The 57,671-nt window shown below is 36.3% G+C and carries 46 protein-coding genes and 19 pseudogenes (1 of these 65 cut by a window edge); 32 read left to right on the top strand and 33 right to left on the bottom strand.

Annotated elements, in window-relative coordinates:
- Positions 1-664: 664 nt before the first annotated feature.
- The 6 genes and pseudogenes from fbaB to ARADI_RS20635 form a co-directional block, all read right to left on the bottom strand.
- Positions 665-1,714 (bottom strand): annotated as a pseudogene (fbaB, locus tag ARADI_RS03925) (class I fructose-bisphosphate aldolase).
- 452 nt (positions 1,715-2,166) lie between these two features.
- On the bottom strand, positions 2,167-3,549 hold the full coding sequence (trhP, locus tag ARADI_RS03920; protein WP_119711182.1) for a prephenate-dependent tRNA uridine(34) hydroxylase TrhP: 1,383 nt from the start codon (positions 3,547-3,549) through the stop codon (positions 2,167-2,169).
- A 147-nt stretch (positions 3,550-3,696) separates the two neighbouring features.
- A pseudogene (locus ARADI_RS19435) lies at positions 3,697-4,980 on the bottom strand (efflux RND transporter permease subunit).
- 28 nt (positions 4,981-5,008) lie between these two features.
- Positions 5,009-6,026: pseudogene (locus ARADI_RS19430) on the bottom strand (efflux RND transporter permease subunit).
- Entirely contained in the window at positions 6,008-6,520 is a 513-nt protein-coding gene (locus ARADI_RS19425; protein ID WP_255420601.1) for an efflux RND transporter permease subunit, read from the bottom strand. The pseudogene ARADI_RS19430 and the gene ARADI_RS19425 overlap by 19 nt, the downstream one beginning before the upstream one ends.
- Positions 6,520-7,585, bottom strand: a pseudogene (locus tag ARADI_RS20635) (MdtA/MuxA family multidrug efflux RND transporter periplasmic adaptor subunit); the annotation flags it as partial. The gene ARADI_RS19425 and the pseudogene ARADI_RS20635, both read right to left, overlap by 1 nt.
- A 784-nt stretch (positions 7,586-8,369) precedes the next feature.
- On the opposite strand from ARADI_RS20635, the pseudogene ARADI_RS20630 reads away from it, so the two are divergent.
- The 13 genes and pseudogenes from ARADI_RS20630 to ARADI_RS03850 form a co-directional block, all read left to right on the top strand.
- Positions 8,370-8,423: pseudogene (locus ARADI_RS20630) on the top strand (hypothetical protein); the annotation flags it as partial.
- Complete coding sequence (locus ARADI_RS03895) at positions 8,409-8,621, top strand: pentapeptide repeat-containing protein (RefSeq protein WP_119711181.1); 213 nt, start codon at positions 8,409-8,411, stop codon at positions 8,619-8,621. The pseudogene ARADI_RS20630 and the gene ARADI_RS03895, both read left to right, overlap by 15 nt.
- A gap of 4 nt (positions 8,622-8,625) precedes the next feature.
- Entirely contained in the window at positions 8,626-9,012 is a 387-nt protein-coding gene (locus ARADI_RS03890) for a hypothetical protein (protein WP_119711180.1), read from the top strand.
- Positions 9,000-9,104, top strand: coding sequence for a hypothetical protein (locus ARADI_RS22100; RefSeq protein ID WP_500782102.1), 105 nt, complete (start codon positions 9,000-9,002; stop codon positions 9,102-9,104). Before ARADI_RS03890 ends, ARADI_RS22100 begins: the two co-directional genes overlap by 13 nt.
- A 189-nt stretch (positions 9,105-9,293) precedes the next feature.
- Positions 9,294-10,043: pseudogene (locus tag ARADI_RS03885) on the top strand (hypothetical protein).
- A 260-nt stretch (positions 10,044-10,303) separates the two neighbouring features.
- The gene (locus ARADI_RS03875; protein ID WP_119711177.1) at positions 10,304-10,861 is read left to right on the top strand and encodes a pentapeptide repeat-containing protein; all 558 of its coding nucleotides are present in this window, start codon (positions 10,304-10,306) and stop codon (positions 10,859-10,861) included.
- A 15-nt stretch (positions 10,862-10,876) separates the two neighbouring features.
- Complete coding sequence (locus ARADI_RS20625) at positions 10,877-10,969, top strand: pentapeptide repeat-containing protein (RefSeq protein ID WP_369406928.1); 93 nt, start codon at positions 10,877-10,879, stop codon at positions 10,967-10,969.
- A gap of 39 nt (positions 10,970-11,008) precedes the next feature.
- A pseudogene (locus tag ARADI_RS20620) lies at positions 11,009-11,062 on the top strand (pentapeptide repeat-containing protein); the annotation flags it as partial.
- Between the two features lie 70 nt (positions 11,063-11,132).
- Positions 11,133-11,486, top strand: coding sequence for a hypothetical protein (locus tag ARADI_RS03865; protein WP_182853062.1), 354 nt, complete (start codon positions 11,133-11,135; stop codon positions 11,484-11,486).
- Positions 11,467-11,853: a hypothetical protein gene (locus ARADI_RS03860; RefSeq protein ID WP_119711175.1), complete on the top strand. Its 387-nt coding sequence runs from the start codon at positions 11,467-11,469 to the stop codon at positions 11,851-11,853. The genes ARADI_RS03865 and ARADI_RS03860 overlap by 20 nt, the downstream gene beginning before the upstream one ends.
- Positions 11,854-12,012 (top strand): hypothetical protein, encoded by a 159-nt coding sequence (locus tag ARADI_RS17210; RefSeq protein ID WP_238149099.1) that lies wholly within the window; start codon positions 11,854-11,856, stop codon positions 12,010-12,012. It begins immediately after the preceding gene.
- Between the two features lie 18 nt (positions 12,013-12,030).
- Positions 12,031-12,249 (top strand): hypothetical protein, encoded by a 219-nt coding sequence (locus tag ARADI_RS20615; protein ID WP_119711174.1) that lies wholly within the window; start codon positions 12,031-12,033, stop codon positions 12,247-12,249.
- Between the two features lie 77 nt (positions 12,250-12,326).
- Positions 12,327-12,467 (top strand): hypothetical protein, encoded by a 141-nt coding sequence (locus tag ARADI_RS03850; protein WP_182853061.1) that lies wholly within the window; start codon positions 12,327-12,329, stop codon positions 12,465-12,467.
- Between the two features lie 137 nt (positions 12,468-12,604).
- On the opposite strand, the gene ARADI_RS21545 is transcribed toward ARADI_RS03850, so the two are convergent.
- The 8 genes and pseudogenes from ARADI_RS21545 to purM all read right to left on the bottom strand — a co-directional run bounded on the left by ARADI_RS21545 (position 12,605) and on the right by purM (position 22,217).
- Positions 12,605-13,120, bottom strand: a complete 516-nt coding sequence (locus tag ARADI_RS21545) for an MFS transporter (protein ID WP_238149098.1) — start codon at positions 13,118-13,120, stop codon at positions 12,605-12,607.
- Between the two features lie 10 nt (positions 13,121-13,130).
- Positions 13,131-13,532 (bottom strand): MFS transporter, encoded by a 402-nt coding sequence (locus ARADI_RS21540; RefSeq protein WP_238149097.1) that lies wholly within the window; start codon positions 13,530-13,532, stop codon positions 13,131-13,133.
- 826 nt (positions 13,533-14,358) lie between these two features.
- Positions 14,359-15,633: pseudogene (mgtE, locus tag ARADI_RS03840) on the bottom strand (magnesium transporter); the annotation flags it as partial.
- Between the two features lie 379 nt (positions 15,634-16,012).
- Positions 16,013-17,542: an exopolyphosphatase gene (gene ppx / locus ARADI_RS03835; protein WP_119711173.1), complete on the bottom strand. Its 1,530-nt coding sequence runs from the start codon at positions 17,540-17,542 to the stop codon at positions 16,013-16,015.
- 4 nt (positions 17,543-17,546) lie between these two features.
- On the bottom strand, positions 17,547-19,616 hold the full coding sequence (gene ppk1 / locus ARADI_RS03830; protein WP_119711172.1) for a polyphosphate kinase 1: 2,070 nt from the start codon (positions 19,614-19,616) through the stop codon (positions 17,547-17,549).
- Positions 19,617-19,673: 57 nt separating this feature from the next.
- Entirely contained in the window at positions 19,674-20,258 is a 585-nt protein-coding gene (speG, locus tag ARADI_RS03825) for a spermidine N1-acetyltransferase (RefSeq protein ID WP_119711171.1), read from the bottom strand.
- Positions 20,259-20,535: 277 nt separating this feature from the next.
- Positions 20,536-21,177, bottom strand: coding sequence for a phosphoribosylglycinamide formyltransferase (gene purN, locus ARADI_RS03820; protein WP_119711170.1), 642 nt, complete (start codon positions 21,175-21,177; stop codon positions 20,536-20,538).
- A complete protein-coding gene (gene purM, locus ARADI_RS03815) occupies positions 21,177-22,217 on the bottom strand; it encodes a phosphoribosylformylglycinamidine cyclo-ligase (RefSeq protein ID WP_119711169.1) in 1,041 nt (346 codons plus the stop codon). Before purM ends, purN begins: the two co-directional genes overlap by 1 nt.
- A gap of 234 nt (positions 22,218-22,451) precedes the next feature.
- On the opposite strand from purM, the pseudogene upp reads away from it, so the two are divergent.
- Positions 22,452-23,073: pseudogene (gene upp, locus ARADI_RS03810) on the top strand (uracil phosphoribosyltransferase).
- Positions 23,074-23,181: 108 nt separating this feature from the next.
- On the opposite strand, the gene ARADI_RS03805 reads toward upp, so the two are convergent.
- The 5 genes from ARADI_RS03805 to ARADI_RS03785 form a co-directional block, all read right to left on the bottom strand.
- A complete protein-coding gene (locus ARADI_RS03805; protein ID WP_119711168.1) occupies positions 23,182-23,436 on the bottom strand; it encodes a hypothetical protein in 255 nt (84 codons plus the stop codon).
- A 231-nt stretch (positions 23,437-23,667) separates the two neighbouring features.
- Positions 23,668-23,913 (bottom strand): hypothetical protein, encoded by a 246-nt coding sequence (locus tag ARADI_RS03800; protein ID WP_119711167.1) that lies wholly within the window; start codon positions 23,911-23,913, stop codon positions 23,668-23,670.
- Positions 23,914-24,358: 445 nt separating this feature from the next.
- Complete coding sequence (locus tag ARADI_RS03795; RefSeq protein ID WP_119711166.1) at positions 24,359-24,637, bottom strand: hypothetical protein; 279 nt, start codon at positions 24,635-24,637, stop codon at positions 24,359-24,361.
- A gap of 121 nt (positions 24,638-24,758) precedes the next feature.
- A complete protein-coding gene (locus ARADI_RS03790; RefSeq protein WP_119711165.1) occupies positions 24,759-24,977 on the bottom strand; it encodes a hypothetical protein in 219 nt (72 codons plus the stop codon).
- A 308-nt stretch (positions 24,978-25,285) separates the two neighbouring features.
- Positions 25,286-25,939: a hypothetical protein gene (locus tag ARADI_RS03785; protein ID WP_147392346.1), complete on the bottom strand. Its 654-nt coding sequence runs from the start codon at positions 25,937-25,939 to the stop codon at positions 25,286-25,288.
- Positions 25,940-26,713: 774 nt separating this feature from the next.
- Between ARADI_RS03785 and uraA the strand changes: the two genes are divergently transcribed.
- Together uraA and hda are read left to right on the top strand one after the other, a co-directional pair.
- Positions 26,714-28,009 (top strand): uracil permease, encoded by a 1,296-nt coding sequence (uraA, locus tag ARADI_RS03780; protein ID WP_119711163.1) that lies wholly within the window; start codon positions 26,714-26,716, stop codon positions 28,007-28,009.
- Positions 28,010-28,115: 106 nt separating this feature from the next.
- Positions 28,116-28,838, top strand: coding sequence for a DnaA inactivator Hda (hda, locus tag ARADI_RS03775; RefSeq protein ID WP_119711162.1), 723 nt, complete (start codon positions 28,116-28,118; stop codon positions 28,836-28,838).
- Positions 28,839-28,878: 40 nt separating this feature from the next.
- Here the strand turns inward: hda and arsC are convergent.
- Positions 28,879-29,240: pseudogene (gene arsC / locus ARADI_RS03770) on the bottom strand (arsenate reductase (glutaredoxin)).
- A 12-nt stretch (positions 29,241-29,252) separates the two neighbouring features.
- The gene (gene bepA, locus ARADI_RS03765; protein WP_119711161.1) at positions 29,253-30,719 is read right to left on the bottom strand and encodes a beta-barrel assembly-enhancing protease; all 1,467 of its coding nucleotides are present in this window, start codon (positions 30,717-30,719) and stop codon (positions 29,253-29,255) included.
- Between the two features lie 136 nt (positions 30,720-30,855).
- Here bepA and ARADI_RS03760 point away from each other — a divergent pair, with 136 nt between their 5' ends.
- Entirely contained in the window at positions 30,856-31,920 is a 1,065-nt protein-coding gene (locus ARADI_RS03760; RefSeq protein ID WP_119711160.1) for an AI-2E family transporter, read from the top strand.
- Between the two features lie 57 nt (positions 31,921-31,977).
- Here ARADI_RS03760 and bcp read toward each other — a convergent pair whose 3' ends face one another.
- Together bcp and ARADI_RS03750 are read right to left on the bottom strand one after the other, a co-directional pair.
- The gene (gene bcp, locus ARADI_RS03755; RefSeq protein ID WP_119711159.1) at positions 31,978-32,448 is read right to left on the bottom strand and encodes a thioredoxin-dependent thiol peroxidase; all 471 of its coding nucleotides are present in this window, start codon (positions 32,446-32,448) and stop codon (positions 31,978-31,980) included.
- Positions 32,449-32,611: 163 nt separating this feature from the next.
- Positions 32,612-33,025: an ACT domain-containing protein gene (locus tag ARADI_RS03750; RefSeq protein WP_182853060.1), complete on the bottom strand. Its 414-nt coding sequence runs from the start codon at positions 33,023-33,025 to the stop codon at positions 32,612-32,614.
- A 365-nt stretch (positions 33,026-33,390) separates the two neighbouring features.
- On the opposite strand from ARADI_RS03750, the pseudogene dapA reads away from it, so the two are divergent.
- From dapA to ARADI_RS03710, 8 genes and pseudogenes are all read left to right on the top strand, one after another.
- Positions 33,391-34,312 (top strand): annotated as a pseudogene (dapA, locus tag ARADI_RS03745) (4-hydroxy-tetrahydrodipicolinate synthase).
- Positions 34,313-34,321: 9 nt separating this feature from the next.
- Positions 34,322-35,371 (top strand): annotated as a pseudogene (gene bamC, locus ARADI_RS03740) (outer membrane protein assembly factor BamC).
- A gap of 276 nt (positions 35,372-35,647) precedes the next feature.
- Complete coding sequence (purC, locus tag ARADI_RS03735; RefSeq protein WP_119711157.1) at positions 35,648-36,361, top strand: phosphoribosylaminoimidazolesuccinocarboxamide synthase; 714 nt, start codon at positions 35,648-35,650, stop codon at positions 36,359-36,361.
- A 687-nt stretch (positions 36,362-37,048) separates the two neighbouring features.
- Entirely contained in the window at positions 37,049-37,933 is an 885-nt protein-coding gene (ypfJ, locus tag ARADI_RS03730) for a KPN_02809 family neutral zinc metallopeptidase (RefSeq protein WP_119711156.1), read from the top strand.
- Between the two features lie 124 nt (positions 37,934-38,057).
- Positions 38,058-38,514 (top strand): annotated as a pseudogene (locus ARADI_RS03725) (DUF441 domain-containing protein).
- Between the two features lie 93 nt (positions 38,515-38,607).
- On the top strand, positions 38,608-39,087 hold the full coding sequence (locus ARADI_RS03720; RefSeq protein WP_147392345.1) for a tRNA(Met) cytidine acetyltransferase TmcA domain-containing protein: 480 nt from the start codon (positions 38,608-38,610) through the stop codon (positions 39,085-39,087).
- An 8-nt stretch (positions 39,088-39,095) separates the two neighbouring features.
- Complete coding sequence (locus tag ARADI_RS03715) at positions 39,096-39,872, top strand: AAA family ATPase (protein WP_238149095.1); 777 nt, start codon at positions 39,096-39,098, stop codon at positions 39,870-39,872.
- A gap of 96 nt (positions 39,873-39,968) precedes the next feature.
- Positions 39,969-40,442, top strand: a complete 474-nt coding sequence (locus tag ARADI_RS03710; RefSeq protein ID WP_119711153.1) for a tRNA-binding protein — start codon at positions 39,969-39,971, stop codon at positions 40,440-40,442.
- Between the two features lie 102 nt (positions 40,443-40,544).
- Here ARADI_RS03710 and ARADI_RS03705 read toward each other — a convergent pair.
- Positions 40,545-40,726: pseudogene (locus tag ARADI_RS03705) on the bottom strand (YpfN family protein).
- An 84-nt stretch (positions 40,727-40,810) separates the two neighbouring features.
- On the opposite strand from ARADI_RS03705, the pseudogene ARADI_RS03700 reads away from it, so the two are divergent.
- Positions 40,811-41,238, top strand: a pseudogene (locus tag ARADI_RS03700) (DUF454 family protein).
- Here ARADI_RS03700 and dapE read toward each other — a convergent pair.
- The 3 genes and pseudogenes from dapE to ARADI_RS20605 all read right to left on the bottom strand — a co-directional run bounded on the left by dapE (position 41,222) and on the right by ARADI_RS20605 (position 43,263).
- Positions 41,222-42,346, bottom strand: a pseudogene (gene dapE, locus ARADI_RS03695) (succinyl-diaminopimelate desuccinylase). The pseudogenes ARADI_RS03700 and dapE sit on opposite strands and share 17 nt — an antisense overlap.
- A gap of 2 nt (positions 42,347-42,348) precedes the next feature.
- Positions 42,349-42,651: an ArsC family reductase gene (locus tag ARADI_RS03690; protein WP_238149240.1), complete on the bottom strand. Its 303-nt coding sequence runs from the start codon at positions 42,649-42,651 to the stop codon at positions 42,349-42,351.
- A 324-nt stretch (positions 42,652-42,975) separates the two neighbouring features.
- Positions 42,976-43,263, bottom strand: a complete 288-nt coding sequence (locus ARADI_RS20605; protein WP_369406927.1) for a LuxR C-terminal-related transcriptional regulator — start codon at positions 43,261-43,263, stop codon at positions 42,976-42,978.
- Positions 43,264-43,459: 196 nt separating this feature from the next.
- Between ARADI_RS20605 and ARADI_RS20600 the strand changes: the two genes are divergently transcribed.
- The 3 genes and pseudogenes from ARADI_RS20600 to ARADI_RS03675 all read left to right on the top strand — a co-directional run bounded on the left by ARADI_RS20600 (position 43,460) and on the right by ARADI_RS03675 (position 48,636).
- Positions 43,460-43,591 carry a hypothetical protein gene (locus tag ARADI_RS20600; protein WP_369406926.1) on the top strand — a complete coding sequence of 44 codons (132 nt, stop codon included), beginning with the start codon at positions 43,460-43,462 and terminating at the stop codon, positions 43,589-43,591.
- Positions 43,592-43,996: 405 nt separating this feature from the next.
- The gene (locus ARADI_RS03680; RefSeq protein WP_119711151.1) at positions 43,997-46,276 is read left to right on the top strand and encodes an NADP-dependent malic enzyme; all 2,280 of its coding nucleotides are present in this window, start codon (positions 43,997-43,999) and stop codon (positions 46,274-46,276) included.
- A 280-nt stretch (positions 46,277-46,556) separates the two neighbouring features.
- Positions 46,557-48,636 (top strand): annotated as a pseudogene (locus ARADI_RS03675) (S9 family peptidase).
- Positions 48,637-48,723: 87 nt separating this feature from the next.
- Here ARADI_RS03675 and xseA read toward each other — a convergent pair.
- Together xseA and ARADI_RS03665 are read right to left on the bottom strand one after the other, a co-directional pair.
- Positions 48,724-50,073 carry an exodeoxyribonuclease VII large subunit gene (gene xseA, locus ARADI_RS03670; protein ID WP_119711150.1) on the bottom strand — a complete coding sequence of 450 codons (1,350 nt, stop codon included), beginning with the start codon at positions 50,071-50,073 and terminating at the stop codon, positions 48,724-48,726.
- A 200-nt stretch (positions 50,074-50,273) separates the two neighbouring features.
- Positions 50,274-50,978 (bottom strand): hypothetical protein, encoded by a 705-nt coding sequence (locus tag ARADI_RS03665; RefSeq protein ID WP_119711149.1) that lies wholly within the window; start codon positions 50,976-50,978, stop codon positions 50,274-50,276.
- Positions 50,979-51,298: 320 nt separating this feature from the next.
- Between ARADI_RS03665 and guaB the strand changes: the two genes are divergently transcribed.
- The 3 genes and pseudogenes from guaB (at position 51,299) to ARADI_RS03650 (ending at position 55,473) form a co-directional block, all read left to right on the top strand.
- Positions 51,299-52,762, top strand: coding sequence for an IMP dehydrogenase (guaB, locus tag ARADI_RS03660; RefSeq protein WP_119711148.1), 1,464 nt, complete (start codon positions 51,299-51,301; stop codon positions 52,760-52,762).
- A 64-nt stretch (positions 52,763-52,826) separates the two neighbouring features.
- Positions 52,827-54,404, top strand: a complete 1,578-nt coding sequence (gene guaA / locus ARADI_RS03655) for a glutamine-hydrolyzing GMP synthase (protein ID WP_119711147.1) — start codon at positions 52,827-52,829, stop codon at positions 54,402-54,404.
- Between the two features lie 479 nt (positions 54,405-54,883).
- Positions 54,884-55,473, top strand: a pseudogene (locus ARADI_RS03650) (lytic polysaccharide monooxygenase).
- Between the two features lie 223 nt (positions 55,474-55,696).
- Here ARADI_RS03650 and ARADI_RS21535 read toward each other — a convergent pair.
- The 4 genes and pseudogenes from ARADI_RS21535 to ARADI_RS03640 form a co-directional block, all read right to left on the bottom strand.
- Positions 55,697-56,215, bottom strand: coding sequence for a helicase HerA-like domain-containing protein (locus ARADI_RS21535; RefSeq protein WP_439647087.1), 519 nt, complete (start codon positions 56,213-56,215; stop codon positions 55,697-55,699).
- A gap of 1 nt (position 56,216) precedes the next feature.
- Positions 56,217-56,777 (bottom strand): annotated as a pseudogene (locus ARADI_RS21530) (helicase HerA-like domain-containing protein).
- Positions 56,764-57,150: a helicase HerA-like domain-containing protein gene (locus ARADI_RS21525; RefSeq protein WP_439647072.1), complete on the bottom strand. Its 387-nt coding sequence runs from the start codon at positions 57,148-57,150 to the stop codon at positions 56,764-56,766. Before ARADI_RS21525 ends, ARADI_RS21530 begins: the two are co-directional and overlap by 14 nt.
- Before the next feature lie 297 nt (positions 57,151-57,447).
- Positions 57,448-57,671, bottom strand: the final stretch of a protein-coding gene (locus ARADI_RS03640; RefSeq protein WP_119711146.1) for a 3-deoxy-7-phosphoheptulonate synthase. 823 nt of this gene lie beyond the right edge of the window; the window shows 224 of its 1,047 coding nt (coding positions 824-1,047); the start codon falls outside the window, past its right edge; its stop codon occupies positions 57,448-57,450.

Below are 57,671 nucleotides of genomic sequence, written 5' to 3'. Positions count from 1 at the left end.
TAGCATTACTATTAGGTAGTATCAATTTAATTGATATAACGCACTGTATGTTTATGTAATTAATAAAAAATTAAAATATGAAAATAAATTTTATTATTTTAGCTAGTTGATTTACTTTATTATTACATTAGAGAACATAACAATAATTCTTCCCATGATTATTATTACTAACATCACGATATTGAATTCCGCTATTAATTAATAAGCCATTATCTATGTGTGATCTCAAATTTCCTTCATTAACTATGTATTAACTTGTTTTTTGTAGCAATTTTTTGATTGTCATTTCAATAGCATGTTTGATTGCAGGATTACCTCGTATTAGTATGGTACCGTTCTTATATAAATAGATGCTTACTCCCAGCGGTAGTAGATAACAAAAGCAATATCCTTTTGAAATTAATTCTATTTCACCTAAACCACATTTAGTTAAAAAATTGGTAAAAGTATCAAAACTATATGGATATTTTAATATTATTGTTATTAATTTTATAATGATCTACTCTATTTAGCTTTTTTTGTTGTATATCGATATTAACTGATAGCGATAATTTCAATATATAGTATAGATGATTTTATATTATTTAATAAGATAAAAATAGATGTTTATCACCGTCAACGTTATATTATTAATTACGTTATTATATTTTGGTGAGCAATAAAATTAAGCAATGGTTATTTTTTTATTTAAATAAACATTTTGTACGGCATTAATAAGAGCTATACCTTCTTTCATCGATTTTTAAAACGCTTTTCTACCGAGAATTAATCCCATACCCCCAGCACGTTTATTGATCACCGCGGTACGAACTGACTCTTTTAAGTCATTTGAACCAGCAGCACCGCCTGAATTAATTAATCCAGCACGACCCATATAGCAATTTGCTAATTGATATCTAACTAAATCAATCGGATGATCGGTTGTTAAATGGCTATATACCCGCTCATCGGTATAGCCAAAACCAATAGCCTTGTAGCCACCATTATTTTCAGCCATTTTTTGTTTAATAATGTCAGCACCAATCGTTGCCGCCAAATGGTTTGCTTGGCCAGTAAGATCGGCACTAGTATGATAATCAGTTTTTCCTTTCTGAAAAGCTGAATTGCGTAAATATGCCCATAGTACTATCACCATACCCAGTTCGTGGGCACGTTCAAAGGCAGCGGCAATTTCTTCAATCTGACGTCGGGACTCCAATGAACCATAATAAATGGTAGCTCCAACTGCTACCGCTCCCATTTCAAAAGCTTGCTCAACACTGGCATAAAGCGTTTGATCATATTGAGTTGGATAGCTAAGTGTTTCATTGTGATTCAGCTTTACTAAAAAGGGTATTTTGTGTGCATAACGACGTGAAACTGCGGCTAAAACGCCGTAGCTGGAGGCGACACAGTTACAGCCGGCTTCAATAGCCAGTTCGACAATATTTTTAAGATCGAAATAAAGTGGATGAGCCGCGAATGAGGCGGCAGCCGAATGTTCTACACCTTGATCTACTGGAAGAATGGAAAGGTAGCCACTACCTGCGAGTCTGCCGTGATCAAATAGGGTTTGCATCGAGCGTAAAACTGGATTTAGACAGTTATTATCTATCATAACACGATCAATAAAATCGGTGCCGGGTAGGTATAATTTTTCTTGGGCGATGGCTTGGTAGCGATGCTGTAATAAATTGTCAGCTTTTGTGTCTAGCAATGTCTCGATATCGGTCATAATTTACTCCCGTTTATTGACTTTGTGATCGATTGTTATCCATTATAGTGTGCAAAACAAGCTCGATTGCTTTAGTTAAGTGAGGTGGATCGCTTCAGTTTAATGTTAGTTTTAGCGTTGCTTATTAAAATGATGGGTACTATTTTATTAACTATTTATTGTTATTTATTAACAATAGTTGCTGAGCAGAAGAGTGAAATTTTATCCGCCAAAAAAAGAAAAAGCTAGCTCAAGGGAGATTGAGTTAGCAAAGAAGGTGGTTTCTAGTCTTATAATTTTTAATTCTACATTTTTCACTGGCTATCTTATGATAATGAATATTATATTGCTGTGATCTAATACATAAAAATGGAATTTTTCCTTAAATTAAGTATTGTTATTTATCCCTACTTAAGGTTACTAAAATTGCTCATAACTAAAGCAAACATATTACTGTTTATTTAGTTTTGAACTTACTTTATCGTTTGAATCTGTTGTTTGTTATGAGGGTTTCTGGTCGTTATGCCAGCCAAATTGCGAATTAATAGCGCAAACTGCAGATCAACATCCTCAGGGATCGGGAGATAAACTTTATAGCCATTACCTGGTGCAACTTGAATAGGTAGTTTTTTTTTATCAAATAAGTCAGTTAAGGTAAATTGAATATTACCTGCTGGTGTCATTAACTCTAAGTTATTACCCAGACTGAATTTATTTTTCACGTCCACTTCTGCCAGCCCATTTTTGCGTTGGCCGGTGAATTCACCAACAAATTGTTGGCTATCCGAAACAGAATAACCGTATTCATAGGTTTGGTACGTATCATGGTTATGTCGACGTAAAAAACCTTCGGTATAACCACGGTGAGCTAAGCCTTCTAATCCGGTTAACAATGAGGGATCGAAAGGTTTACCGGCAACGGCATCGTCAATCGCCCGACGATAAACCTGAGCAGTTCGAGCACAATAGTAGAAGGATTTGGTGCGACCTTCAATTTTTAAAGAATGAACGCCAATTTGAGTTAAGCGTTCAACATGTTCGATTGCACGTAGATCTTTCGAATTCATAATATAGGTGCCATGCTCATCTTCAAAAGCAGTCATATATTCACCAAGACGTTTGCTTTCTTCAATTAAAAAAACTTTGTCGGTAGGCTGTCCACTACCTAATGTCGGCTGAATATTTTTTATTTTAATCGGTTGATGATGATGAACAATATTACCGATTGCATCTTCTTTTCCTTCTTGTACTTTATATTCCCAACGGCAAGCGTTGGTACAGGTGCCTTGATTGGGATCGCGTTTATTAATATAACCAGATAGTAAGCAACGACCAGAATAGGCCATACAAAGTGCACCATGAACAAAAATTTCTAATTCAATATCAGATACCTGTTGACGAATTTCGGCAATTTCTTCAATAGAGAGCTCACGAGACAAAATAATTCGGCTTAATCCCATTTGTTGCCAAAATTTTACTGTAGCCCAGTTAACAGCGTTTGCCTGGACAGAAAGATGGATCTCCATTGCTGGAAATATTTCTCTCACTAGCATAATTAGGCCAGGATCGGACATAATTAAGGCATCTGGTTGCATTTCGATGACCGGAGTAAGATCACGAATAAAGGTTTTTAATTTAGCATTATGTGGTGCAATATTAACCACTACATAGAAATGTTTTCCCATTTCATGTGCTTCTTTAATGCCTTTAGCTAAATTTTCATGATTGAATTCGTTGTTACGAACACGTAGGCTGTAGCGCGGTTGTCCTGCATAAACAGCGTCCGCTCCATAGGCAAAAGCATAACGCATGTTCTTCAGGGAACCTGCGGGAGAAAGTAATTCTGGCGTAAACATATAATTTCTCAATCTGATAACAAGTCAGTACTTATTCTTAATCGGATAAGTTTTAAGTAGCTAATTCTAACGCCTTATGTGATGAAATCCAAATCAACCGGCGAGCGGATTAACAAAATTTAATTAAACTAATTCCCCAACGATAACCTAAACCGTATACTGAATGGATAAATTGCCGCTCTTTATGGTGTTTTTCTTGACGATGCCAATCAGTAATATGATGCCGATGACGCCAATAATATCCAGTTCATAACCGGCGATCATTAAAGCTAATAGCGTGCCAACGCCTACAGTGAGCAGAGTAGAAAGGATGGTAATTGGGTGGATAAAACTTTCATATAAGATACCGAGAACGATATACATGGCAATAATTGCCGCTAAAATCAGCTACAAAGTATTAGCCAGTGCTTTTTCAAAGGCTAATGTTGTTCCTTGAAATTGGGTAATAATGTCATGGGGTAATTCAAGCTGATTTTCTATCTATTTGATTGTATTGACTGCGCCTTCCAACGAGCTACCTTTAGCAACATTGAAGGAAAATGCCGCCGAAGGAAATGGGGCTAAGTGATTAATTGATAAAGGGCCATAACTCTGTTCAACTTTAGCTAATATAGTTAGCGGCACCATAGTGTTTTGGTTGCTTCGTAAACGAATATATTTAGCGCCTCCAGACCAACACCTCCTTCAACGCCATGCTCAGGAATAACTCGGTACTGATTGGCTTGGGTATAAGATTGTCGAGATCATTCGTTGGCCAAACGCATTATATAATGCGTTATCAATGGCCGACATGCTAATACCTAAACGGCTGGCTGTGTCGCGATCAACAGTTACTTTGGCGATTAGACCTTTATCTTGCCAATCACTACTTACGTCAGTAAGTTGCTGATTGGCTTTTAATGCGTTGAGAAGCTTGGGTAGCTAAAATGAGAGTTATTCTATAGAAGTCGCTTGTAAAGTAAATTGATATTGGGTACGGGAAATCTGGCTATTAATAGTCAGATCTTGCATCAGTTGTAAAAATAACTTGATACCTGGAATCTTATTAACTGCTTGTTGTAACAGAGGGATAATAACATCTATCCGCTCATGACGTTGATTTAATGGTTTAAGGGTAATTTGTAATCGCGCATTATTGAGGGCTGAATTGCTGCCATCAACACCGACGAAAGCGATGACATTTTCTACCGCTTGATCGGCTAATATTCGTTCAGCAATTTGTTGCTGTTTTTCTGTGATTGCGGCAAAAGAACTCGATTGTGGAGCTTCGATTACACCTTGCAATAATCAATTGTCTTGTAAGGGAAAAAAACCTTTTGGGATCATAATATAGAGCAATGCTGTTAGTATCAATGTGTTGATGGCGACAGAGAGTACTAGCCATTCATGATTGAGAATGCGTTTAAACCAGACACCATAAATAGCAATCATTTTATCAAAAAACACTTCACAGCCTTTTTCAAAACGATTGTATTTTGGTTTTTGCTTCAGATTTGAGTAAACGGGCACACATCATTGGTGTCAGAGTTAGGGAGACAACAGCAGAAATCAAGATAGCCACGGCTAGCGTAATGGCAAATTCCCGAAATAAGCGGCCCACTATATCACTCATGAAGAACAGTGGAATCAGCACCGCAATTAATGAAAATGTTAATGAAATAATGATAAAACCAATTTCTCCTTCGCCTTTTAGCACTGTTATTAACGGTTTATCCCCTTTTTCCAGATAGCGGGAAATGTTTTCAATCACCACAATCGCATCATCGACGACAAATCCTGTTGCTACTGTTAAAGCAATCAGAGTGAGGTTATTAATTGAAAAATCGCAAAAATACATGACGGCAAAAGTACCTACCAGTGATAAGGGAACAGCGATGCTCGGAATTAAGGTTGCGATACCATTGCGCAAAAACAGATAAATCACCATAACAACTAATGCGATCGCCAGTACTAATTCAAATTGGACATCTTTAACTGAAGCACGAATTGTGGTCGTTCGATCGGTCAGAATATTAACATTGACTGCTTTCGGTAAATTTTTAACTAATTCAGGTAAGATTTTGCTAATATTATCAGTCAGGTTGACGTTGGAGATTAATCACAATTGCCGGTTTTTTACTGGTCCAAGCGCCTAATTGGGTATTTTCCGCTGTTTGTGAAATGGCAGCAATATCACCTAGCCGAATTATGCCACCTTGCTTATAAGCAATAATTAGTGAGCGATAATCTGCCAATGATTTCATTTGATCATTAGCCGAAAGCGTAATTGCTCGAGCAGATCCATCAAGGCTGCCTTTAGCTGAATTGACATTGGCATTATTAATAGCTAACCGAATAGTTTCATTATCCAGTTGCGAAGAGGCGACGGCTTGTGGATTTAGTTTAATACGAACTGCCGGACGTTGCCCGCCGGCCAGGGTGACTAAGCCTACGCCATTAACCTGAGAAATTCTTTTCGCTACCCGTGTTTCAACCATATCTTGAATTCAGTGATTGGCAGGGCATTGGTGGTCACGGCTAGAGTTAGAATGGTCGGATCAGCTGGATTGACTTTATTATAAATGGGCGGATAGGGTAGATCTTTCGGTAATAGATTACTGGCCGCATTAATGGCTGCTTGCACTTCTTGTTCAGCGATATCCAGTGCTAGCGATAATCGAAAAGTTAGCGTAATTACTGAAGAGCCGCTAGCGCTTTGGGAAAACATCTGCTTTAAACCAGACATTTGACCTAGTTGGCGTTCTAATGGTGCGGTAATAGCTGATATCATCACATCAGGGTTGGCACCAGGGTAAAGGGTAACGACTTGAATAGTCGGATAATCAACTTGTGGTAAGGCAGAGACTGGTAAAAAACGGTAACCGATAATACCAGCTAATAAAATGGCAATAATAAATAGCTTAGTTGCAACCGGGCGTAGAATAAATAACCGTGATGGGCCACCACTTTTTAACGGAGTCTCAAACTGCATTAAGATTTCTCTGTCGTATTAGCATAAGATATTAATTGATCTTTTGGGGTAACCAACAGAACTTTTACCCCATCAACTAGCCGGTCAACACCATCGGTAATAACCAAAACACCAGCATCTAACCCAGCGCTAATAATGATTTTTTAACCATCCTGCAAACCCACCGTGACTTTATATTTTTTGACTAAATTATTTTTATCTAATGTCCAGACAAAGTAACCAATACTACCCATTTGTAAGGCAGCGGTTGGGATCACTACGACATTTTTTAGCGTATTAACTTGAATTTGGATATTGATAAATTGGTTAGGAAAAAGCCTATTATCCTGATTAGCGAAACGTGCTTTCATTTTTAATGTGCCAGTTGTACTATCTATCTGATTATCTGTACTTAATAGGTAACCGGCGGCAATTTTGGCGCTATTATTACGATCTCAGGCGATCACTGGAATTTTGTTTTTTTGCTGTTGAGCAATTTTGATCAACGGAATATCTACCTCAGGCAGGGCCAATACGGCGTCAATAGGGGTTGTTTGGGTGATGATAACGATAGGTGAAGTTGAACCGCTGGTATATAATTACCAATATCAATCTGTTTTAGACCAACCCGACCGGTAATAGGAGCTGTGATCCTACTATAGGTTAGTTGCAGTTTAGCGTTACTAATTGCAGCCTGATCGATTTTAACACTGCCTTCTGTTTGCTAAACTAAGGTTCGCTGCTTATCTAACTCTTGTTGAGAAATGACCTTACTGGTAGCTAATTTTTGATAACGGTCTAAATTTTGTCGGGCATTATGCAATTGCGCCTGATCTCTGAGCAATTGTCCTTCCGTCTGCGCCAGCGAGATCTGAAATGGCCGTGGATCGATTTCGGCTAATAAATCGTCTGCTTTAACTGCTTGTCCTTCAGTAAAATGTAGCGCCATTAATTGCCCCAGCACACCCGACTGGTTACCATTACGGTATTGGTGGCTTGCACACTGTACCTAAGGCAGTCAGAATGTGGGGAATAACTTTGTCGCACGGATAATGCTGCTTGCACCGGCGGTAGGGGCATTTTACGCGATTTTGTTGAGCTTTACTTTGATACTTGCTGGCCTGATAAGGCAGCTGCCGTGGAGGTTTGCGAATGAAAATAACGCTAGGCAAACATCCCGCTAAGGGATAAAAAATAATGGTAATAGCAGATATAACAATTTTTCGGTGGTGATTATTATTGTTCATCATGTCCTTAGCATTTTTTTGTACAGGTATCAGCAGATATTTTTAATTTCATAAATAAATTATTTATACACTATAGTTTAGCGACTATTTAATATAAAAAAACGGAGGAAATGTGGAAATTGTAATAATCAGTGTGAGATAAGCATAAATCAACTAAATGTTATATATATTTAAGATAGTTATCATTAGTAAACCTGCATATTAACGTTGCTTTAACAAATGTTTAATAACCTAAAAGAATCGTTAATCGCAATTAAATAGCGGTTTTTTGCAATAACTTTTTTCAATCACTTATATATTACTTCTTTTTAATTATAAATTAATCAAGGAATAATGATGACAGTGCTTTCTATCAACACTACCAATTCCGTTTTTCGCTCAATTGGTGCGCCATCAGAGCCTCTTTCTGACTTAGATATTTTAAGGTAAGCTATTCCGGATAATTGTAGCCTTGATGACAAAAAGGATTTACAGCAGCAGAAACGTGAAATTTCAGATAAATTAATTAGCGAGCGTTATGTTGATGCTTCCTTAGATTTAATTAAAGTTAGCCTGAGTGGGATTGATATGACGGTCGTTGCTCTAGATAAAGAAAACCTGAAGTATGCTAATTAAGAGGATGCAATTTAACCGCTGCCAAGCTGGATAAAACTAAATTAAATATGGCGACTTTAAGCCAGGCTAAATTACCGCTAGCTTCCTTAATTGATGCTGATTTAAGTCATGCCAATTTGGCTGAGGCCTGTTTGAGTAATGCTTATTTTTTCAATGCTAAGTTAAGTAATGCTAATTTGGAGAAGGCTAATTTATGTGCTGCTAACTTAATGTTTGCCAATTTAGGGGGTGCTAAATTGAATGGCGCTGATTTAAAGTGAGGCTGTGTTAGTTGGTGCTAATATAAGGGCTGCTGATTTAAGTGGCGCTGTACTGGATAGGACAAATTTGAGTGGTATCTATTTACCGATTTGGGATGATAATAACCTAGATTATTATCTCAATCATATCAACAATAATAATAGTTTGCTTAAAACTATCGATAGTATTGAGCCTATCTATAATAATATTAAAATAGCATTAGTTCATCAGCTGATTGATTCATTAGACAAACGTCCTACAAACGTTTCACTATCATCGGTAGTAAACCCCTTATTAGAGACTTTCGCTAAAGCGCCCTATAGTCAGGATCAGAAAATTATTAACTGGCTAATAATAACATATTGCCGTCTTATCTGGCGAAATATGCTGTCAGTACGATGCCAGTACTAACTACAGATATTTTAACAACCTTGCTAAACTGTTTTACTCACCAACCGCAAATGATGTTTAGTTATAATGGTGTCTTTATTCAGTTGATTTAACAAGCGATAGCGGGTGAAAGTAACTATAAAGAACAGGCTGAAATCCTGTATAACAGTTATCTGCAAGATAACCGTGTGGAGTCTTATACTAAAGGTAATTTCGGTGATTATGCAGGCAAACCTGATTGGTCTAATAAAGATGCGGATAATTTTATTCTGCTCTCTGCTCAACATGATAGTCACTATACTATGACGATGTCACAAAACCAGTTACAGCGGATGTTAGGTATTCAGTCAACGCAACCAGAGAATATCAATTGGCATGATTTCTATCTTTATCAAGGACAAAAGAATATTGGCCCGGCAGATTATCAGTTAGATGATCTTTTTGAACATCATTTTAAATTATTTGCGTCTAACTATCTATTTCAACAGCAGCAAGCCAAATTTGGCAAATTATTAGCTACTTTTTTAGCGTTATGTGAATTGCAAACCAACTTTCAAACCGCAACAACGCAAAGCTCATCTGCAATTAAATTGATCGATTTTGACAGTCAAGCTAAATTGGCCGCGATATTTGACAATAAGTTTAAGCAATACATAGAAAATGGCGTAATAGGTTATCGCTTAACTGAACAATATAAGCAGCAATTATTGGCGGCATATCAGCTCACGGCTGCTGACACAAAGACACAAGCTGACACTTTATTAAGTCTAGCCGCCGTTTTTAGCAAATATTCTTTCAGTGCAATATTTGGTACGGAAACTGAGTCACCGAATACATTAAGATATTTTGCTTTTGCGCTAATGGAGCAGGCTCATCAATTATCACCGTAAACCTTCGAAAATGAGACTCAGTATAAAGATTGGATCGATAGATTGCTTGGCCAAAATAATACATTTAGCTGCACGGCGGTGTTATCAACTATCATGGCTGAGCATATAAAAGCCCATTTCCCTGTCATCTTAGCCGGTATTATACCGCCAGCCTGGAGTTAGTTGTACTGATTTTATTGCATTAAATTTTGCATAGGGTGTATCTCTGATTAGTTTATAGTTAGGATGGTTGATTTATTCATTTTCATTATAATCTAGTCTAACAGATGAAGAAAATTAGCTAAAAATAATTTCTGTAGCAGATAAAATAAATAATAAATACTTATAAATTAGTAAGATAATAATTAAATGATTGTTTTGTGCAATTCTATTTAATTGTTAATTGGCATACTTAGTAGATATCGTAGCAACATAATTAAGGAATGATTATACAGGTATCTTCTGCAAATAGTGCTTATGCTGTCTCTGGTTTATCTGTTGCGTCCGAAAAAACACTCTATAATTTAGCTATTTTAAGGCAGGTAATGCCAGATGATTGCAGTGTTGATAATAGAATCGATTTACAACAACAAAAACGTGACATTATAGAAAACTTCATTAAAGAACGTCTTGCTGATGCTGATGCTAAATTGGATTTGAGAGAAACTGAATTAAACGAACTTGATTTAACGGAAGCTAATTTACGCTCCGCTAATTTAGAGCGGGCTAAATTCAAACAAGCTAATTTAGCCAGAGCCTGCTTAAGTTGCGCCAATATACAAATAGCTAACTTGCAAGATGCTACCTTAAAATATGCCAGGCTGGCTAGTGCTAATCTTGATTATGCCAATTTCACCAATGTCAAGTTAAGTATGGCAACATTAAGCTATGCTAAGTTATATAGAACTAAGCTAATTAATGCTGATCTTAGTTATGCTAATTTGAATCAAACCGAGATGTCTAGTGCTGAGTTAAATAACGCTAATTTTGAACCATGCTAAGTTAATGAATGCTAATTGATAGGAGTCAATTTTGTCGGTGCTACAATGCATCAGGCTAATTTATGTGACTCTAATTTGCAATCTAGTATTTTTATCGATCGATACTGATCTGACAGATATTAATTTAACTAAAACTAATTATGTTTTGCTAATTTTACTAACGCTAAGTTGAATGGCGCTAACTTAAGTCAAGCTAGGTAATATCGCTTTACCGTTTTGGGATGAAACTCGATTAGATATTTATCTTAACCATATCAATAATGATTCTAGTTTGCTAACAACCATCGACAGTATTGATAGTAAATATAATAATAAGAAAATAGAGCTAGTACATCAATTAATCGACTCGTTAGATAAACGCTCCTCAAATACTTCACTATCATCAGTGGTAGAGCCTTTGTTAAATACCTTAGCTAAAGCGCCCTATAACCAAGATCAGAAAATTATTCACTGGCTTAGTAATAATATATTGCCGCTCTATTTAGCAGGATATGATGTCGCACCAATGTCTACCCTAGCCGATCACGTGTTGCTAATGTTACTGACTGGCTTTAGCAACAAAACTGAGCTGATGTTTAGTTATAATGGCGCGTTTTCAGTGTATTTTGCAAGCAATAGTCAGTGATAATAGTCATCAACAGCTAGTCAACAATATTTATCATCATTATCTACAAGATAAACGGGTAGTTGCCTATGTTAATGAATTTTTTGGCGATGGAGCTGCTAATCCTGACTGGTCAGATAAAAATGCTAATAATTTTATTCTTCTTTCAGCGCGACAAGGTAGCCATTGGGCTATGTTGGTTTCGCAAAACCAGTTACAGCAGATGTTAGATATTCGGTTAGCGCAACAAGTGAATATGAACTGGCATGATTTCTATCTTTATCAAGGGCAAGAGAATATTGGTCCGGCAAATTATCATCAGTTAGATGAGCTTTTTCAGCATCATTTTATATTATTTGCCTCCAGCTATCAGTTTTGTCAGCAGTAAATGTGTTTTATTAAATTACTGGATTCTTTAGAATTGGGTGATTTGCGCGCCACTTTTGAAACAGCAACCAAGCAATCTTCTTCTGCCTTTAAATTAATCGGTTTTGATAACAACGCTAAACTAAAAACAATATTTGCCAATATATTGAAAAAGATATAACCTATTATCGTTTAACAGATGAATATGCGACACAATTATTGGCTACTTATCAGCTTACGGACGCTACTCTACAAAGACAAACTGAAGTTCTATTATGTTTGGTCAGTTTTGTTTTGTAAGTATTCTTCTAGTGCTTTATTTGGCACTGAATATGATTCACCGCTGCCATTGAGATATTTTGCCATTTGCTTTAATGGAGCAAGCATATCGATTAGCGCCAGTAAAATTGGGTTCTGAAGAACAGTATCAAGATTGGACTAATAGATTATTAGGTTATTGAGAGAGTGTTCACTTGTTCGGCAGTGTTATCAAATATGATGGTTACTTATACATTTTCCAACCATCATTGCCGGTATCATGCCGCCAGCCTGGCGCTGATGGATGTTGGTGAAATTAAGATTTTTTATGGTTGTATTTTTTTATGGTTGTATAAAGTGCATCATTTATTAGACTGATGCACTTTTTTTTTTATTATTATTAAGCCAGAGGTTATTAACTACTTAACGGCGAGTAAAAGCGGATATTACTGCCCGTTAGTTTTATTTTGCCCTTTGATGTTGCCACCCTTGATATGCCAGCGGTAAAAAACCAACTAAGATACTAGCACTGCAACGGCACTGAGATAATAAACTGGCGCCAGATGAGATTGTTGTAGCCAGAAGCCCGTGATGATCGGCGTTAAACCGCCAAAAATCGCATCGGCGATATTGTAGGCAAACGACAGACCAGAAAAACGGAGTGCAGGTGGAAATGCCCGAGTGCCAATAATCGGGGTTAAAACGACGGCGCCGACGAACAATCCCATGATGCCGTAATAACTACTTAATGTTAAAAATGAAATAGCCGGTGATAGTATGGAATAGAAATAGCTAGCGCTGATGATCAGGCCGCTATAGGCTACTAACATGGTGAGACGGGAGCCAATTTTATCGTTTAAGTAACCCCAAAAAATACAGCCAACGATTAACATCAACACTGCAAAGCAATTGGCTTGTAAGGCGTTATTCCGATCGATATGGTAGATGCCACGTAAAATAACGTCAGGCGTCATTAAAATGATCACGATAATTGAGGTCGATAGAGACCAGTTTAATACCGCGGTGATCAAACAAGCCTGCTTATGTGACGTTAAACGGTCTTAACTGGCAACTCATTACATAGTATTCTTTGTGCCGCAATTCTTTGAATATTGGAGTTTCCTGTAAAAAGCGTCGCAAATAGACAGCAATAAAGCCAAATAAACCCCCCATAATAAACGGAATGCGCCAGGCGAAATCGACAATTTGTTGTTCGGTAAAGTAATATTCAATGGTAATGGCAATAATCGAGCCGAGCAAAATACCACCGGTAATGCCTAAAGTCAGCGTTCCAATAGCTAAACCATAACGCTGTTTTGGCGTGTGTTCAGCGATAAATACCCAGGCACCTAACATTTCTCCGCCGATTGCCGCTCCCTGCATAATACGCATCAAAAGTAATGACAGTGGCGCAGCAATACCAATCGTGGCATAAGTGGGCAATGCTCCTATAACTAAAATGGGCAGGGCCCATCATAAAGATACTCAAACTGAATATGCGCTTACGGTCTATTTTATCGCCGTAGTGTGCCATAATCATGCCCCCTAATGGGCGAGCCAGATAGCCGGCAGCAAATAACCCAAAGGTTGCTATCAGAGCGAGAAATAGATTACCAGACGGAAAAAAGTAGCAAGATGGTTTTGGCATAAAAGACAAAAATAACAAAATCATAAAACTCAAGTGTGCCACCTAACGAAGATAGACCCAGCGTTTTATAATCTTGCCGATTTAGTGGCCTGGCAACAGGCTAACTTTACGTATTGGTTAGCGATGACATGTTTTTTAAATCCTTTTTATTAATAGGCAAAATAGTGTATTAATTCGCTGAATAAATCATTCAAACAATAGGTGCAATTTGTTAATTGATTTTATTTTTAATAACAAATAATAATGATATTTTGATTTAGAGATAATAATTATCTGTTTATCATCCGGCAGTTATAACCAATCATCTATTTTTTTTTAGTTATTGTCTATATGAACATAAAAAGCGGATATTATTTTATCCTACTCTGGATAACCTTTAAACTGGAGAAATATTGGGTTATTTGTTTTTAATTAAATCAATGGCTAACAAAATCAAGAATGGAATTTAAATAGTAATGCATTCTATTTTAACCGTATAAATATATTAATCTGCTATTTTAAATTGATAGATAGAGAAAAATTTGGCAATTAATTTAAATAGGTTGAGATAACAATGAGGTATAATAAGTTTTGTTTTAAGGCGCTCTTCTAAGGTTGCAGTGATAGATTAGCGCTGGCGATTTAAATTAGAAAAAGAGTGGCTAAACCTAAGAAAATAAAGAAGCCGCCGGTATCAGTAATTGCGGTTATCATCACACTTGAGCCAATGGCCGGATCTCGACCCAATTTTACCATAATTAATGGGATAGTAACGCCCATTAATGCGGCCATCATTAAGTTCAATATCATAGCTAAAGTCATCACTGCACCCATCTCAAGGTTACCATAGAGTAAATAGGTGACAATTCCCATGATCCCGCCCCAAACAATACCATTGATAAGCGCGACGCCTAATTCTCTCAGTAACAGAAATGAGAAATTACCAGTTTGGATCTGATGCAAGGCAATTGCTCTAACAATCATGGTAATAGTTTGGTTGCCTGTATTGCCACCAATGCCGGCGACAATAGGTATTAGTGTTGCCAGTGCGACTAGTTGTGAAATGGTATTTTCGAACACGCCAATCACCCGTGAGGCAATGAAAGCGGTACAGAGGTTAACGGCAAGCCAGGTCCAGCGAGTTTTTATTGCTTGCCCAACGGGGGCAAAAATATCTTCTTCAGTGCTTAATCCTCCCATGCGCCGGATGTTGCTATCACTCTCTTCATTAAGATTATCAACTATATCTTCAACGGTTAAGCGTCCCATTAATAAACCATTGTTATCAACCACAGCAGCTGAAATCAAATCGTATCGTTCAAAAGCACTCGCAGCGTCTTCTGTTTTCTCGTCAGGCAAGAAACTCATCGTAGCAGTTTTCATCACATCAGCCACTGTTTTTGTTGGTGATGAGGTTAAAATCGTCGTTAATGGCAATTCCCCTTGCAAGCGATTTTGTATATTGACAATAAAAATTTTATCGGTTGCTTCAGGGATATTACCGCGCTGGCGTAGATAGCGTTGAACAGTTTTCAGGCTAACGTTAGGCCTAACGGTAATAAATTCAAAATCCATCATTTGGCCAACGCTATCTTTAGGATATTGCAGTACTTCACGGATCTGATTACGTAAACTGAGATCAAGGTAAGTTAGTAAACGACACATTGTGTCGCGCGGTAAGTGTTCGGCAATATAGGCTTGTTCATCAACATGTAGATTAGCAACAGCACGTAGCAACTCTCTATCGGACATGTTCTTGAGTAAACTTTCCCAGACCGAGGTCGAGGCTTCGACTAAAACCTGACCGCGTTTATTATTATTAATTAAATACCATAGTGATGAGCGTTCATCATAAGGCAATATTTCTAATAGATCAGCAATATCGGCTGCATGTAAGGCATGTAATAGAGATTTAATTTAGATGATATTTTTATCGTGCTTTACGATCGATAAGGCTTGTTGCTTGTCATGTTGGGTGGCTAATATTTTAATCGTCTCTTCATTTTCCATGAAAAGTATCAAAATATCTTGCCTAAAATTTGTGCCAGCTTTTGTGAATGTGGATTAATAAGTGAGGTAATATTCGATGAAAAGGCTGGTTGAGACATGATTATCCTTAAATACTAATAGTCGTAACCTATTATCAGGTATTATCATTTTTAAGGACTTTCGATTAAATGCACACATTATTTAAATAACTACTATCAGCTGCCGGATAGATAAGTTATTGAATAGAAAACAAGCAATTAAGTTAGATTTATGGTTGCTAGATTTTATTTTTAATCATACCAAAATATCAAGTAGATTCCTCTTTAATTTTTAGTTTCCAGCTAGGAACATCTTGCCAATATTTTTGTTCTTTTTCTAAATCTATCATCATTAACGCATTTTGCTGTAAATAGTGAGGAGGAAAATAGAGTGTCCAATGATTTTGAACGGTTTTTAAACGTAGTGAATTTGGCGTGGTTGTCGATTGACGTTGATTATTAAGCAGTGTAGCTAACCGTAATAGTTGGATCATGGGTAAATATTGTTTTTTCTTAAATAGATTTAACTTAGGAAACTCATCAGCTTTGATACTTTTTTTATGATACTTGACCAATGTTGCCAGTAATAACTGTTGCTCTTGGTTAAATCCTGGCAGATTGGTGTTGTATAAAATATAGGCAGAATGACGATGTAAGCCATTATGATTGATATTTAATCCCACTTCATGCAGCATAGCGGCCCAGATAAGTAGCACTTTCAGTTGAGGGTTAACCAACTTGGGATTTTGTTTTGCCCATTGTTGATAAATGATCTCGATGGTTTTTGATACTCGCTGCGTTTGTTCTCGGTCAATATTATAGTGTTCAGCTAAACTTAATGCGGTGCGTTGGCGAATGTCTTGATGACGAAAACGTCCTTCCATTTCATAAAGAACTCCTTCACGTAAAGCACCGTCAGAGAGCGTTAACTGCTTGATTTGCAAAGAATCAAATATACCACATAAAATGGCTAATCCCGGAACAAAAACGTGAACACGCTCTGCCGATAAGCCGGGTAGATCGAGTGACTTAAAATTTTTATACTTTAGTACTAATTTTTTTAGTTTGACTAAGCGCTCATGGGTGATGATGCCATCTGAATCACCCAACTGGTAAAGTACTTCATGGATTGCTTTTATGGTTCCTGAAGCACCTAAGGTATAGTCCCAACCTTGCATTTGATATTGGCAAGCAAGATTTTCCAGTTTTTGCCGGCTAGCAAAATAGGCGCGTGCAAAATTAGTTTCATTAATTAGATTATTAGCAAAAAATTGGCGAGCATAGCTGATGCAGCCCATTTTACGGCTTTCCATTAATAGAGGCTTAAAATCTTCACCAATAATAAGTTCTGTTGAGCCACCTCCAACATCAATCACCAATTTCCGGCCTTTTTCTGACTGGGTATGTTCAACCCCCATAAAAATCAGTCGCGCCTCTTCCTGGCCTGAAATAATTTCAATTGGGTAGGGTATAATGGCTTTAGCTCGTTGCAGAAACTCTTTGACGTTAACTGCTTCTCGTAAGGTATGAGTCCCAACTATGCAAACATTATCAGCGGTAAATCCTTGTAAACGTTCAGCAAAAAGCGCTAAGCAGGTCAAGGCACGATGAATTGATTTTTCGCTTAATTTGTTATGCTCATCTAGGCCGTCAGCCAGATGAACACGTTTTTTAATGCGGGTTAAAATCTGTAAGGCGCCACTAACAATTCGCGCAACAATCATATGAAAGCTATTAGAGCCAAGATCTATAGCAGCAATTTCCATCGGCCTCGATGCTGAAGGTTTTATTAATGGCATAGTGTTAAGCTCTTGTTTCTGGATGTTCTATTGATTTTAGATAATCGTAGACAGCAAGCTGTGCCTGGATCTTGCGTTTATTACCGCGTGGTACATAACGATTGGTTAACTCTTTATCGATATAACGCGCTTTAACGGTATCATTAAATTGTAATTCAAGAATGTCGAGCACGCGTTGTTTCAATTGTTGATCAACCAATTTAACAGCCACTTCAATACGAAAATCGATATTGCGGGTCATCCAGTCAGCTGATGAGATGAAGACTTCTTCGTTGCCATTATTACTAAATACATAAACTCTATCATGCTCAAGAAAACGGTCGACAATGCTAGTAACTTGAATATTTTCACTAAAATTAGCTTGGCCGGGAACCAGCGAACACATGCCACGGATTAGCAGACGAATTTTTACGCCAGCATTGGAGGCATCATAAAGACGATTAATTAACTCTTTGTCGTCTAAGTTATTAATCTTTAGCAAGATAGCGGCCGCTTTGCACGCTTGAACGTTGCTAATTTCCCGATCGATTAGCTGCGTCAGCCGAGTGCGTGAATTTTGCGGCGAAACCATCAGATTTTCAAAATTGACAGGTCGGTAAGGGTTTTCAATAAAGTTAAATACCCGTCTTACTTCATTGGTAATTTGTTGATTTGCTGTCAATAAGGAATAATCGGTATAAAGGCGAGCGGTTTTTTCGTTAAAATTTCCGGTGCCAATATGAGCATAACGAATAATTTCACCTTGTTCGAGGCGAGAAATAATAAAAAGTTTAGCGTGGATCTTAAGGCCAGGTGCAGAGAAAATGACATGTACACCGGCTTCGGTAAGATGCTTAGCCCAATGAATATTGGCTTCTTCATCAAATCTCGCTTGTAATTCAACCACCACGGTGACTTTTTTACCGTTGTGCGCGGCATGGATCATCGATTCAATAATGCGCGAATCCTTGGCTACACGATAAATATTGATTTTGATTGTCAATACGTTGGGATCAAAAGAGGCTTGGCGTAATAATTCTATCGTATGCTCAAAAGTGTAATAGGGATAATAGAGGAGAACATCTTTTTCTCTGATCGCATCAAAGCCATTACGGAAGTTATCAAAACGACGATGACGTAAACGCGGCATTGGTTTATTCAGTAAATTTTTATTACCTTCATTCGGAAATTTAATGAAATCTTTAAAGTTATGATAACGGCCACCGGCAATGACTGAATCATCACTTGATAGTCCGAGTTTTTTTCTCAGCAGTTCTACCATTTCATCAGGCATATTACGTTGATAAACAAAACGAACCGGTTCGGCATTAAGACGCTGTTTTAAACTGGATGACATCAATTCTAGCATGCTGGATTCCATCTCAGTAGTTAAATCATATTCCGCATCGCGCGTCATTTTCATCGCGTAGGCGTTTAATTGGTCATAGTCAAAAAAGCCTTTAAATATCTCGTCTAGACAATAACGCAAAATATTATCTAGCAGGATCATTGATTTCCTGCGTTTTGGCATTTCAGGCGGTAAATGAACAAATCGAGGTTGTTTGCCCGATGGAATTTCTAGTAAGGCATATTGAATATTTTGTCCCTTGATAATTTCAACGGCTAAATAGGTATAATCATCTTTTAAAAATTCAACTAAATCAGTTTCCGGCGTGATCAGAATAGGCGTAATATGTTGACGAAGTTGTTGGCGAAAAAATTGTCGTAACCAAATTTGTTGATTTGGCGAAATTTGCCGTTCGTTAATTAGGAAAATTTGGTTACGTGCCATTTCAAGTAATAACTCGTTATATAATGAGTCAAATTCTTGATCGAGTTTGGCAACTTTGCTTTCAATTCGCTTTAATAGCTGGCGTGAACTGGACGCGGTTCCTCGTTCTTCATTAATTAATATACGTCGCTTAACATCAGCAAATCTGATTTTATAAAATTCTTCAAGGTTATTGGAATAAATGCCTAAAAATCGCATGCGTTCAATCAGCGGATTACGTTTATCTACTGCTTCTTGCAAAACGCGCTCGTTGAATGATAACCAACTGATCTCTTTTTCAGTATAGAGCCGATCTTGAGACATCTTTACTCCATAACCAATATTGTTATTTAGTAATACAGGATATTGATACTTAACAGCTTATCTGATTACTGATGATTTTTCAGGTGTTTTATTGGCCTCTGGTGGGAATTTTTTTCTCATTTCACTGTATTTATGTTGAAAAATACTCATCCGAATGACGGTACGATATTTACCATTAATAAAAAACTCATCAACCAAATCGCCTTCAATATGAAAGCCTAATTTTTTATAAATATGCAGTGCTTTGGTATTTTCTTTATCCACAATCAAGTAGACTTTATAGAGATTTAACACTGAAAATGCATAATCCATCGCTAGATTGGTGGCTTTGGCGGCATATCCTTTACCTTGAAAGGCCGGATCGATAATAATGCCAATTTCAGCTCGACGATGAATATAATTTATTTCTACTAATTCAATTAATCCAATTTTAGTGCCTTCATTTTCAATAATAAACCGACGCTCTAACTGATCATGAATGTGTTTGTCATACAGATCACTTAATTCAACAAAAGCTTCATAAGGCTCTTCGAACCAATAACGCATAACACTGGCGTTATTATCTAATTGATGGACAAATGGGAGATCTTCACGTTCTAAAGGTCGTAGTGTAATTGACTCGTTTTTTTTGCCAGTAGGCATTGGATACCTCGATTGGGAGTAAAACTTAGCATATTAAAATAGTTACTATGGATGTTCTGTATTTTTAGTCGATTTGGTTAGTAAAGAATAGCAGAATCAAGCTGAGTGATAAATGAGAGCAATTATATTTTAGCAATAAACTCAGTTTTCGATAACTAATTAGTTAAGTATTGGTTGATTATTACTACAAAATTATCAATTAGAATTTGTATCAATATGGGTTAGCATTAGTATACAAAATTGTGATGCCATTGGCATCACATCGGGGAAGATACCGCTAATCTTCATTAGCATAACCGTATTCAGGTAGTTTACAGCCATCCAGAAATGCTGAGTTATTAACCATAACTAAGCGGCCTTTAACAAACCAATTAATAACTAATGGATAAATTCGATGCTCTTGTGTTTGAACGCGCGCAATAATATCTTGCAGTTGATCTCCGGCAAAGATAGGCACTTTAGCCTGTAAAATAATTGGACCTGAATCCAATTTCTCAGTGACAAAGTGAATCGAAGTACCGTGCTCTTTATCTCCGTTTTTCAGTGCCTTACGGTGAGTGTCTAATCCGGGATACTTAGGCAATAAGGAAGGGTGAATATTAATTATTTTACCTAAATAATGGCTGACAAAACGTGGCGTGAGAATGCGCATGTAACCTGCCAGCACGATCAGATCTGGCTGATATCGTGCTATTTCGGTCATCAGTGAAGCATCATAAGCATGGTTATCCGCGTAATCGGTTTTTTGCATCACGACAGTTGGGATCGTGGCTTGCTTAGCCCGTTCTAAACTATAGGCAGTTGGATTATCACTGAAAACCACACTAATTTTTGCGGCAATACTTTGTTTTTGGCAAGCATCAATAATGGCTTGTAAATTACTGCCATTGCCAGAAATTAATACTACAAAATTTTTCATTAGCTGATTGTTACCTGCTGTTGATCCTCGTTGATCTCGACAATTTTACCAATTTGCCAGGCTTTTTCGCCCAGTTGATTGAGCAGTTGTAATGCATCAGAGACTTCATCTGCGGGTAAAACGATTAACATGCCAACACCACAATTGAAGGTGCGGTACATTTCATGGGTTGATACATTACCGGTTTGTTGTAACCAACTAAATATCGCCGGCCATTGCCAGCTAGCGCTATCGATATGCGCTTGGGTATTGGCGGGTAAAACCCGTGGAATATTTTCCCAAAAGCCACCACCGGTTATATGGGCAATGGCATGAATATTCTGTTTTTCAATTAACGCTAGAATATTTTTAACATAGATGCGTGTTGGGGCTAATAAATGCTCAGCCAGTGACTTATTTTCTAGTTGTACTGTGGCTGGATCTATTTGGTTTAACTGTAAAATTTTTCTAATTAATGAATAACCATTGGAGTGCGGGCCACTAGCTCCTAACGCAATTAGGGCATCGCCAGCTTTAACTTTGCTGCCATCAATAATTTTTGTTTTTTCGACCACGCCAACACAAAAACCTGCTATATCATAATCTTCACCATGATACATACCAGGCATCTCTGCTGTTTCACCCCCGACTAGGGCACAACCTGACTGTTTACAGCCTGCTGCAATGCTTTTAATCACGCTGGTCGCTATATGGACTTCTAGCTTACCGGTGGCGTAATAATCGAGAAAAAAGAGTGGCTCGGCACCTTGAACAATGAGATCATTAACGCACATAGCAACTAAATCAATGCCAATTGTATCATGGCGTTTTAAGTCCATTGCTAATCGCAGTTTTGTTCCGACACCATCTGTGCCTGAAACTAAGATTGGCTCACGATATTTTTGTGGTAAGGCACACAGTGCGCCAAATCCGCCTAATCCTCCCATTACTTCCGGGCGGCGGGTTTCTTTAACAGTACCTTTAATACGTTCGACCAGTGTATTACCTGCATCGATATTGACACCAGCATCTTTATAGCTGAGAGAAATTTTATCTATCACAGCAAGCTCCCAAGGCGATTGTATTTAGTAAAATAGATGGAAACAAAAATAATTCTACCAGCCTAAGTAAACGTTTGCGAGGTACTTATTTTGGTTTTCATAATAAAACTCAAGAGCCAGCAAAAGTGAATTCCCTGCAAGAAAAACCTTAATCTATCAGTAGAACAGGTCTCAAAAAGCGCTATAATTTGATAATTTTTTATTTGTAGATGGTTTGTACTGAAGGAGAGTAGCGTGAAAATCGTTGAGGTAAAACACCCGTTAGTTAAACATAAATTGGGCTTATTGCGGGATAAAGATATTAGCACTAAACGTTTTCGTGAATTGGCCTCAGAAGTCGGCAGTCTGTTAACTTATGAAGCAACAGCAAATTTAGAAACAGAAACAATAGCAATAGAAGGATGGTGTGGTCAGGTAAACATTGAACAAATTAAAGGAAAAAAAATCACCGTCGTGCCAATTTTACGTGCTGGGTTGGGAATGATGGATGGAGTGTTGGAAAATATTCCCAGTGCCCGTATAAGTGTTGTGGGTGTTTATCGTGATGAAAAGACGCTGGAGCCTATTCCATATTTTCAAAAACTGGCTTCAAATATTAATGAACGCATGGCATTGGTTGTTGATCCGATGTTGGCAACAGGCGGTTCAATGATTGCCACGATTGATTTACTTAAAAAAGAGGGTTGTCATGCTATCAAAATATTGGTACTAGTTGCTGCACCGGAAGGTATTAAGGCACTGGAAGCTGTTCATCCCGATGTTGAACTGTATACTGCATCTATTGATGATCATTTGACATGGTTATATTGTTCCTGGTTTGGGTGATGCGGGCGATAAGATATTTGGTACTAAGTGACATTTATTGTTTATGTTATTTTTTATCAATTATAGTTATTGAGAGCTAATAAGATTGGATAGAAATACCAATCTGATTAAGTTTGAATATTATTTTAAATTTAGCCTGTTAATTTTTTGGCGTTTTTTTCACGCTATCTAACCAACGTTTTAGTCCTGCATATGTTTTATTTAATTCAACTTTGGCATTTTCTACCGTTAGTTTGTTGTGATCAAAAACAAACTCTTGAGCGACATAATTAAAACTATAGCCTGAAGCGGGATTAGAATAGAGACTGTAATAGAACAATTTGGCTTGATTATCTGCTTTTATGATAGGAGTAATAAATTGAATAAAATTATGATCCTCTTCATTAAATTTCACAAAATCTGTTAGATAAGTTGTTAATTCATGGATTAAGCTAGCGCGTTCATTATTGTCAATAAATTTATGCGTGCCAATAATGTGTTCAGCTAATTGCTGTGGGTTGGTAGTTTTGAAACTATTTGAACTATTATTAAAATTTGAAATATAGTTGCAGTTTCTAATTTGATAAAGATACTCTAGGTAATTCCGTAAATAAAGCGATGCATTATCTAATGAATTAGTTGGCGCCTATTTTGATTCGTCACGGATATTGGTTATAATTGTAGTAACGAAATTTGTGGGTGAAGCAGCCAATTTCTTGGTATTTGTGTCTAAATCGTTATTTTCATTCCATTGATTATTATCTTGAATGGCTTTTTCTTTTCCTTGACCAAATATTTCAGCACAGCCTAATAAATGGCTAATATTTTCACTACTATATTTTGACGTATCAATAAAATTATCTATATTATTAAATTTATTTTTATTTATCATAAAGATAACTTGAATTAAAATAATTGATTTTATAATTTATTCAATTTAATTTTTTAAAAAATTTTGCATTCACTAATTTAAAATATATCGTTATAATTTTATTAAATAAAATTATAACGATATATTTTTTAAAATTAACAATATTAACTGTGTTGTTATTTTATTTTAATACACCATGTATAATTTATTAGGATTTAAGAGAATTTATTAGTATTTTTTGATTATATAAACTAAGTAGTAAAGTGTATTAATTAAAGCACAGTAAATAGTTATTATTTTCTACTTTAATATTGTTTTGTTTTAACCAATCAGAAAGTAACATAAATTCAACTTGAATAAGATTTTTTATATCATCAGGTGATAAGTGAAAATCCATAAAGTGAAGTGTTAATCTTGATAAATAAATTTCAAAATTATATTCTTTATCAGGTTTATTTTTTGCTATTTATTTATCAAAGCTAAAAGTTACTTTTGAGGAGTAAAGTTGTAGTTTAACTATATTTTTTATTGAGCTTAAAATAGTATGAGTAAATAAAATTGTAGTATTATCTTTATTAACTTTAGCTAAAGAGTTTTCGATTAATTTTTTTAGTGATGAGTAAATTTTTTGATATTTTTCTTGTGAAGTATATGAATAATAATCTGTTATTTTTTCAAGTAATTGTTGATAATTATTAGCTTCGTAATTGACTTTGCTGCTAGCATATTCATCAGTGACAAACATGTTTGTTTCTTGTAGAGCGGCAATATATTATAATATTTTTTTAATTGCCTTCATTATCAGGTTCATCAGGCGCCAAACCACTATAGTCTTTGGCTATGGTTAATAAACAAATTACCTCATGTTATGGATAGTCAAGTAATTTTGTCGTCAGATTAACATCCTTATCTCGATACATATCTTTTAATATGCATTCTACTGCTAATGCTTTTTTGATATCGTCCCCCAAGGTCAAAGCGCCACTGGTTACTAACTTTGTTTGCTGGCTAGTATCTTGATTTTTAATACTATTAATAAGCTGAGATTTTTTATTATAGGCTTTATTTAGTAGTAAATGCAGCATTTCATTTTGCTTTTTGACATAATTTAATTCCTTTGATTATAAATATTGTCAATATATTTTATCTATAATTATTTTTGTCTTATTATTAAGTCCTAATGATGAATAATTATGATTTATCTAAACAGGTTGCACAATCATCTTTATCTCCTTTATTTGGTGTTTTTACTCGACATAACTAGCATTTCAGGTCGTTTCTTGTTTCACCAACAATCATTTCTGCCATTTCTATATCCAACAAATAAGTATGAAAAGTCATAATCAGGTTATTTAATCGTACACGTGATTTAAATTTATCCGCTGGTATATTTTTACCGTTTCCACCACTTTTTTTCTAATTCGATATTAGAGGTATTAATATAAAAATTTAAGTCTTCTTTACTCTTGGAATCAATGACACCTTGGGTAAATGTAGTATCAGTGTTTTTCAGTTCTGCGTAGGATAGTGCAGCTTTAGTCAGATCAGTTACTGATTTTTTAATTTTATTTTTATCAAATCCGGAAATTTCCTCATATACATTAACAACCTTATCAATTAAGTTATTATAATTTTCATATTGATAATTGATGTCAATGGATTTATCTGAAGAAATCATTAAAAGAGGATTTTCTCTCATCAGGTTAGTATAAGTAGCGTAAGCATTGACACTGCCGATTAGGTTGGGTTTCGTCGCATTGTATCCGGCACTCGTCATTGCCATGGTACTCATAATTGCTAGTGCATTAGCGGGTGATTTTACTAATTCTGCTGTGGTATTTTTAGCTGGGGAACAGCTACTGTTCATTTCGTAAAGACGATCAGATACGGCAAAGTCAGCATCTTGTTGTGCGCCAATAATTTCTACGGCAGAAGCAATAATTTCTGAGTCATTATAACCTGAAAATGTTGGTACTGGAATTGCTTTAAGCATTTTGAACCAATTATCAAGTTTTTCATATTCTGCGTTCATGTTTATCGTTTTCATAATATTCCTTATTTAAAATTTAAATATTACTCGAATTAACTTAGTTATAAATTTATCTAACACGATTAATAAAATGCCTTATTCATAATAAAAGTAAAGTTTAAAAAATTATTTTTTATTATAATGAAATTATCTTCTTATTTAATAAAATTACTGCTTGATTTAATTTTATTATTTTGCAAAAAAATAATTTTAATTTTTACAAATAACTTAAAAACTGTTTTTATTATGAAAATGAATGTTTTTTAGTATAATCAAGAATGGAATGACAAATATAATGATATATTAATTTTTCACAAATTAAATAATTTTATTGATTAGAATTATAGGTTTGTTAATATGTTTTATATATATTACATTTTGATTTTTAAATGCGAATTTTTGTAAATCAATATTTAAAATAAAAGTTACCTTATGCTTTTATAAATCACATGTTGTTTATTTTTTTACACCTCTACATTTAATCTAACTTTAGAAAGATAACTTTATTAATTGATATTTTCTCTTGAATTTTAATGCTTGGTTTAAGTTATTTTTTATCAATAGATAAAAAATAAAGTTCAGTGCAATGTGAGGACGGAAAAATTTTTTATGAATAATTATTTTTTATAGGTAAGTTAGTTTAAGGGTTTTATTACCATTATGTTAATATGGTTTAGCTAATATTTCATATGATTTTCTGTTATGAAATTAAAATATCAAAAGGTGGGCTTTATTGATGAGTTTTGATGAGTAATAATATATTAATTATGAGTTATCAGGAGGATATTGATCATGACCCGCCGTGTAATTGGCGTAGCAGAAAAGCCGCCGTTAAGAGAAACCATTCCATTAAGTTTTCAGCATCTGTTTGCTATGTTTGGGGCGACAGTATTAGTCCCTATTTTATTTCACGTCAATCCTGCAACCGTTCTATTGTTTAATGGTATTGGTACACTACTCTATTTGATCATTTGTCGGCGGCGTATTCCTGCTTATCTGGGCTCAAGTTTTGCTTTTATTTCACCAGTTTTATTGTTATTACCGCTAGGTTATGAGTTAGCATTGGGCGGATTTATTATTTGTGGGCTACTTTTTTGTTTAGTCGCACTGATTGTAAAAATAGCAGGTAGAAATTGGATCAATATTATTTTTCCCCCTGCGGCAATGGGCGCGATTGTTGCGGTTATTGGTCTGGAATTAGCGCAAACGGCGGCCGGTATGGCAGGGCTTTTACCTAAAGCGGATATTCCGGTTGATTCAAGTAGTTTGATTATTTCAGTGGTGACGTTGATCGTGACCATTCTATGTTCGGTAGTTTTTCGTGGCTTCTTATCGATTATTCCTATTTTGCTTGGCGTGATTGTCGGCTATTTACTTGCATTTTTAATGGGAAAATTGGATTTAACTCCAGTTATTACCGCTCCATGGTTTTCATTACCAACATTTTATTCTCCACGATTTGAGTGGTTTGCTATTTTGACTATTTTGCCTGCAGCACTAGTTGTTATTGCGGAACATGTAGGTCATTTGGTTGTGACCGCGAATATTGTTGGGCGCGATTTATTAAAAGATCCTGGTTTACACCGTTCAATGTTTGCTAATGGTTTATCAACTACCATTTCAGGATTTTTTGGTTCAACACCGAATACCACCTATGGTGAAAACATCGGTGTAATGGCGATAACTAAAGTATATAGCACCTGGGTAATTGGTGGTGCGGCAATTTTAGCTATCTTGCTTTCCTGTGTTGGTAAATTAGCGGCGGCAATTCAGCTTATTCCTGTTCCGGTGATGGGAGGCGTTTCCTTATTGCTTTATGGTATTATAGCGGCATCAGGTATCCGAGTGTTAATTGATTCTCGGGTAGATTATAATAAACCACAAAATCTAATATTGACTTCCGTTATTCTGATTATTGGGGTAAGTGGTGCGACTATCCATATTGGTGCTGCTGAGTTGAAGGCGATGGCGCTTGCTACCATTATAAGTATTATTATGTCGTTAGTTTTTCGTCTGATTAATATTATTCGTCCGGAAAAAACTTATATAACTACTAAGGTTGAGTCAGTAGAGACGATTAAAAAATAGCTAATTTTTACTGAAATAGTAGGTAAATTATTAGTTCCATCGGATGATATTGTTTAAGTTCATCTAATTACAACTTTTGTGTTAAGCTGTATGTGTTTTCTTATCTATACAGAAAGAGGTGCTTCTGAATACGCCGTCGCAGCTTTCATTACCTTTATCTATGCCTGATGATGAAACCTTTGCCAGTTTTATTACTGGCAAAAATGGTATTTTATTAGCGGCTATCAAATCTGCTATTAATCAATCCCATAGAAGCTATATTTATTTTTGGTCTCAGCAAGAAGGTAGTGGAAAAAGTCATTTATTACACGCTGCATGTAGTGAATTGTCACAAAGAGGCGAGGCGGTTGGTTATGTTCCTCTGGATAAACGTAGCTATTTTGTCCCTGATGTTTTAGACGGTATGGAACATTTAGCTCTGGTTTGCATTGATAATGCTCATTGTATTGCCGATGATGAAGAGTGGGAAATAGCACTTTTTAATTTATATAATCGTATCTTGGAAAACGGCAAAAGCTGTTTATTGATAACCGGTGATAGGCCGCCTAGGTTGATTTATTTAGCATTACCTGATTTAGCATCCAGACTTGATTGGGGACAGATTTATAAACTTCATCCACTTAGTGATGAAGATAAGATCCAGGCACTGCAATTACGCGCTAAATTACGCGGTTTCGAGTTATCTGAAGAGGTCAGTCGTTTTGTATTAAAGCGTTTGGATAGAAAAACCCGCACATTATTTACTATGTTAGATGAGTTAGATCATGCTTCGATTGTTGCTCAACGTAAACTGACTATTCCCTTTGTTAAGGATATTCTTAAACTTTAATTTAAGAGGTAAACTTATTTTACCTCTTAAAGATATAGGGTTATTTAAATAGCTTTTTTATTTGTTCTGGTGGCCGTCCTAGCTGAGCATGGTTATCAACGACAACGATAGGTCGCTCAATCAATATTGGGTTATCATGCATTGCTTGCAGTAATATATCATCTGGATAACGAGCTGTCAGATAAATTAAGTGTTTGATAAATTGTTTCGTTGCTTCTTATTTAATTGACGCGGATCAGTGAAACCCAGTTGTGAAAGTAAAGTTTTCAAGCTATTGATACTTGGTGGTGTTTAAAGATATTCAATGATGCGTGGTTTAACCCCCATATCTTATAATAGCTGTAGGGTTTGTCGACTTTTTGAACAACGAGGATTATGGTAAATTGTCACTTGTTGAGAGATAAGGTAATTTCCTTAGCGTTTTTGTAATTGTTTATCACGTGTTTGTAACTGGCGTAGTGTATCAATACGGGCATCATATCTTGCTTGATCATAACTACCGGTTTTTGTTAGCCGACTGGCATCGGTAAGGTATTGAATGGCAGTACCATAATTACCACGCAAAGCCATGCCTTCTGCATAAGCTGCTAACTGTTCACTACGCTTATCTTGCTTAGCTGAAACTTCTGCCAACAAAGTCCAACCATTTAAGTCATTGGGGTTATCGAAGGTGTATTTACGCAATAATTGACTGCCTTGATCATACTGATTATTGGCGATATATGCATTTGCCAGATTAATTTGTAGGATTGGGTCATTTGGTGTTTTGGTTAGCGCATTTTGTAAACGAGAAATAGCCTTTAGTGGTTGATTTAACCCTATATCTATATCGGTCATTAGATCAATAAACCAGGGATTAGCAGATTGCTTAGCCAAAAGTAAGTGTACAATATTGCCAGCAGCCTGATATTTTTTATCTTCATTAAGTTGTAGCGCATGACCATAATCAGCCGCCATTCTTTCTTTAGTATCACCTTGGCTATATTGAGATAAAATTTGTTCAAGGATCGCTTTTTGCCCGTCTGCATACATGGCGAGAATGCGTACCCGAGCAAGCATAAAATCCAATGACGGTGGGAGATCCACTTTCGGATATTGATTTGAACGATTTAGTGCATCCGCTAAACGACTATCTGGTAATGGATGGGTTAATAGCATCTCAGGTGGTTTTGACATATAACGGCTCTGATCGGCTGAAATTTGCATAAAATCAGACATGGCGCGCGGATCGAATCCGGCACTACGTAAAGTCTGTATACCAATTCGGTCAGCTTCTTGCTCGTTAGATTGAGTAAAGCTTATTATACCTTGTTGCACACCAGCTAATGTTCCTGTTAGTGCCGCAATACCCGCTTGTGGATTAGCCATCACTAACAGTGCTGAACCAATGGCGCCTATCCAGGCTAATGGTGCATTCTGTTCACGATCTTCTAGCATACGGGCAAGGTGTCTTTGGGTTACATGAGAAATTTCATGTGCGATCACTGAGGCCAGCTGACTTTCATTTTGGCTATAACGAAACATGGCAGAATGGAGAACGACGTTACCACCAAAATAAGCGTAAGCATTAATATTAGGATTATTTATCAGGTAAAAATGGAATGGATTTTTTACTGAGTGGGCATTTTTTACTAAGCGCATGCCAAGATGATTAATATATTGATTTAACAAGGGATCGTAAATAAGTGGTGTGCTAGCACGTAATTGGCGTGTTAGTGCATTACCTATAATGATCTCTCGATCAATAGTTAGTGTACCACCTGCTTTAGTACCAATATCGGGCAAATTATCTTCAATAGCGGTATAAACAGGCTTCATAGAAACTGCTAACATTATTGTTATTACAAGAGTAATGAGTAGTTTAGTAAATTTTGTATTCATAAACCGGAAGTATCCCTTACGATTGATTATATTGTTAAATGATATTTTTTATGATAGCAAACCTTACTGGATAATCTGTCAATTGGTATAATTTCGTGGATTAAAAGACTAATTTACCACATTCAGGAGTGAATATATGCTGGAGATGTTTTTGCAATCGTATCGTCGAAGATTTTCAGATCCTCAGGTCGTTGCATTGTTTATCAGCCTGATTATTGGTTTTTGTATCATATTCTTTTTTCATGATATTTTAGCTCCTTTATTAGTTGCTATCGTGTTGGCTTATTTACTTGAATGGCCAACCCAACAACTGGGTAAGTTAGGCTTATCACGGCTGATGGCAGCGTCCATTGTGCTGGCAATATTTATGGGTATTAGTGCCATGGTTTTTTTAATTATTGTGCCCATTGTCTGGCAGCAAGGAATGAATTTATTATTTGATTTACCTTCAATGTTAAATAGCTTTAATGAATATGCCAAGGCATTGCCTGAACGTTATCCCGCTTTAGTTGATGCCGGTATTATTGATATGATAGCGGATAATTTACGCGGTCGCTTATCGACTTTAGGTGAATCTGTGGTTAAGTATTCTGTTGCATCGCTTATTGGTATTATTACCATAGCAATATATTTGGTTTTAGTACCACTAATGGTATTTTTTCTACTGAAAGATAAGATTAAAATAATCCGTGGTTTACAACGTATTTTACCCCGTGATCGGTTATTGGTCGGACAAGTTTGGCAGGAAATGAACCAACAGATCACTAACTATATCCGTGGTAAAGTTATTGAAATGGTTATTGTTGGTATCTGTACTTATATCGCGTTTGTTTTTTTAGGTTTGCGCTACTCGCTATTTTTGTCAGTACTAGTCGGTATTTCTGTCTTGATCCCCTATATTGGAGCGGTGGTGGTTACCATCCCAGTAGTTTTAGTTGCTCTTTTTCAATGGGGTATTGGACCTGACTTTTGGACTTTACTCATCGCTTATTTAATTGTTCAAGGGCTTGATGGCAATTTATTGGTGCCCATTTTATTCTCTGAAGCGGTTAATTTGCATCCGTTAGTTATTATTTTATCTGTCGTGGTATTTGGTGGGCTTTGGGGTTTTTGGGGGGTATTTTTTGCCATTCCATTGGCAACTTTAATTAAAGCCGTTATGCATGTGTGGCCGGAAGATAATCTCGTAACTGAAAAATAATTTTTTAATTGTTAATTGCTACCAAAACAGGCAGGGGCAATTAACAATTGATTTTAATCACGGATAAGTATTAAGATAATTCAGTACAATTTGGTGATGATCACTGGTTTTAAATTTGTCAAATACATGTTCAATCTCACCTTTTGCATTAATCAGAAAACTGATGCGATGAATGCCATCAAACGTTTTTCCCATAAATTGCTTTGCTCCCCATACACCGAATTTTTCCGCTACCTCATGCTTGTGATCCGATAGTAATGTAAAATTTAGCATCTCTTTTTCAGTGAAACGTAATAACTTTTCTGTTTTATCAGTACTTATACCAAAAACTTCAACCCCCATTTGTTTTAATTTATCCATTTCGTCACGTAATCCACAAGCTTGTATTGTACAGCCGGGAGTCATTGCTTTAGGATAAAAATAAATCAAAATTCGTTGACCAAGATAATCAGATAAATTGATTATTTCGCCATCTTGGTCAGAAAGGCTAAATTGGGGGGCCTTATCACCGGCTTTCAATGGGCTCATTAGATTCTCTCCGTTTAATTCTATATGTTATTGCGGTTTGCTGATAATGCTAATTGTACATTGGACATTTAATTTTGTGCACAATTGTTTAAATCTATTTTTGTTAATTCACTCATTATCACCAATAAAACTTTGGGCATTCATATCAATTTCAAGTTGTTGATCATATTTGTTTGTCGCTGGTTGTATTTTTGCAACCAGTTTGGCTAGGGTTGAAGTTATTAGTGATAAATAAACAAGTAAATTGTTCAACTATAGCGGGGGCGACATTAACAATAACATTGGCAATTATTATTGAAAAATATTCTTTATAAACGCCAGAAGTGGTTTTTTGCATAATAGATAATAATTTTAATTCAGTATCACGCTTAAGCAACATAGCTTCTATTAAAGAAATTGATTGCCTGCTATCTGATAACATCATAATAAAGAAGAATTGTTTGCCAAATATAGCCATACAGCTATCTTCAATATTACATTGACATTTGCTGACCAGTTGGATACCCATATTAATCTTAGCGGGATGATCTGCAACAAGTACAATAATAATGATTGATTGTTGTTCACTATGTGGCAAGTCGTTTTCCTTATAAATTTATGATTTCTGAATATCTTATGGTAACTATAAAAAAAAGCTCCTGCCAAGATAAAAAATCAAATATATCAATATAATAAGTTTACATACTGAGTAGTGATAAAATGATATTTAATGGAATGAAATGGGCACATTTGTGCTGAATTTTTAATTTTAAAAGATTTATTTGCTGATAAAATAATAAATTGAGCGAGAAAAATAAACTGGAAATAGAATGATAATCATTATGTATTTTTCTTAAAACAGAGTGGTTATTAATAAATTTCATTAAATTTTGTGTATAAGAAGGTTTTTTTCTTTAGACTGAAAAAGTACCATAATTTTAGTTCTCATTTAGGAAAAAGGTTATGGTTAATAATTCTATTAAATATCGGAATTTTTTGCGTGGCAGTCTTGCTGCGATTGTTACCCCAATGGATATTATAAAAGGGCAAATAGATAAACCTAGTCTGAAAAAACTAATTGATTATCATGTTAAAAATGGCACCACCGCGATTGTATCTGTTGGCACTACTGGAGAATCAGCAACACTTGATCAGAGTGAGCACTTGGATGTGGTATTGAGGACATTAGAGTATGCTGATGAAAGAATTCCGATTATTGCAGGCAGTGGCGCAAATACTACCAAACAAGCTATTGCATTAACTAAATCTTTGGAAAAAACGGGGGTTGTTGCCTGTTTGTCGGTAACACCATACTATAACAAACCTTCACAAGAAGGACTTTATCAGCATTTTAAAGCGATTGCTGAACAGACAGATTTACCGCAAATCTTATACAATGTTCCTTCGCGCACCGGATGTGATTTATTGCCCGAGACAGTTGCCAGATTAGCAAAGTTAGGTAATATTGTTGCCCTTAAGGAAGCTAGTGGTGATTTAAGTCGTGTGAATCGCCTTCGCAGATTAATTAATGATAAAAATTTTATTTTGCTTAGCGGTGATAATGCAACTGCGTTAGAATTTATGCAATTAGGTGGGCAAGGGGTAATTTCAGTAACAGCCAATATTGCCGCCCAAATTAATGGCTGAAATAGGCAAATTAGCATTATCAGAAAAGTATGCCGAAGCGCATAAGTTAAATTATCGACTAAGTGAATTGCATCATCAATTATTTATTGAGCCTAATCCGATTCCAGTTAAATGGGCTTGCTATCAGTTAGGACTTATTAATTTTGATACACTGCGCTTACCGATGACACCATTAACACTGACTGGTCAGATAGCGGTACAAAAGGCGCTAAAGATCGCTGATTTACAAAAAATTTAGGGAAATTTAATGGCAACAATATTGCACAAATCAAAGGCTATTAAGCTTGCAGGGCTGTCACTCGCTATATTTTTGGTAGCCTGCACGAGCAATCAACGTTATAAGCGTCAAGTCAGTGGTGACGGATCATACTTAAATACACCTCCGTTAAAAAATTTGACGATCCCTCAAGATATATCGTTACCGTTACAAAACGGTGAATATGATATTCCGCCAGCTAATCAAAATGGTGCTGTAGGTAAAGCATTAGATATTCGTCCTCCTATTCAAACACTTTCGTTACTTAGTGATACCCATACCGAAAATAGCCTAACAGCGAGTCGCTTATTTTTAACTAATATAGCTGAAAACAGCGCCATTTGGTCGCAAATTAACGCTATTTTGCAACAAAAAATGATTAAAGTTAGGCAAAAAAATGATCCCGATCACTCCTTGATTACAGATTGGATTACCTGGCCGCTAGGAGATGAAGATATTGCGATACAAACCCGACAGAAAATTCAGCTGAACCCAAAAAATAATCAAATAGTCATCACGGTAACTAATGAAGGTATAAAGCAGGGTGAAGAGAGCATCACCTATCAGGCAGAAATACAGCGCTATAATATTTTAATATTAAATGAGTTGATTGATTCAATAAATAAGCTACGTAGCACCGCAACCAGTTCTGGTGGCCAAGGTCGTTATGCCATTATTGATGTGTAAACGGGTAGTGATAGCAGTGGCTTACCTCAAATCATTGTACGTACGCCTTATGATGTTGTTTGGGATAGATTACCTTCTGTGCTTGAAAGCATTGGTATGTAAGTTGTTGGCCGTAGTCGTTCGACCGGATCAATTACCCTCACTTTTAATGGTATGAGTGATAGTGATTGGCAAGCGATTGGCGTCGATCATCCAACCATGACAAAAGGGGATTATAAATTACAAGTTGGCGATATGAATAATCGCAGTAGTCTGCAATTTATGGCAGTAAAAAGGACAACCTTAACACAAAAACAAAATGATGAAATGGTCGCGGCATTAAAAGCGGCGTTTAGTAAAGTGAGTAGTAATTAGTTAATTAAACTGGGTTTATTACGATTATCTATAACATTGCTTATATAAATGATGGATGGTTGGTAGTGATTTATTCACTATGGATCATCTGTTTTTTTGTTTTTCTCGGTCAGTTTTTAGGCTAATTAAAATGTTTCCAGTAAAGTAATTTAATTAACATAAATAACCGCTAATCTGTTATTCTCCTTTTCCTAACAAAGTAAAAGTTTGCGTCTTGCGTTAATGCCATATTTAAGCGTTTTTTTATTAAAATGATCAAATTTCGGAGTAAATAAAATGCAGAAAAAAGCTGAGTTGTATCGTGGAAAAGCGAAAACCGTATATTTTACGGATGATCCTAATTTGTTAGTATTAGAATTCCGCAATGATACATCGGCACTAGATGGTGAGCGTATAGAACACTTTGAACGTAAAGGAATGATAAATAATAAATTTAATCATTTTATTATGCAAAAATTGGAGCAAGCCGGCATTCCAACACAAATGGAACGATTACTGTCAGATACTGAATCATTAGTAAAAAAATTAACCATGATCCCGGTTGAATGTGTTATTCGTAATCGAGCAGCTGGTTCTTTAGTTAAACGGCTTGGTATCGAAGAGGGAACGTTGCTTGAGCCACCTATCTTTGATCTGTTTTTGAAAAATGATGCGCAGCATGATCCCATGATTAATGAATCTTGCTGTGAAACTTTTGGTTGGGTTAGTAGAGCGCATCTAAGCGAAATGAAACGATTAAGTTATAAAGCGAACGAAGTATTGAATGCGCTTTTTGATAAAGCGGAGTTGATTTTGGTCGATTTTAAACTGGAGTTTGGTTTATTTAATGGTCAATTTGTTTTGGGTGATGAATTTTCGCCAGATGGCAGTCGCTTATGGGATAAAAAAACCAAGGATAAATTAGATAAAGATCGTTTTCGCCAGAGTTTGGGGGGATTAATTGAAGCTTATGAAGAGGTTGCTAAGCGCATAGGTGTTTGCTTAGATTAAAAAAGTTTTTTATTAGCAAGCAAAAGATGTTGAGTAAAGATTGGCTTAGAAAAACTTTATTTTATTGATAGCTAGTCATTAGTTATTAATTTACTTTTATTAAAACATAGCTAAGAGCAGCTTAAATACTAATTAGCTGCTCACCGGATTTTATTAAATTAAGTCGCTGAATAGACTATATTGTGAATTACTATAGTGAAATTTTAATCTTATTTTATAAAGATGAAATGAAACCGTTGAATTGTATTAATTGAATTCTATTCAGTTAAGTAGCTGGTTAATTATTAAAGATATGGAATAATTTTAATATTAAATTATTAACTAAAATACTGGCAGAATTAAACGGCTATGAGATAATTAGATAGTTAATAACTTATACAATAGTTATGAAAAAAATCACTTTAACCTATTTGGCTATGATATCGATTGGTTACAATATGATGGCGCTACAAGAGTGATTATACAGATAATCAATAAGGTCGTAGTATTAATATTTACTGCTTCGCTGTGATTTGCCACCGTTTTTTGTCTAATTTTTGTTATAGCTACTTTTTATTTAATCAGTAGCATTGGAATGAATTTATTAAATTTTATCACCACTGTGAGTTAATAATTACACAAGAATGAAGATGATTCGCTATAATCCCATCAAGGGCTAATTATTCATGTCATATTGGGAGATTATTTATGCGCTGGGGGGATCATTGCAGGAGCGATAATATTGAAGACAGACGAAATCAATCGGGTAGAATGGGTTCACCTTTTGGTGGCAGTGGTATGCGATTGCCGTTACGTGGGAAAAGTGGTTTATTCATTTTAGTGGTTGTTCTCGTTGCCGGCTATTATGGTATCGATTTAACCAGCTTTATCACCGGCGGATCCAGCATTAACTCCTCTCACCAAGCAAATTACCAACCGATCAGTACCAAAGATCAACAATTAGCTGATTTTACCTCAGTTATATTAGCGTCAACTGAAGACGTCTGGCAAAAAGAGTTTAGTCGCTTGGGGCGTAGTTATACTTATCCTAAATTAGTACTTTATCGAGGTTATACTACCACGGCTTGTGGTACTGGTCAGGCAATTATGGGGCCATTTTATTGTCCTGCTGATCAAAAAGTCTATATTGATCTGTCATTTTATGAAGAGATGAAAAATAAGCTTGGGGCAGGTGGTGATTTTCCCCAAGGCTATGTTGTGGCACATGAAGTAGGTCATCATGTTCAACATTTATTAGGCATTGATCAGAAAGTTAGAGAGGCTCAACAAAGTATGAGTCGTACTGACGCGAATAAACTTTCGGTTAAGCTTGAACTGCAAGCTGACTGTTTTGCTGGTGTTTGGGGTAATAAAATGGATAAGCAAGGTCTGCTAGAAGAAGGCGATTTGCAACAAGCATTAGCAGCGGCCCAGGCAATTGGCGATGATCGTTTACAGCAACAAAGCCAAGGACGTATTATGCCGGATAGTTTTACTCATGGTACCTCTGAGCAGCGTTATACTTGGTTTAAAAAAGGCTATGATAGCGGAGATTTTAAAAGTTGTAATACTTTTGGCGCACTCGCACTATAGCACGGTAAAAGTTGCCACCAGTTAGTATAATTTTAGCGGCTAATAGGTTCTATTATTTATTTTGATCAGTCATGATTTATTGATAGGATAAATCAATTATATATTTTTATTAGTAAATAATTTTATGGGTAATTTTGATCCAACATTACTTATTTTATTAGTGTTGGGCGGCTTAGGAATAATTAGTCATAACATGACGGTGACATTGGCAATGCTATTTTTGCTAGTTGTTCGCATTACGCCGCTTAATAATTTTTTCCATTGGGTTGAAAAATATGGCTTAACCATCGATATTTTAATTTTAATTATTGGTGTAATGGCCCCTATCGCCCGTGGCAAGATCTCACCACAAGATGTTATTAACTCTTTTTTTAATTGGAAATTGTTATTAGCGATTGTGATTGGTATTTTGGTCTCCTGTCTTGGTAGTAGAGGCGTCTCTTTGATGTCTAATCAACCATCCACAGTTAGTTGCCGGATTATTGGTTTGCACAGTGATAGGCGTTGCTGTTTTCCGCGGTGTTCCAGTTGGTCCATTAATAGCAGCAGGTCTTCTTTCGCTACTAATTGGCAAGTTTTAGTGACTATTGCAAGTCTGATTAATTTACAATCTTAGTTGCGCATTCAGTGGCAACGCCGCTTACTTGTGCTAAGCGGTAATAGCAACTGGATCATTGAGCAACTATTTGCGCTTGCAACTATTTGCGCTTAGACATGGGATGGTTAGCGATTGGCCAACCATTTCACCGTACTGGCCTGATACTATACCACCACAAAATGCGGGATCACTATTAGGACAAGAGTTCTCACATGGCGTTTTTGATGCCACTAAGGGTTTTCATACTGAAGCATTGCTGATGTTGGCAGGGACATTAAAAGCGGGTAGTTATCTCATTCTTTGCCTACCTGAATGGGGGACTTGGTCTCAACAGCCGGATCAAGATAGTCAACGCTGGAATGAAGTGGCGTCGACAATAGCAGTGCCAAATTTTGTCTGTTGGTTAAAGTATCATTTACAGCATGATGCTAATGTTTTGCTGTGGTGTGAAGGTAAACCTTTTACCACTAATAAGCTACCACAATTAACTACCTGGCATCAGCCGAATGGACAACCAACGATTTTGAATAACAAAAAATTTTGCAGCGCCTGCTGACTGGTAAGGTGGGAGTTTGGGCATTAGTTGCCGCCCCGCGTGGCCGTGGAAAATCTGCATTAGCAGGTATGTTAATTGAAGGTTGGCAGGGGGAATGTTGGGTTTGTGCGCCGGCAAAATCAGCGTCAATGGTATTAACACACTATACCGACAAAAAAATTCGCTATTGGTCAATTGACCATTTATTGGCTGATTGTCGATTACAAAAACCACGCAAGGTTGATTGGTTAATTATTGATGAAGCGGCGATGATCCCAATTGCGCAACTAAATCAATTAACGCACTATTTCCCACGCTTACTCTTTACTACCACTGTTGATGGCTACGAAGGGACAGGGTGCGAATTTTTGCTAAAACTATGTGCGCAATTAACGCAATGTCACATTCTAACTTTAACCACGCCGATCCGCTGGGCATCAAATGATCCGTTGGAAAATTGGTTAAACAATAGCTTGTTATTAAAAGAATATTTACCAAAATCAACAACGGTAACTCAATTAAATAACCAACACATGGTTTTGTTACCTATATCGCAGTCTTTATTAATTAAAAAGCAAAAATTATTATCAGCAATATATGGTTTGCTAACTAATGCCCATTATCGTACCTCACCGCTTGATTTAAGACGATTATTGGATGCGCAAGGGATACATTTATTGATTGCACAGCAAAAGGAAAATTTGTTAGCTGTGTTATGGTTAGTGGATGAAGATGGATTATCTGCGTCGCTTGCCCATGAGGTATGTCCTGGACGGCATCGACCTAGAGGTAATTTAGTTGCTTAATCTTTAGCAGCACATAGCTATTTTCCGCAAGCGGCACAAATGAATTCTCAGCGAATCAGCCGTATAACCGTTGCTGCAGCTTTTCGTCGCTAGGGTGTGGCAACAAAATTACTCGGTTTTTATAAGCAGCAGGGGATGGAAGAGGGGAAAGATTTTCTTTCTGTCAACTTTGCCTATTGTGAGCAGTTGCAGTCATTATGGCAGCAAAATGGTTTTCATTTGGTCAGAGTTGGCAGCCGTAAAGAAGCAACTAGTGGATATTATACCGCTATGGCGGTATTGCCTTTATCAACAGCGGCTAAACAATTGGTGTCACGGGCGCAATATTTGTTAAAGCGAGACGCTTTTTATATCAATCAGCTAACCGGTTTAACACTAACAGCAATTAGTGATGATCAATTAAATGAGGAGGATTGGCAGGTATTGGCAGGTTTTGCTTATGGCAATAGAAGTTTTTCAGCTAGCTATCCAGCGATCCGACGGTTATTAATGCAGTCGTCACTGGTTTTAACAGCGACTAGAATTCACTGTGAACATAATTTATCTATGAGATATGCTGTCAGTAGTTAAAATTGACAGGTCAAAAAATGTGGTTAAAACAGGTACGCAACGATATTGCTGCAGCATTATCAGAATTGGACTGGCAGCGAGCAGAAAAACTTAAATCATGGGTTAATGCTTCTTTTGCTTAGGCCAGTCATCTTCATCATCCCATTTGTCGTTAAAATCACGGTGAGGAGGAAGTTTGGGTTTGTTATCTAAAAAACGTTTAGGATCGATTTTTTGCATCTGTTTGACGGCACTCCAAATGATACCAATCAGAGAAGCAAAATAATAATCCACCAGTAATCCAATGCATAGCTGTTTTTCCATTAGCAAATGTAGTAAATAAAGTATACTCTTTTTTCCTTTATCGTATAACTATTATAGATTTAAGTATGCGTTTACAACGAATTTTACTCATTATTGTCGGCTGGTTTAGTATTATCTTAGCGATATTATGTATACTTTTGCCATTATTACCCACTACCCCTTTTTGTTATTAGCCGTCTGGTGTTTTTCTCGCTCATCACCACGTTTTCATTACTGGTTACTTCATAACTCATGGTTTGGTAAATATATTCGTCATTGGCAACAACATAAAGCACTGCCTGAAGGGGTTAAAATTAAGTTAATTGTTATTATTTTACTTAGTTTTATTTTTCACTTTGGTTTGTAGAAAGTTGGTGTATCAGGGGGACTCCTCATTATCTTAGCGATATTGCTCGCTTATCTATTAAGGTTACCACAAATCGATGGGAAAAAAATTAACCAAATTTATTATTTAGCTAATTATATAGCTAGTGAGTTTAAATTTTGTGCATAATTTCCTGATAAACGAAACTTAATTTCTGAAGATCAGCAACACTAACACATTCATCAACTTTATGAATGGTTGCATTTAAAGGGCCTAATTCAACAATTTGTGCCCCCATTTTAGCAATAAAACGGCCATCAGATGTTCCTCCATCAGTTGATAACTAAGGTTGATAGCCGCAATATTGTTCTATCACCTGGCTGACAATATTAATTAATTTACCTTTTTCTGTTAAAAATAGATGGCCGGATAATGACCACTCAATTTTATAATCGAGTTGATATTTTTCTAGTATTGCTTCAACTTGGTGGCGAATTTGTTGCTCAGTGAGTTCGTTGCTAAAGCGACAATTGAATTTTATGGCTAACTCGCCAGGAATAATATTGTTACTACCAGTACCAGCATGAATATTGGAAATCTGCATGCTGGTGGAAGGAAAATAAGCATTGCCAGCATCCCATTTTTTATTAACTAGTTCATGTAAAAAAGCTAATGAACTATATATTGGATTATTGGCTAAATGGGGGTAAGCGATGTGCCCTTGCGTTCCTTCGATGGTGAGTTTGGCGGTGAGTGATCCTCGACGACCGTTTTTGATAATATCACCAATTTTAATCTAGCTAGATGGTTCACCAACTATGCAATAATCAATTTGTTCATTGCGTATCATTAATTCATCAACTACTTTTACCGTTCCGTTAGTGGCTTTAGCCTCTTCGTCAGAGGTAATTAAGAAGGCCAATCAGCCAGAATGGTTGGGAAAATCACTAATAAATCTTTCGGCGGCAATAATCATTGCAGCAAGGGAACCTTTCATATCGGCTGCTTCTCGGCCATAGAGCAGTCCGTTATTTAATGTTGTTGTAAAAGGAGGATAACGCCAATTGTCAATTGCACCTGGCGGAACAACATCGGTATGTCCAGCAAAAGCTAGCGTTTCACCTTGTTCGCCATGATATGCCCATAGATTAGTGGTATCGTCAAAGGGCATGACTTCAATTGAAAAACCAAGTTTTTTCAATCGATTAATTAAAATTGTTTGACAGCCATTATCATCGGGGCTAACAGAGGGTTGTTGAATAAGTTGTTGCGCAAGCTTAAGAACAGGACAAATCATAATTAGCCTCTGTGATGAATAAATTGTTGGTATTGGTCTATAGAAAAACCGAGTAGATAATGGTTACTAGTAGTTGTGAATAATGGGCGTTTAATAATTGCTGGATATTTTAACATTAACTCTTTAGCACTAGCGACATCAATAATATTCGCTTTTTGCTCATCGGACAATTTTTTCCAGGTCGTACCACGTTTATTGATCAGGGCTTCCCAGCCTAAGTATTGAATAAAAATTTCGAGTAATTCAATTGATATCCCATCCGTGCGATAATCATGGAATTGATAGATTATATGATGATTATCCAGACACTATCGTGCCTTTTTAATAGTATCACAATTTTTTATACCATAAAGTATGTAACTTGCTGATGTTGACATCCATAATTTCCTTTTTTGATATGTAGCAAAGATCTCTATAATGCTGCAAAATGTGATAATAATCTATATAAGGCTACTATTAAGTAGAATACTTATTAAATTTATTAGAAATCGATTATAAAATATATTTTACATCACATAAAATGATGTGTTAATTAAGCAATCAATATAAATATACTATGTGCTAGATGATGATGTTTTAATAAATCATTTCTTCATCCTTTAATGATATTTTATCTATGTTAAGTTTATTTAGCGCGTATATAAACTGGGCTGGCTTCCTTCTAAGCGAGAACACACATTAAGTTTTTTCAGCAAATTACGAATATGTACTTTGACAGTTTCTTCAAAAATAAAAAGAGATTTGGATATTTCTATATTTTTTAATCCATTAGCAATTTCACGTAATACTTCAAATTCACGTTTTGTTAATGAAGAAAGTGGATCTTGATATTGATGACGGTTATTGAAACACTGATGAATTTGATTACTAAAAACGGGTAAACCATTTGCGGCGCTTTTCAGGCTATTAAGTAACATATCTAATTCACAATTTTTTAATAAATAACCATTAGCACCAGCATCGATAGCGTTATAAACATCAATTCTATTAGTCGGAAAAGAAAGAATTAATATATAAGATTTAATCCCCTCTTTTCTAATTTAACGAATAACTTCAGTACTATACATGTTAGATATATTAATATCCATCATAATAATATCAGGCTTTAATTGATTGGCTATATTAATAACATCAACGCGATTACTTATTTCACCGGCGACACTAAATTTATCTGCAGCTTTAATGAGTTGTTTTAACTATGACGTATTAGGGGATGTTCATCAACCAACATTATTGAATGATTAGACATAGTATATTCATTTTTAAATGCCTGTAGAAATAAATGGGTTTTTACAACTTATTTTAATTATTAGTCTCTAAAGTTTTTTGAAAAAATAAAATATTGCAAGAATATAAGAAAAACAATATTAATGAAACAACCAAAAGGTAATTATCTTAAATAAAAAACACATTGAATTTTATAATTTTAAATTCAATAGTCTTAAATTTCATGATTATAAAAAAATTAATAATATAAAGGTCACCAGTTTTATATTTTAATTTCAATATTATTTAGTTATATTGATTTTGTTGATAGAATGTTCAAGTTTAGCTAGTTTCTGCCGAAATTGTTGTATATGTCATGATTTCATTGATAGAGATTACTATAATGAGGATGCTTTTCTAATAAAAATTCTCTAAGGACACACAATGGATGAAAAATTAAAACAAAGTGCGCTAGATTTTCATGAGTTTCCCCAACCAGGTAAAATTGAAGTTATACCTACTAAGCCATTAACGGCACAACGAGATCTGGCCCTCGCATATTCTCCCGGTGTTGCTTATCCTTGTCTTGAAATTGCAGCTGATCCTTTAACCGCTTACAAATATACAGCTAAGGCTAATTTAGTGGCCGTAGTTTCCAATGGTACCTCAGTGTTAGGACTGGGAAATATTGGTGCTTTGGCGGGTAAACCGGTTATGGAAGGAAAAGGTGTTTTATTTAAAAAATTTTCCGGCATTGATGTATTTGATATCGAAATAGACGAATCTAATCCGGATAAACTGATCGATGTTATTGCCGCATTGGAGCCAACCTTTGGCGGAATCAATTTGGAAGATATTAAAGCACCAGAATGTTTCTATATTGAGAAAAAACTACGTGAAAAAATGCAAATCCCCGTTTTCCATGATGATCAGCATGGTACTGCCATTATTTCAACCGCCGCAATATTGAATGGTTTACGCATTGTTAATAAAAAAATTGACCAGGTTCGCTTAATTGTTTCAGGTGCAGGTGCTGCTTCTATCGCCTGCATGAATTTATTGGTTGCATTAGGTCTTAATCGTAGCAATATTATTGTCTGTGACTCTAAAGGCGTTATTTATCGTGGCCGCGATGAAGTGATGGATGAAACTAAAGCCGCTTATGCAATTGAAGATAATGGTTTACGTACTCTAGCGGATGTTATCCCAGATGCAGATATTTTCTTAGGTTGCTCAGCGCCGGGTGTGTTGACTGCGGAAATGGTAAAATCGATGGCTAATGCACCGCTTATCTTAGCATTAGCCAATCCGGAACCAGAAATTCTTCCTTTTATAGCAAAAGCAGCACGGCCTAATGCGATTATCTGTACTGGCCGTTCTGACTATCCTAATCAGGTAAACAATGTACTCTGTTTTCCTTTTATTTTTCGCGGCGCGCTGGATGTTGGTGCAACCACGATTAATGAAGAGATGAAACTAGCCTGTGTTCAGGCAATTGCTGATTTGGCATTAGCCGAGCAGAATGACGTTGTTGTCTCCGCTTACGGTGATCAGGAGTTAAAATTTGGTGCTGATTATATTATTCCAAAACCTTTTGATCCGCGTTTAATTGTTAAAATTGCACCAGTAGTTGCTAAAGCGGCAATGGAATCTGGTGTAGCAACACGACCAATTACAGATTTTGATTCTTATATAGAAAAACTTAATGAGTTTGTCTATAGCACCCACCTATTTATGAAGCCGATTTTTTCTCTGGCGCGCAAAGAAAAAAAACGGATTGTATTAGCGGAAGGTGAGGAAGAACGAATATTGCATGCAACACAAGAATTAATATCCTTAGGTTTGGCTTATCCGATTTTAATTGGTCGACTCAGTGTGATTGAAAAGCGGATTGAAAAGCTTGGGTTACAAATTAAAATTGGTGAAGATTTTGCGTTGATTAACAATGAAAATCATTCGCGTTTTAAAACCTATTGGCAACAATATTATCAATTAATGAAGCACCATGGTGTTTCGCAGGAAATGGCGCGTAGAGAAGTGATCAATAACCCAACCTTAATTGGTGTGTTGATGATCCGCCAAGGTGAAGCCGATGGTATGATTTGTGGTACAGTTGGTAGTTATAATCAACATTTTGCCATTATAAAAAATGTGCTTGGCTTCCGGCAGAATAGTTCAGTAGCGGGTGCAATGAATGCCCTGATGTTGCCAACGGGAAATACTTTTATTGCAGATACTTATGTGAATGATAATCCAACCCCTGAAGAGCTGGCGGAACTTACCTTGATGGCAGCACAGGCGGTAAGGCGTTTTGGTATTCAGCCTAAAGTGGCACTATTATCTCGTTCAAGTTTTGGTTCTTCAGACTGTCCATCAGCACAAAAAATGCGTAAAACATTGGCATTAGTCAAACGTGTCGATCCTGAGTTGGAAATTGATGGGGAAATGCACGGCGATGCAGCATTAGCTGAAAACATTCGGCGAGATATTATGCCGAATAGTACATTAAAAGGATCGGCTAATTTGCTGATTATGCCTAATATGGAAGCTGCACGTATTAGTTATAACTTACTTCGTATTACCAGTTCTAATGGCGTCACTGTGGGGCCGGTATTAATGGGAGTAGCAAAACCAGTACATATATTAACACCGATTGTATCGGTACGACGTATCGTTAATATGGTTGCGCTAGCTGCAGCGGAAGCACAAACTCAACCATTATAGAATAAAATTAACCACAAATTTTTGCCTCTGTTACTCACGACAACAGAGGTTTTTTATATTATAGCAAGATAAAATATAGCCGTTAATTTTGTTGATTAATTGTTTAAATATTTATTTAAAATAGTTGTTTTATCTATTAGTATCATAGGTCTTTATTTATTAATTTTGTGTTATTAAATAACTAAAAATTTGCCAACAGGATGTTCTAATAAATATGCAATTAACTCAGCACTTTTTCTATCGATATTTGAACATTATACTATTGATATTATTATTAAATATGATTGCGTTTACAAGTTTGGCCGGAGAAAAAATGATAATTCCAATGGCAGACAAGCAACCACACAAAATAGTTTTACATGATGATAGCCGCATTGATAATTATTATTGGCTACGTGATGATATGAGAAAAAATAAAAAAGTTATCAAATATTTGACTGATGAAAATCAATATACCAATGCAGTATTAAAATCTGGCACCATATTAAGAGAGCAATTGTTTGGCGAAATGGTCGCTCGTATGGAGCAGCAAGATCAATCGGTACCTTATACCTATAATGGTTATATTTATCGTACCCTTTATCAAGAAGGTAAAGATTATCCTGTTTATCAACGTAAACCTGTAAACCAAAATAGTGATTGGCAGATATTAGTTGATGGTAATGAACGAGCTAAGGGATATCAATTTTATACCTTGGGTGGTATTGCTGTTTCTGAAGATAATAATCGTTTGGCAATTGTCGAAGATTTTCAAGGTAGTCGTCAGTTTGAGGTTTCATTTAGACAGTTAGCTAGTAAAAAATGGCAGAATGCAGTAATTAAAAATACCTCTTGTAATATTGTATGGTCTAATGATAATCAAACTCTCTATTATATTCGTAACCACCCACAAACATTATTACCTTATCAAGTATATTGTCATCAATATGGAAAAGTGGGGGGTTGAAGATAAAAAAGTTTATCAAGAGAATGATGACCGATTTTACTTGAGCATGACAAAAAGTAGCTCAAAAGCGTATATTTTACTAGCGACTAGTAGTACAGAAACATCAGAATATCGATTACTAGATGCTAATAACCCAGCTGAATCACTTAAAATATTTTCTCCTCGCCAAACGGGACGTGAGTACGATTTAGATCATTTTCGTGAAAAGTTCTATATTCGCTCTAACCATTAATTGGAGCAATTTGGTTTATATGCTACTCAATCAATTGATCAGCCCTGGCAAACAATTATTGCACCGAATAAAGAGACTGATTTAGAAAATTTTGCGCTTTTTAACCGTTGGTTGGTTGTTGAAGAGCGTCATAATGGCTTAGTTAATATCCGACAGATAGATTGGCAGACAAAACAGTACAAAATAGTTCAATTTGATGAAGCGGTATATATTGCCTGGATTGATTATGATCCAGAGCCTGATAGCGAGATTTTACGTTATGGTTATTCTTCACTAATTACTCCAATATCCGTTATGCAGATAAATATGCTAACTGGGCAGCGTGAATTGCTGAAACAACAATAAGTCAATGGATTTGATAAATCACTTTGTACTAGTGAACGTATCTGGGTTCAGGTAAAAGATGGCACTAAAGTACCAGTCTCGTTGGTATATCGTAAAGATCGATGGCAAAAAAGCAAAAATCCGATTTTGATTTATGGCTATGGTGCTTATGGTATCAATGTGGATCCGGTTTTTAGTTCACCGGGCTTGAGTTTATTGGATAGGGGATTTGTCTATGCAATAGTGCATGTTTGTGGTGGCGGCGATTTAGGCAAAGCCTGGTATCAACAAGGGAAGGTTGAAAATAAAGCCAATAGTTTTAGTGATTTTATTGATGTAACCAAAATATTAATTGCAAAGGGGTATGGTAATCCGGAACGGATATATGCTATAGGTGGTAGTACTGGTGGTTTATTGATGGCGGCGGTAATTAACCAGGCACCGGAACTCTATCGAGGCGTTGTCGCTCAAATTCCTTTTGTCGATGTTGTGACAACCATGCTTGATCCTTCTATTCCATTAACAACTGGTGAATATGATGAATAGGGTGATCCCGCTGCGCAAGACGCTTATTTTCGACTAAAATCTTACAGTCCCTATGACAATATTAAATCTCAACGTTACCCCAATTTATTGGTTACGACGGGGTTATATGATTCACAAGTCCAATATTGGGAGCCGGCTAAATGGGTGGCTAAACTAAGAGAGTATAAAGTGGGTAATACGGTCTTATTGCTGGAAACAAATATGAAAGCTGGCCATGGTGGTAAATCGGGTCGATTTAACCGTTTAAAAGATACAGCGTTGGAATATGCTTTTATTTTGATGCTAGATGATAATAAAAAAATATTTCCCTGATTTTGATGTTCAATAAATTTTTGTCGCCTTATATGATAATTAATATAAGGCTAATAAATCATATTTATAGATGATAATTTGTTTGGATTAAGCAATTTTATTGATCGATAAGATTTTACTTTCAAGCCAACCGTCTTGTAAGCGAGTTTTTAATGTTTCTCCAATATGTATTTGTTGTGTTTTGGTTAAAAGCCGGCCATTAGGTGATTCGCTGATACTATAGCCACGGGCTAATGTTGCTAATGGACTTACTGCTTCAAGGCGGGAGCAACTGACACTAAATTTTTCACGATAACGGCTTAGTATTTGAGTAATTAATTGTTTTAATTGAAATTGCTGTTGAATATAACGTTGGCGACAATTTTGTAGTTGTGGTCGCGGATCACATAGTATTAAACGTTGTTCAAGGTTATATTGCTGACGATTTATTTGTTGCAAGTATTGTTGTGTGGTGTTAACAAGTTTTTGTTGTAATTGAATCAGATAATTGTATTGGCGCGTTATCCGTAGTTCAGGATGTTGCTGCTGTAATTTATGTTGTAATTGACCAAAGATACGTAGTTTACGCGCCATGAAATAGTCCATCGCCATTTCTAATCGCTGTTTTTGTTCAAGTAGCTGACGGAGTAATTCTTGTTGATTGCGACTCATTAATTCTGCCGCAGCTGAGGGTGTTGGGGCTCGTAAATCGGCAACAAAATCAGCAATAGTTACATCGGTTTCATGACCAACCGCTGCAATAATTGGTAACTGACTAGCAAAAATCGCTCGGGCGACCTTTTCATCGTTAAAAGCCCACAAATCTTCCAATGAACCACCACCTCGGCCGACAATCAGCACATCACATTCTTGCCGATGATTAGCCAACTCAATAGCACGAATAATTTGTCGTGGTGCATCTTCTCCTTGCACGGCGGTGGGATAAATAATGACGGGTAATGAGGGATCGCGGCGTTTTAAGATATTTAAAATATCATGTAATACAGCGCCTGTTGATGAGGTAATAACACCCAAGCGTTTGGCTGGCATTGGTAGCGCTTGTTTGTAATGTTGCGCGAATAATCCTTCAGCTGAAAGCTTCTGTTTCAATATCTCAAATTGTTGTTGTAATAATCCGTTACCCGCAGGTTGCATATTTTCGATAATTAATTGGTACTCTCCTCTCGGCTCGTACATGGTAACAGTCGCTCGAACTAACACTTGTTGACCATTTTGTGGTCGAAAATTGACGCGAATATTTTGGCCGCGAAACATCGCAGCACGTAGCTGCGATGTTTCATCTTTTAAAGTGAAATACCAGTGGCCGGAAGCCGGCTGAGAAAAATTAGAGATTTCTGCATTAAGCCAAATTCTGCCAATTTGAAGTTCAAGTAATTGCCGAACCGATTGATTAAGTTGGTTAACCGAATAAATTCCACTATTTCCTGAAGTTAACATGTTAAGTTAGCAACACCTTGTAAATAAAATTAATGGCTAAATATTAGCAGCAATTATTTCTATTATATATAGAATCAAAATAGAGCGTATAAGTGATTATCCCATTCATGTTGTTCAATATTGGCGGTGTTCATTCGAACAGTTAAACTTCTATTATGGACAATATATTCAATATAGGTGATAATAAATTCTGTTTTTGGTTAGAATAAGACTTCTTGATGATCATCTTTTAATAAATCGGAAATATTGGCGCCTACTAGAGGTTCGGTATGTTGAATTTCATATAATACGTTAACCTCGTTACCAGCTAATGCTTGGATTTCTTTAAGAAAAGGTATTACACCATTGGGCTCTTTAGTGGTGCTGAAAAACGAAGTGGGTGTGTAAGGTCCATTTACTTTTAAGTAGAACATATCTGAAAATTTTCTCACCTCACCGCGATAAAGCATAGTGGGGGTAAATTTATTATTGTAATTATCAAGTAGGGATAAATGCATTAGCGCTTGAGCTAGTTGTTTAATTAAAGGATGATGATGATTGAAACTAGTGCTTAGCTTTAGCATATTATTTAAATAAGCATATCTGCTATATTGATAATCCCGAATAGTATACCAATCGATAAAGCTACATTTTTTATAGGCAGCCGATTGATTGTATTCATTCATTGTTGATACAAAATTAATTTTAGATTTATTTTCAATATAATCTTTATCGTAGAGTGGTGTTAAAAGTGCTAAAGCTTCATCATAAGAGTGTAACGGATGACTAATATTTTCATTAGTATAGAGTGAATTCAGAAAATAAATATGTTGTTTTTCAATAGTCGAAAGCGGCGGAGAAGCTCTTTGGGAATCAAATTGGTAATTAGGTAATGGATTAACGTTTATTTTATTAATGGAGAACATAACTTTCCTACGTTTAAGTCGTTAACTTTAATTATATTGTAAGGAAGTAATCAATTTTAAAAAGTGACGGGTTAACCAGAATAAATTAAGCAATATACCTAATTCATGTAATATTTATTTGCTTTAAAATTAATTAAATAACTCGATTAGCAAATAGGTTATTTACCAGCAAAAATCTAAATTTGATCATAGCATTATGCGTTTTTGTCGGCAAAAAATGAATTTTAGTGAGAAAGTATTGGAGTCAATAAATTTCATCATGTATAATATTATCGCAATATTTTATCTTTTTCCAAATTCTGTCTGGTGAGATATTGCTTATGCTACGTATTAAGAAAGAAGCACTAACATTCGATGATGTATTGTTAGTTCCTGCGCACTCAGATGTATTACCAAATACTGCTGATTTATCAGCTCAATTAACTGCCTCGATCCGTTTAAATATTCCTATGCTTTCTGCCGCCATGGATACCGTGACTGAATCAGATTTAGCTATCGCATTAGCACAAGAGGGCGGAATTGGTTTCATTCATAAAAATATGCCAATTGAGCGTCAAGCAGAAGAAGTTCGCCGCGTTAAAAAGTATGAAAGTGGTATTGTTATCGATCCGGTTACCGTCACACCCGAAACCACAATTCGTGAAGTCTATGAAATGGCTGAGCGTAATGGTTTTGCTGGTTATCCTGTGGTTAATAATAATAAAGAATTGGTTGGTATCATTACTGGCCGTGATATCCGTTTTGTGACGGATTTAGATCAGCCGGTTACGGCGGTTATGACAGCTAAACCCCATTTGGTCACGGTTAAAGAGGGTGAATACCGTGATGTAGTTTTGCAAAAATTGCACGAAAGACGTATTGAAAAAGCATTGGTGGTTGATGATAACTTTCACCTATTTGGTATGATCACTGTAAAAGATTTTCAGAAAGCTGAACGCAAACCCAATGCATGTAAAGATGAGCAAGGTCGCTTGCGAGTAGGCGCGGCGGTTGGCGCTGGCGCAAATAATGAACAACGTATTGAGGCATTAGTGGCAGCCGGTGTTGATGTGTTGTTAATTGACTCTTCCCATGGACATTCACAAGGGGTTTTACAACGTATTCGTGAAACGAGAGCAAAATATCTTGATTTGCCGATTATTGGTGGTAATGTTGCCACCGGCGAAGGAGCTAAAGCTTTGGTTCAAGCAGGTGCCAGTGTGGTGAAAGTCGGTATTGGCCCGGGTTCTATCTGTACAACGCGAATTGTCACTGGTGTTGGTGTACCTCAGATCACTGCTATTGCCGATGCCGTTGAGGCATTGAGAGGCATGAATATACCGGTAATTGCTGATGGTGGTATTCGCTTCTCAGGTGATATTGCTAAAGCGCTGGCTGCCGGCGCCACTTGCGTTATGGTTGGCTCAATGCTTGCCGGTACTGAGGAGTCACCCGGTGAAACTATCTTATTTCAAGGCCGCTCTTATAAAGCCTACCGAGGAATGGGTTCATTAGGTGCAATGTCGAAAGGCTCTTCCGATCGTTACTTCCAAACCGATAATGCTGCAGATAAATTGGTACCTGAAGGCATCGAAGGACGGGTTGCTTATAAAGGATTTTTGAAGAATATTGTTCATCAGCAAATGGGCGGACTTCGTTCTTGTATGGGATTGACAGGTTGTGCCACTATTGATGAATTAAGAAGCAAAGCAGAATTTGTGCGAATTAGTGGCGCCGGTATTCAAGAGAGTCATGTACATGATGTTACCATCACCAAAGAATCACCTAATTATCGTTTAGGTTAATTATTTTATTAGCGGTTTTTGCTATAAACCGTCAAATTATTATTTGTTTTGGAATTATCTTTAGATGACAACTGACATTCATCAATACCGAATTTTGATCCTCGATTTTGGTTCACAATACACGCAATTAATTGCCCGTCGTATTCGTAAAATTGGCGTTTACTGTGAACTTTGGGCTTGGGATGTTTCCGAGGCACAGATCCGTGACTTTAATCCTAATGGAATTATTCTTTCTGGCGGGCCTGAGAGTACCACCGAACTAAATAGCCCACGTGCACCGGAGTATGTTTTTCAGGCTGGCGTTCCGGTATTGGGTATTTGCTATGGTATGCAAACGATGTCCATCCAATTAGGTGGGCAAGTTGAGGTGTCTGGCGAGCGAGAGTTTGGTTACGCCCAGGTGTCCATTCAACAATCTTGTGAACTATTTCGCGATATTTATGACAGCTTAGGTGCAGATGGTAAACCACTGCTAGATGTCTGGATGAGTCATGGCGATAAAGTGACGGCAATTCCAGCTGATTTTAAAGTTATCGCCAGTACCGATAGCTGCCCATTTGCAATTATGGCTAATGAAGAAAAACGTTTCTATGGTGTTCAGTTTCATCCTGAAGTGACTCACACTCATCAAGGAGCAGCTATTCTACAGCGTTTTGTATTAGATATTTGCCGCTGTGAAGCTCGTTGGACGGCGGCGGCGATTGCTGAAGATACGGTACAGCGCTTGAAGGCACAGATTGGTGATGATCAGGTTATTCTGGCATTATCAGGCGGTATTGATTCATCGGTTACTGCGTTATTACTCAATCGTGCTATTGGTAAGCAGCTCACTTGTGTGTTTGTTGATAATGGTTTGTTACGCTTAAATGAAGCGCAGCAAGTTATGGCCATGTTTGCCGGTAAATTTGATCTTAATATTATTCATGTGGCTGCAGAAGAGCGCTTTCTTAGCGCATTGGCAGGGATTGATGAGCCAGAATTAAAGCGTAAAGCGATCGGCCGCGTTTTTATTGAAGTATTTGATGAGCAAGCGGCGAAACAAACGCAAGTAAAATGGTTGGCTCAGGGTACTATTTATCCGGACGTAATCGAATCTGCCGCTTCAGCAACCGGTAAAGCGCATGTCATTAAATCTCACCATAATGTGGGTGGCTTACCAGCAGAAATGAAACTGGGATTAGTTGAGCCATTAAAAGAGTTATTTAAAGATGAGGTGCGTAAAGTAGGACTAGAGATAGGACTTTCTCATGACATGTTATACCGTCATCCATTTCCTGGCCCAGGCTTAGGGGTGCGGGTACTAGGTGAAGTGAAGAAAGCCTATTGTGATCTGTTACGTCAGTCAGATGCCATTTTCATTGAAGAATTACATAAAGCCGATCTTTATCATAAAGTCAGCCAAGCTTTCACTGTTTTCCTGCCGGTACGCTCTGTTGGCGTAATGGGAGATGGCCGAAAATATGACTGGATTGTGTCATTGCGCGCGGTTGAAACTATTGATTTCATGACCGTCCATTGGGCCCATTTGCCCTATGATTTTCTTGGCCGGGTGTCAAATAGGATCATCAATGAAGTGGCCGGTATCTCTCGGGTAGTTTACGATATTAGCGGCAAACCACCAGCGACGATTGAGTGGGAATAAAAACGCCGATTGCCAAAATAATTTTATATTATAACAACCCAGTAAAATTTTTTACTGGGTTTTTTTTGCTACTGAGAATTATATTGTTATTTTAATAAGAAAATAATTAAATATTTCATTTAAAAATTAACGCAAAATACCAATTCTAATTGATTTGATTAATATTTTTTTCATGTTATATAACATTGCTGTTTGAAAGTTTATTTTGTTTTTTAACTAAACATTAAATATGAGAATCCTATTTTATAAAATTTTAATTACATTTTTAATTTTATTAAAAATGGTTAAAAATAATTATTATTTATTCATATTTATTAATTATTTGTCAAAAATATTGTAACTGTTTTTTTAAGCGTTAAATAATTAACCTAAATTGATATCGAGCTTGTTCTGGGATGATAATTTTTTGCGCTGTTATTGTGTTTATTACTAATTATTTCTTTGTAGAAATCAAATTTATTGCTTAAGGAGTAAGAAAAATGAAAACGAAATTATTGTTGGCAACGTTAATTAGTGCTTCGAGTTTTGCTAGTACTGGCACTGAAATTAAACCTATGCATGGATATATTGATTTGCCGGCTAGTCGGGCTTATTTATGTTTAACACTGCAAAACAAGAGTTGTGACCTAATTCAGTATGAACCGCAATCAGTTGAAGGTCGTAAAGGTTTCCCACAAAGAGGGCCAGCTGATGGCAAAATAGCCAGTGCTGGTGTGGGGGCGTTTAAGCGATTAGATGAGCAAACGGCAACTCGTTGGACTAAGGTTAATGTGGTATCAGGTGAAAATATCTTTCATTGGACATTAACGGCCCCACATAGAACCACCGGCTGGGAATATTTTATTACCAAACAAGATTGGGACCTAATGCTCCATTAAGTCTTGCTGCATTTGCATTAAAACCCTTTTGTTAACGATTTGATGGTGGAGCGGTACCTGCTCGTGAAGTTACCATGAAATGCCAAGTGCCTAAACGTACCGGTTATCAGGTTATTTTAGGTGTATGGACCATATATGATACATCTAATGCATTTTATCAAGTCATCGATGCCAATATGAAAACTCGCTAGTTTTAATCATCTTACAGCGACTTTTCTTTAGTATGTAATGGTATAATGAAAATCTTGATTTAGCTGAAGGTACTGCAGTGACTGCGATTGGATCCTAAATAGTATTAACAAGTAATTTTCTCTATTTTATGATGTAAATAAAACTACTTGTTATTTACTACATTAGGATATTTGATTAACAAACCTGGTATAAAGCTACAGCCATGTTTGTTATTGATTATTTTTAACGTTTTCTATCGCCTAAAATACCACGAATAATTTGATTACTGATTTGACGTACTACAGATTTCGTTGCCGTTTGCACTAAACCCTCTTTTTTACCGCCTCTAGGGCCGGTTGAACCAAAAAGAAAATCTTTTAAGCTGCCGACAAATCCACTATCTTCGGTACTTTTTGTTGTTTGATTTGTCAGTTTTTCATAGGCTGACTTGCGATCCAGTATTTTTTCATATTTGCCATAAATATCTGAATGATTAAGTAGCTGATTGCGCTCTTCGGTGGTTAATACTCCCATACGTGAATCTGGCGCAATAACAAAAGCTCGTTGCACTATATTAGGACGTCCTTTTTCGTCTAAGAATGAGATTAATGCTTCACCAACCTCAAGTTCAGTTATTGCTTGTTCTGCTTTAAAATCTGGATTTGCTCGCATGGTTTCGGCTGCGGCTTTAACTGCTTTTTGATCACGAGGCGTAAATGCTCGTAATGCGTGTTGAACCCGATTGCCCAGCTGTCCTAGAATATTATCGGGAATATAAAGTGGATTTTGGGTAACAAAATAAACGCCACCCCCCCTTTGAACGGATCAGACGAACAACTTGTTCGATTTTTTCCAGTAATGCTGTTGGTGCATTAGTAAAAAGCAGATGGGCTTCATCAAAGAAAAACACTAGTTTAGGTTTTTCCACATCACCCATTTCAGGCAAACGTTCAAAAAGTTCCGATAATAACCATAATAGAAACACCGCGTAGAGCTTAGGCTGAGTATAGAGCTTTTCTGCGGCAAGAATATTGAACATCCCTTGGCCATTAGAATTAGTTTTGATCAGATCAACGATATCAAGCATAGGTTCGCCGAAAAAGTAATTAGCGCCTTGTTGTTCAAGGGTTAATAAGCCACGTTGTATGACGCCGATTAAGGTGCTGGCAATGTTACCGTATTCGGTTTAAAATTGTTTCGCATTTTCACCAACATATTGAACGGTGGAGCGCAGATTTTTCATATCCAGGAATAGTAGGTCATTGTCATCGGTAATTTTAAAAATAAGTTGTAATATACTATTTTGCACATCATTTAAATTCATTAACCGTGATAATAGCAATGGTCCCAATATCTGAGATAGTTGCCGGCACCGACGGATGTCCAAGTTCTGCAAAAACATCCCAGAAAGTGACAGGGCAAGCAGCAGGGTGCCAGTTTGTTACGCCAAGCGCTTCAAGACGTGATTGCAATTTAGGTATTAATACACCTTTTGCACCAATACCCGAAAGATCACCTTTTACATCAGCTATAAAAACCAGTACCCCAATTTGAGAAAAACTTTCCGCCATTTTTTGTAGCGTTACAGTTTTACCTGTTTCTGTTGCACCAGTAATTAATCCATGTCGATTTACCAATGCAGGCAATATGGCTAATTCAGTTTCACTATTTTTAGCGATGACGAGAGATTTTTGCATCTAAAAATATTCTCTGTAATCGGCATAATAAGTATAATTTTACTGCTAGGCTTGATAGAAAATTTTAGTTAAATTTTTAATTACCAGACAAAATAGTAAATGCGATTGTTAAAATAGGCCCAATTAATAAAAAATTATACAAGAGTATAGGGTAAAGATAGCTGACGGTGGTGCATTTGGTATTTTAATAATAAAAAATTCAGTAAATCCGGCCAGATACAATAACCTATTGGTAAAGAGAGGAATTTTGTTTGACAATTAATTTAATTGTGACTTAAAAATTCTCTTTTATGATGACTAAAATCGATGTTTTACCGCTCCAGCAAGTATAGTTAGTAATTTTTCTGTGTCCTGCCAGCCTAGGCAAGGGTCGGTAATAGACTGACCATAGGTAAGTGGCTTGCCGGCAGTGACTTGCTGGGTACCTTCTATTAGAAAACTTTCTGCCATAATGCCGGCGATTGCCCTCGAGCCTTTTTGCAATTGTTGAGCAATGTTTTTAGCAACATCGATTTGGCGTT

This window comes from Arsenophonus endosymbiont of Aleurodicus floccissimus (assembly GCF_900343025.1).
In the GTDB taxonomy this organism is placed as follows: domain Bacteria; phylum Pseudomonadota; class Gammaproteobacteria; order Enterobacterales; family Enterobacteriaceae; genus Arsenophonus.
The sequence above is the reverse complement of the archived record's forward strand: the minus strand, read 5'-3'. Positions and strand labels throughout refer to the sequence as shown.

Coding starts and splice junctions, on each gene's coding strand:
- xseA (WP_119711150.1), bottom strand. CDS start 50,073: ATGTTAACTTCAGGAAATAGTGGAATTTATTCGGTTAACCAACTTAAT.
- guaA (WP_119711147.1), top strand. CDS start 52,827: ATGACAACTGACATTCATCAATACCGAATTTTGATCCTCGATTTTGGT.
- ARADI_RS20615 (WP_119711174.1), top strand. CDS start 12,031: ATGAATATGCGACACAATTATTGGCTACTTATCAGCTTACGGACGCTA.
- ARADI_RS03895 (WP_119711181.1), top strand. CDS start 8,409: ATGGCGACTTTAAGCCAGGCTAAATTACCGCTAGCTTCCTTAATTGAT.
- ppx (WP_119711173.1), bottom strand. CDS start 17,542: ATGCCATTAATAAAACCTTCAGCATCGAGGCCGATGGAAATTGCTGCT.
- purN (WP_119711170.1), bottom strand. CDS start 21,177: ATGAAAAATTTTGTAGTATTAATTTCTGGCAATGGCAGTAATTTACAA.
- ARADI_RS03760 (WP_119711160.1), top strand. CDS start 30,856: ATGCTGGAGATGTTTTTGCAATCGTATCGTCGAAGATTTTCAGATCCT.
- ARADI_RS03800 (WP_119711167.1), bottom strand. CDS start 23,913: ATGATAAATAAAAATAAATTTAATAATATAGATAATTTTATTGATACG.
- uraA (WP_119711163.1), top strand. CDS start 26,714: ATGACCCGCCGTGTAATTGGCGTAGCAGAAAAGCCGCCGTTAAGAGAA.
- ARADI_RS17210 (WP_238149099.1), top strand. CDS start 11,854: ATGTGTTTTATTAAATTACTGGATTCTTTAGAATTGGGTGATTTGCGC.
- ARADI_RS21525 (WP_439647072.1), bottom strand. CDS start 57,150: ATGCAAAAATCTCTCGTCATCGCTAAAAATAGTGAAACTGAATTAGCC.
- speG (WP_119711171.1), bottom strand. CDS start 20,258: ATGCCTACTGGCAAAAAAAACGAGTCAATTACACTACGACCTTTAGAA.
- bepA (WP_119711161.1), bottom strand. CDS start 30,719: ATGAATACAAAATTTACTAAACTACTCATTACTCTTGTAATAACAATA.
- ppk1 (WP_119711172.1), bottom strand. CDS start 19,616: ATGTCTCAAGATCGGCTCTATACTGAAAAAGAGATCAGTTGGTTATCA.
- ARADI_RS03795 (WP_119711166.1), bottom strand. CDS start 24,637: ATGTTTGTCACTGATGAATATGCTAGCAGCAAAGTCAATTACGAAGCT.
- ARADI_RS20605 (WP_369406927.1), bottom strand. CDS start 43,263: ATGTTACTTAATAGCCTGAAAAGCGCCGCAAATGGTTTACCCGTTTTT.
- ARADI_RS19425 (WP_255420601.1), bottom strand. CDS start 6,520: ATGCAGTTTGAGACTCCGTTAAAAAGTGGTGGCCCATCACGGTTATTT.
- ARADI_RS03680 (WP_119711151.1), top strand. CDS start 43,997: ATGGATGAAAAATTAAAACAAAGTGCGCTAGATTTTCATGAGTTTCCC.
- purC (WP_119711157.1), top strand. CDS start 35,648: ATGCAGAAAAAAGCTGAGTTGTATCGTGGAAAAGCGAAAACCGTATAT.
- ARADI_RS03875 (WP_119711177.1), top strand. CDS start 10,304: ATGATTATACAGGTATCTTCTGCAAATAGTGCTTATGCTGTCTCTGGT.
- ARADI_RS22100 (WP_500782102.1), top strand. CDS start 9,000: ATGCCAGTACTAACTACAGATATTTTAACAACCTTGCTAAACTGTTTT.
- ARADI_RS03790 (WP_119711165.1), bottom strand. CDS start 24,977: ATGCTGCATTTACTACTAAATAAAGCCTATAATAAAAAATCTCAGCTT.
- ARADI_RS03785 (WP_147392346.1), bottom strand. CDS start 25,939: ATGAAAACGATAAACATGAACGCAGAATATGAAAAACTTGATAATTGG.
- guaB (WP_119711148.1), top strand. CDS start 51,299: ATGCTACGTATTAAGAAAGAAGCACTAACATTCGATGATGTATTGTTA.
- trhP (WP_119711182.1), bottom strand. CDS start 3,549: ATGTTTACGCCAGAATTACTTTCTCCCGCAGGTTCCCTGAAGAACATG.
- ypfJ (WP_119711156.1), top strand. CDS start 37,049: ATGCGCTGGGGGGATCATTGCAGGAGCGATAATATTGAAGACAGACGA.
- ARADI_RS03850 (WP_182853061.1), top strand. CDS start 12,327: ATGATGGTTACTTATACATTTTCCAACCATCATTGCCGGTATCATGCC.
- ARADI_RS03665 (WP_119711149.1), bottom strand. CDS start 50,978: ATGTTCTCCATTAATAAAATAAACGTTAATCCATTACCTAATTACCAA.
- bcp (WP_119711159.1), bottom strand. CDS start 32,448: ATGAGCCCATTGAAAGCCGGTGATAAGGCCCCCCAATTTAGCCTTTCT.